Source organism: Acinetobacter sp. SM1B, assembly GCF_003289665.1.
Lineage (GTDB): Bacteria > Pseudomonadota > Gammaproteobacteria > Pseudomonadales > Moraxellaceae > Acinetobacter > Acinetobacter schindleri.
Genome location: NZ_QMBM01000001.1, coordinates 782,576 through 836,996, shown reverse-complemented (window position 1 = coordinate 836,996; position 54,421 = coordinate 782,576). Strand labels below are relative to the sequence as shown.

The window sequence follows — 54,421 nt, the reverse complement described above, 5'->3', positions numbered from 1 at the left end:
AGAACCCTGATAGGATAAGGGTTCTGTGAAATTTGTCGTGTACAGAGATTTTATTTATACAAATATTATAACAAAGTGCGATTTAGCTCACAATTTCATCCTGTCAGATCAAACTATTATGTATTTCTTCTAAAAAAAGCCCTCAATAAGAGGGCTTTATGTTGGATTTTTATTGTTTAGATTAACCCTTTATCCTTCAGCAACTGATACATGGTCGAACCAAGCTCAGCAGGACTACGGGTATAAGCCATGCCAGCACGTTCAAAGGCTGCAAATTTTTCTTCCGCGGTGCCTTTGCCACCTGAAATAATCGCACCTGCATGCCCCATACGTTTTCCTTTCGGTGCTGTCACACCCGCAATATAACCCACTACAGGCTTAGTTACATTAGACTGGATATATTCAGCAGCTTCTTCTTCAGCTGTACCACCAATCTCACCGATCATAATAATAGCTTCTGTTTCAGGGTCTTCTTCAAACAGTTTCAAGCAGTCAATCTGGTTCATACCTGGAATTGGATCACCACCAATACCGATACACGTCGATTGACCTAAACCCAATTTAGTCGTTTGCGATACAGCCTCATAAGTCAGGGTACCTGAACGAGAGATAATCCCGATCTTGCCTTTCTTATGGATATGGCCTGGCATAATTCCAATCTTGCATTCTTCAGGCGTAATAATACCCGGACAGTTTGGGCCAATCAGACGCGTGCCATTACCATTGGTTTCCAGATAGCGCTTGGCTTTTAGCATGTCCAGTGTTGGTACACCTTCAGTAATCACTACAATTAGTTCAATACCTGAGTCAACCGCTTCCACAATAGAGTCTAATACAAATGGTGCAGGTACATAAATTACAGAAGCATCGGCCTGAGTTTCTTTTACCGCTTCACGCATGGTATTAAATACTGGCAGATCCAGATGTGATTGACCACCTTTACCCGGTGTTACCCCACCGACCACTTTAGTACCGTAAGCAATTGCCTGCTCAGAATGAAAAGTTCCGTTTTTACCAGTAAAGCCCTGAACTAAAACTTTGGTGTCTTTATTAATTAATACGCTCATTGTGATACTCCTTAAGCTTTTACTGCAGCAACAATTTTTTCTGCAGCATCGGCCAGGCCATTTGCAGAAATTAATTTCAAACCAGATTCATCCAGTAATTTGGCACCAAGCTCAGCATTGTTCCCTTCAAGGCGAACCACAACCGGCACAGTGACATTTACTTCTTGAACTGCTGCAATAATTGCTTCAGCGATCATGTCGCAACGTACAATTCCACCAAAAATATTAATCAACACACCTTGTACAGAATTATCTGCCAAAATAATTTTGAACGCCTCAATCACCCGCTCTTTGGTTGCACCACCACCGACATCGAGGAAGTTAGCTGGCTGACCACCATAAAGCTTGATAATATCCATGGTGGCCATCGCAAGACCTGCACCATTGACCATACAACCAATATTACCTTCCAAGGCAACATAGTTCAGATCAAATTCTGAGGCTTTTAGCTCACGCTCATTCTCTTGTGATTTATCGCGTAGTGCCGCCACTTCAGGCAAACGATACAACGCGTTCGAATCGATCCCTACTTTGGCATCGACACAAAGAATGTCGCCATTTTCACGGACTGATAGCGGATTGATTTCAAACAGGGCAAAATCATTTTCCACAAAGGCTTGATAAGCTGCAGTCATGACTTTAACAAATTGGTTGATTTGTCCATCTTTAAGGTTTAAAGCAAATGCAACTTCACGTGCCTGGAACGGCAATAAACCAACGAGTGGATCAACTTCAACTTTAATAATTTTTTCAGGCGTTTCTTCTGCCACTTTTTCAATTTCAACACCGCCTTCAGTCGATGCCATAAAGGTAATACGGCGAGTTGAACGGTCTACAACAGCACCCAGATAAAGTTCACGCTCTACCGGATAAACATCTTCAGAGACCAGAATACTGTTGACTGGTTGACCATTGGCATCGGTTTGATAAGTCACTAAACGTGAGCCAATAATTTGATTGGCATATTCAGCGGCTTCGTCGGCAGATTTAACTACCTTTACCCCACCCGCCTTACCACGCCCCCCGGCATGCACCTGTGCTTTTAATACGGCAAATTTTCCGCCCAGCTGTTGAAAAGCCTGCACGGTTTCTTCAGCATTTGTCGCAAGAATACCTTCCTGAACTGGCATGCCATATTTTTTTAATAACGCTTTTGCTTGATACTCATGTAAATTCATTGATTGACCTTTTACTACTTCTTTACTTTGTTATTACTGCGTCCAATATCCTGTGGCGCTGCAACATCGATATTGGAATTTATTAAAACGATGTTTTGATTCTTATCTTTATTTTTAGATGATTATTCATACAAAAACAACCACCAAATGTAAAAGAGCGGCCGGAGCCGCTCTTTTTTAGATTATTTACGCTTACGCTGGATCGCGTGAATTGCACGACCATCGACTGCAAGAGCAGCTTCATGTACGACTTCAGAGAATGTTGGGTGACCAAACGTCATCAACTGTAGATCTTCAACTGAAGATACAAACTCAAGTGCGATCATACCTTGGTGAACGATGTCAGACGCAGCAGGTCCAATCACGTGCATACCCAGTAGACGGTCAGTTTTTGCATCAGCAACAAACTTCACAAAACCAGCACCTTCACCCGCAGCCAAAGCACGACCATTTACAGCAAAACCGAATTGACCAGTTTTCACTTCATGACCTTTTTCTTTGGCTTGCTCTTCTGTTAAACCTACCCAAGCCGCTTCTGGGTGAGTGTAGATGACAGAAATAATAGTGTCATAGTTCACTTGAGCAGCATGACCGTGGATACGTTCAACAGCCATTACGCCTTCTTCCATTGCTTTATGTGCAAGCATTGGACCACGTACCAAGTCACCGATTGCATATACGCCTTCAACAGAAGTTGCACACCAGTCATTTACTTCAACCAGACCGCGCTCAGTCAGTTTGATACCTGAGTCTTCAGCCAATAGGCCTTCAGCATAAGCACGACGGCCTACACAAACGATCAGCTTATCGAAAGTCTGTTCTTTGTCTTCGCCGCCCTGACTGTATTTAACAGTCACTTCACGACCGTTAACTTCAGTACCAGAAACTTTTGCACCAATGCGGATATCAAGACCTTGCTTGGTCAGCAGTTTTTGGTAGTCTTTTGCCAATGCTTTGTCAGCCATTGGCAAGAATGCGTCCATTGCTTCAAATACAACAACTTCCGCACCCAGACGACGCCATACTGAACCAAGTTCAAGACCGATTACACCAGCACCGATCACACCAAGACGTTTAGGCACTTCTGGGAATTCAAGCGCACCAGTTGAGTCTACGATCAGGTCTTGATCTACAGGAGCAACTGGAATATTGACTGGTACAGAACCAGATGCAAGGATGACATATTTAGGCTCTAAAACCTGAGTTTCGCCTTCATGCGGTACGAACTCAACTTTTTTACCAGCAAGTAATTTACCAGTACCTTGTAACCATTCTATGCCATTACCTTTAAGTAACTGCGCAACACCACCAGTCAATTGTTCAACGACTTTGTCTTTACGCGCAAGCATTTTAGACAAATCGAAAGCAACTTCACCCGTTGTAATACCGTGGTCATCTAAATGCTTAACAGTATCTTCATAACGGTGAGAAGAATCTAGAAGTGCTTTAGACGGAATACAACCGACGTTTAAGCAAGTACCACCTAAAGAAGGTTTACCTTTATGAATACGTTTTTCGATACACGCAACTTTAAAACCAAGCTGTGCAGCACGAATTGCAGCTTCGTAGCCACCTGGGCCACCACCGATTACAACTAAATCGAATTGTTGAGACATTATTCTCTCCAAAAATGGGCCTAGAGGATCACCCTAAGCCCATGGATTTATTCTTTAGAATTAAAGATCAAGGATCAGACGAGCTGGTTCTTCTAACAATTCTTTGATTGTTACAAGGAAACCTACAGCTTCTTTACCATCGATTAGACGGTGGTCATAAGAAAGCGCTAGGTACATCATTGGCAAGATTTCAACCTGACCATTCACTGCCATAGGACGTTCCTGGATTTTATGCATACCCAGAATCGCAGTTTGTGGAGTGTTCAAGATTGGAGTTGAAAGCAATGAACCGAAAGTACCACCGTTGGTAATTGTGAAAGTACCACCAGTCATGTCTTCAATCGCAAGTTTACCTTCACGTGCCTTACCAGCGTATGCACGGATACCATTTTCAACTTCAGCGTAGTTCATGCGGTCTGTATCACGAAGTACAGGAACCACCAGACCACGATCAGAAGAAACCGCTACACCGATGTCATAGTAACCGTGATAAACGATGTCGTCGCCATCGATAGATGCATTCACCGCTGGGTAGCGTTTAAGCGCTTCAGTTGCCGCTTTAACGAAGAATGACATGAAACCTAGACGCGCACCATGACGTTTTTCAAACGCATCTTTGTACTGGTTACGCATTTCCATGATTGGTTTCATGTTGACTTCGTTGAACGTCGTCAGCATTGCTGTTTCTTGAGTTGCAGCAAGCAGACGTTCAGCAACACGTTTACGCAGACGAGTCATAGGTACACGTTTTTCAATACGCTCACCAACTGCAACGCTCAGCGGTGCAGCAGCAGGTGCTGCTGGTTTCGCTTGATGGTTTGCAACATCTTCTTTGGTGATGCGACCGCCACGACCTGTACCAGATACGTCAGATGCAGCAATACCAGATTCAGTTAAAGCTTTACGTACTGCAGGTGCCTGGTCAGCAACTTGAGTACGCTCAACGATCGGCGAATTACCCGCTTCAGTTTGTGCAGCAGCTTGCTCAACTTTCTCTTCAGATTGAACTGCTTGAGTTTGTGTAGCGCCAGAAACAGCACCTTCTTCAAATTGAGCAATCACTTCAGCAGAAAGCACTGTGTCGCCTTCATTTTTGATGATTGATGCAATTGTACCGTCAGCAGGAGCAACAACTTCTAAAACAACTTTATCAGTCTCAATATCACAGATCACTTCATCACGTGATACTGCTTCACCTGGTTGTTTGTGCCAAGTTGCGATCGTACCGTCCGCAACTGACTCTGGAAATACCGGTGCTTTAATTTCGGTTGCCATTACTTAGAATCTCCTGGATTATTCAGCATCGATCGCTAGAGCGTCGTTAACGAGCTGAGCTTGTTGTTTTGCATGCAAATATGGTGAACCACACGCCGGTGCAGCAGAAGCTTCACGGCCAGCGTAGCTAATACGGACCTGTTTACCAGACTTCATCACGTCATCATACAGACGTGGCGCGATGAACAGCCAAGCACCTTGGTTCTTCGGTTCTTCTTGAGCCCAAACCAGCTCTTTCAGGTTTGGATACTGAGCAAGAACTTCAGCAAGACGTGCTTCTGGGTACGGATACAATTGTTCAATACGAACGATCGCAGTATTGTTCAATTCTTTTTCACGACGTTTTTCAACTAGGTCGTAGTAAACCTTACCACCACAAAGTACCAGACGGGTTACGTCTGACTTGTTAATATTATCTACTTCATCGATCACAGTCTGGAATGTACCGCTTGCAAGTTCATCAAGGTTAGACACAGCTAACTTGTGACGCAGTAATGATTTCGGTGACATGATGATCATTGGCTTACGAATTGGGCGGATTGCCTGACGACGTAATGCATGGAAGATCTGTGCAGGTGTAGTTGGAGTCATCACTTGCATGTTGTCTTCTGCACATAACTGCAGGAAGCGCTCAAGACGTGCAGATGAATGCTCTGGACCTTGACCTTCGAAGCCGTGTGGCAGAAGCATAGTCAGACCACATACACGTTCCCACTTGGTTTCACCAGATGAGATGAACTGGTCGATCACAACCTGTGCACAGTTCGCGAAGTCACCAAACTGAGCTTCCCAGATGATCAAGCTCTTAGGAAGAGTCGTCGCATAGCCGTATTCAAATGCCAGTACTGCCATCTCAGACAATAAAGAGTCATAAATTGCAACGCGTGGCTGGTTTTCTTTGATATGGCAAAGTGGAATGTAAGTTGAGCCATCTACCTGGTTATGCAGTTTTGCATGACGGTGTGAGAATGTACCACGACCCACGTCTTCGCCAGTTAAACGAACCAAGTAGCCATCGTCTAGAAGCGATGCATAGGCTAGAGTTTCAGCAGCACCCCAGTTCAATGGCATTTCACCAGTCTGCATTTTCAAACGGTCATCAATCACTTTAGAAACCTGACGCTGCATGACGAAGCCTTCTGGAAGCTCACGCATTTTACGGCCAAGTTCTTTAAGACGTTCTAGATCACAAGTTGTATCCCACTCGTCTGTGTAGTCGTGACCTAAGTACGGAGACCAGTCTACGAACATTTTCTTGTTCGGCTCTAATACCAAGGCATTGGCAACGTGTTTACCTGCTTCAAGGTCTGAACGATAGTTTTCAACCATTTGATCTGCAGTTGCGCGGTCAAGGATGCCTTCTTGAACAAGTTTGTCAGCATACAAAGTACGAGTCGTCGCTTTCTTGTTGATGACTTGGTACATCATTGGCTGAGTTGCAGCTGGTTCATCCGCTTCGTTGTGACCACGACGACGATAACAGAACATGTCGATAACAACATCTTTACGGAAAGTATGACGGAAATCATGTGCAAGCTGAGCAACAAACAATACAGCTTCCGGATCATCACCATTGACATGGAAGATCGGTGCCTGAATCATTTTCGCGATGTCAGTACAGTATTCTGTAGAACGTGCATCACGTGGATCAGAAGTGGTGAAACCAACTTGGTTGTTCACAACAATGTGCACTGTACCACCAACGGTGTAACCACGCGTTTGTGACATCTGGAAGGTTTCCTGGTTGACACCTTGACCTGCAAATGCTGCATCACCGTGAACGATGATTGGTAATACGTCATCACCACCAATGTCTTTACGACGTACCTGACGAGCCCGTACCGAACCTTCAACTACCGGTCCAACGATTTCAAGGTGTGATGGGTTAAACGCCAATGCCAAGTGTACTTCGCCACCTGGAGTCATCACGTTAGATGAGAAACCTTGGTGGTACTTAACATCACCAGAACCTTTCTTATGAAGAGACTTACCTTCGAATTCGCCAAACAGGTCAGCCGGGTTTTTACCCATGATGTTAACCAGAAGGTTCAGACGGCCACGGTGTGGCATACCGATTACAACTTCTTTACAACCAACAGAACCTGCACGTTGAATCACTGCATCAACCATCGGAATAAAAGACTCACCGCCTTCAACACCGAAACGTTTTGCACCAACGAATTTATTACCTAAGTATTTTTCTAAGCCTTCAGCTGCAGTCAAACGTTCAAGTACATGTGTTTTCTGTTGTGTGTTGAAACCAAACTGGCCACGTGCACCTTCAAGACGTTGTTGAATCCAACGTTTTTCCTTGGTGTCAACGATGTGCATGTATTCTGAACCAACAGTACCGCAGTATGTAGACTCTAATGCAGCAAGAATTTCAGCAAGCGTTGCTTCTTCTTTACCGATCGCAAGATTACCAGTATTGAATACTGTGTCTAAATCAGACTTGGTTAAACCATGTGCATCCAGTTCTAAGTCAAATGCTTGTTCGCGTTTTGCAAGACCTAATGGATCTAATTTAGCTTTCTGATGACCACGGTTACGATAAGCCGCAATGAGTTGTAATACGCCAATTTGACGACGCTCGTGATCAGAACTTACTGTCGCTTGAATGACAGGCTGAACACGGCTTGAATTACGACCTAACAGTAGGAATTGCTCACGTACATTGCTGTGTGGTTGGTCACCTTTAGGGAACTTACCGAAGTATTCCTGCCAGTCAGCACCCACTGAGTCTGGAGCGGTCAGATACTGCTCATAAAGTTCTTCAATATACGCTGCACTATCAGCGCTAAGTTCAGTGTCAAGACGCAGAGCGTCAGCAACTTCTTGCATTTGTGGACCCATTTCCTATTGCAAAAACATTTTCAGGATGCTTTTTAAGCAAAACCCAGGATTAGTAATGTCAAATTGGTAAGATGACATTAGTCCCCCATAAGGCATAAGCCATGAGGCGCTATCACCACACCAAGAGCAACTCTTGATATGTTTAATGAACAATAACGCCCCTCAGCGGCATCATCACTCATCGAATACCCGATAAAAACCGAGCAATTTTTTGCAAATCGACTTAGAAAAAACAAAGGCTTAAGCTGTATTTTTTCTAAAGCGACTCTGACTTACCTTTATATACCAGTCGTAGGTTTTTCCGTGTTTAAAAAGTGTACATTAATCCTTACGTTTTTTGGATATAGTCTTATGCTAAATGCTATCACGATCTCGACTAATCAATTGATTTTTTTGACGAGAAATGTGTGTTTTTTAGTCAAATACATCAACCAGAAATTACTCTAACATAGGGAGCTTTAAATGAAAAACACAATCTCCGTAGACTAAAGTCCTACATCCATCCACCATACCACTGATAAACAAAAAGAGAGTAAATCTTCCAATCCACTCCCTTTGCAATCTTGCGTTATATAATAACATTATCGGGAATCTTTTTCAGGTTAGTTTTACATCTAAAAATCATAAATAAATCGAACTACATCATATTAGTGCACAAACCTGAGCAAAATGCTCTGAAAGGATTCATCATCCTTTATGATTGCACCAGAGCTCCTGCTGATAACAGTTGCTTTTCAACTAGTCTTACCCTTTTCAGCGCCCCTATAAAGCAAAAAGCACACCAAGTGGTGTGCTTTTTGACAAACTGTTACTCGCAGTCTGAATTAGCCAGCCATATCTAGAAGCATGTTACGGATGTGACCGATTGCTTTGGTAGGGTTCAAGCCTTTAGGACATACAGATACACAGTTCATGATGCCTTTACAACGGAACAGCGAGAATGGGTCGTCAAGACGAGCCAAACGCTCTTGAGTTGCTGTATCACGTGAGTCAATGATGAAGCGGTAAGCATTCAACAATGCTGAAGGACCCAAGAACTTATCTGGGTTCCACCAGAATGACGGACATGAAGTTGAACAGCATGCACAAAGAATACATTCATACAGACCATCAAGATGTTCACGTTCTTCAGGAGACTGCAGACGCTCTTTAGGCGGTGCAGGCTGATTGTTGATCAAGAACGGATGAATCTTGTTGTACTGATCGTAGAACTGATTCATGTCTACAACAAGGTCTTTAACTACTGGAAGACCTGGCAGTGGACGGATTGTGATTGTTTCTGGTAAATCATTCAGGTTCCACAGACATGCAAGACCGTTTTTACCATTGATGTTTACACCATCAGAACCACAAATACCTTCACGACATGAGCGACGGAACGTTAAAGATTCGTCTTGTACTTTTAATGCCAGAAGTGCATCAAGCAACATACGGTGCTTGTCAGTCAATTCCAGTTTAAAAGTTTGCATGTACGGTGCTGCATCCTTATCAGGATCGTAGCGGTAGATATTAAATGTACGAGTACCTCTACTCATCTTACTTCTCCGAATTAGAATGTACGTGGTTTAGGTGGAATTGCATCAACCGACAATGGACGGTAACGCACTGGTTTGTACTCAAGACGGTTGTCCGCAGAGAACCATAATGTGTGCTTCATCCACTCATCATCACGACGACCGTATGGGTATGCAGGATGGTCAGGAGACTCTTCAAAGTCTACTACCGTATGCGCACCACGGCATTCTTTACGCGCTGCAGCTGAAATTAGAGTCGCTTTAGCAACTTCATACAAGTTTTCAACTTCAAGTGCTTCAATACGTGCTGTGTTGAATACTTTAGATTTGTCTTTCAAGTGAATGTTGCGCACGCGCGGTTCAATTGCAAGAATCTGTTTCACACCTTCTTCAAGAAGTGCAGATGTACGGAATACACCAGCGTGGTCTTGAACGATATCACGAATCGCATCAGCAACTTCTTGAGCATTTTCACCTGTCGTTGATTCGTCAAGTTTACGAATACGTGCAACAGTTTGCTCAAGTACAGTGGTAGGAAGCGGTTCATATTCATCACCGTGATGTTTAGTCACATAGTCGATGATATGCTGACCAGCAGCCTTACCAAATACAACCAAGTCAAGTAGTGAGTTTGTACCTAGACGGTTTGCACCATGTACAGATACACAAGAACATTCACCAATCGCATAGAAACCTTTCACTGGTTTAGTGAAGTTACGGCCTTCTTGGTTAGTAGAGTATGTATCAGTGTTCTTGTCGTAGTGAGTAACCAGTGCTTCAGTTTCCGGAGACTCTGGAACAACAACCTGACCATGAATATTCGTAGGAATACCACCCATTTGGTAATGGATTGTTGGCACTACCGGAATTGGCTCTTTGGTGATATCAACGTTCGCGAATTTCTTACCAATCTCAAATACAGATGGAAGACGTTTCATGATCGTATCCGCACCCAGGTGCGTCATATCAAGAAGGATATAATCACCTTTAGGACCACAGCCACGACCTTCTTTGATTTCCTGGTCCATAGAACGTGATACAAAGTCACGTGGTGCCAAGTCTTTCAAAGTTGGAGCATAACGTTCCATGAACGGTTCGCCGTCTTTGTTACGAAGGATTGCACCTTCACCACGACAACCTTCAGTTAATAATACGCCTGCGCCCGCAACACCTGTAGGGTGGAACTGCCAGAATTCCATATCCTGTAATGGAATACCTGCACGAGCTGCCATACCAAGACCGTCACCAGTATTGATATATGCGTTAGTAGATGCACGGTAAACACGACCCGCACCACCAGTAGCAAATAGAGTAGCTTTCGCCTGGAATACTGCAATTTTACCAGTTTCCTGATCGATAGCAGTTACACCAAGTACATCGCCAGCTTCGTTACGGATCAAATCAAGTGCGATCCATTCTACGAAGAATTGTGTACCCATTTTCACGTTGCTTTGATAAAGCGTATGAAGAAGTGCGTGACCTGTACGGTCAGCTGCAGCACATGCACGAGGAACCGCTTTTTCACCGTAGTTCGCAGAGTGACCACCGAATGGACGTTGGTAAATCGTACCGTCTGCGTTACGGTCAAACGGCATACCTAAATGTTCTAATTCGTATACCACTTGAGGTGCTTCACGCGTCATAAACTCGATCGCGTCCTGGTCACCTAACCAGTCAGAACCTTTCACTGTGTCATAGAAGTGGTAGTGCCAGTTATCTTCCTGCATATTACCAAGAGATGCACCAATACCACCCTGTGCCGCAACAGTGTGTGAACGTGTCGGGAATACTTTAGTCAGTACAGCAACTTTTAAACCAGCTTGAGCAAGTTGGTAAGATGCACGCATACCTGAACCACCGCCACCCACGATGACAGCATCGAAAGTTTCATGTGGAATATTTGTGTAATCTTCTTTAGGGTTAATTGCGCCCATGATCTCTTCCTATCAAGCCCAGAAAATCTGGATTGCCCAGATTGCGTATGCTAATACAGCGATAATCACTGCTGAAGTCAATACAATGCGTAAACCTGATGCTGATGGACCCATTTGACGAGTAGTCACATAGTCAGTGAAAACCTGCCACATGCCAATCCATGCGTGTGCAACAAGAGAGAATACGGCCAATAAAGACAAAATCTTCATTGGTGTAGTCATCATAAAGCCGTACCACTGTTCAAAGTTGAAGCCACCATTCAGTAGAATCCAACCCAAAACGATAACAGTATACACAGCTAGAACCACTGCACTCACACGTTGAAGAAACCAATCGCGAGAACCTGAACCCGTTAAACCAGTAGCACTTTTCATTAGAGTACGATCCATACAAATGCTGCAACAATACCGATTGCAGACAAGATTAATGAAATAGTAGCTGCAGTACGGCCGCTTTGCAGTTCTTCTGCAACGCCAACATCTGCAAGTAAGTGCTTAATACCAGTAAACGTATGATAGATTAAGCCGGCTACAAATACCCATACAACAAAACGCACGATGAAACCGTTAAAGATTTCTTGCACTTGAGCAAAACCTTCAGGCGAAGACAATGACTTGTCTAAAATCCATAAAAGGACCGGTACGAGTAAGAATACGATCACACCAGAAAGACGGTGTAGAATTGATGCAATAGCCACAGGTGATTTTAAGTTTACTTCTAAAACTTGACCCATGGACAAATTGACAGGTCTGTTGCTTTTCACAGCGGGCATCCTGTAGTTAAAAACTCCATCCGGAGTTTGTTGGAATTAATTCGAAGGAAAGCTGGCATTGATTAGGCAAATACATGCCTAAACGTAAAACGACACTGAATTATAAAACGCTCACTATCAAAATACAAACAACTCTCATAAGCTTTTTGGCTAAAAACCCTTTAAATAAGAATCATTAACAATAAGATTAATCTGCAATAATTTTATAATTGCCTTCTAATCAATACTTATATATATGTTTTTAAATAATAAAGCCGATTAATTTAGTCCGATATGGATATATATTAGAAACATCTGTTCTTTAGACTAAAGGTGAAGATTCAAGCACTTAGCGCTCGATTGAAAATATCACTCAAACTATACAGAACCCTCTATTTTTTAAAGATTTATGATAGGCCAAACGGTGAATACAAAACTATCTTTATAATAGTTGAATGAATACGTCACTTAGGCAGATAAAACACATTTCAGTACCGATCTATACTATTCAACTTAAAAATGTGAAACAGGTCTCCAAATAAATCAAATTAGCATGATTTAATCGAGCAAAAATAAGTCATTTTTTAATCAAACAGACATTTTCAAATATTCTATTAAGTGCTTTTATTTATAAAACCTGACAAAAACTACCAACCCTTGAAAAAGCTGTAAGTAGTGAAATTTATATAGTTTTAGCCAATTTATCGTTATGAACCCAATCATTTTAAACATTTTTTTACGATTAAAAGATGATGATTATTGCTGCAAACAATGCATTTTTTTCTGCACCTCCTGCATGTTTTATCTTATTATAGCGCGTTGATGCTGTGATTTTAATAAAGCTTTTTATACAGAGATTATGTGACTAAGCCGCTGTGTAACGTCATTTTTTATCCATAAGTATAATTGACAAAATTTCAGTACTCACTAATCTTATAGCAAATTTTTGATCCGTCCGTTTTGTACATTAAAAGATTGATAGACAACTCGGATAAACATTCACCAGGACAGGAGATCTATTGAATGTCTGAAGCAACTGGCAAAAAAGCCGTTTTACAGCTTGATGGCAAACAAATTGAACTACCAATTTACAGCGGCACATTGGGCCCAGATGTAATCGACGTTAAAGATGTGTTGGCTGCAGGTCACTTTACTTTTGATCCTGGTTTCGTATCTACAGCTGCGTGTGAATCTAAAATCACTTTCATCGACGGTGGTAAAGGCGTTCTTTTACACCGTGGCTACCCAATCGACCAGTTAGCGACTAAAGCAGACTACCTTGAAACTTGCTACCTTCTTCTAAATGGCGAGCTTCCTACTGCTGAACAAAAAGTTGAATTTGATGCTAAAGTTCGTAACCACACGATGGTTCACGACCAAGTTAGCCGCTTCTTCAATGGTTTCCGTCGTGACGCGCATCCTATGGCGATCATGTGTGGTGTTGTTGGTGCGCTTTCTGCGTTCTATCACAACAGCCTTGACATCGAAAACATCGACCATCGTGAAATTACTGCGATTCGCTTGATCGCTAAAGTGCCTACACTGGCTGCTTGGACTTACAAATACACAGTAGGTCAACCGTTCGTTTACCCACGTAACGATTTGACTTATGCAGAAAACTTCCTGTACATGATGTTTGCTACACCTGCAGACCGTGACTACAAAGTTGACCCGATTCTTGCGAAAGCAATGGACCGTATTTTCACGCTTCATGCTGACCACGAACAAAACGCGTCTACTTCTACAGTACGTCTTGCTGGTTCTACTGGCGCTAACCCGTATGCATGTATCGCTGCTGGTATAGCGGCGCTATGGGGCCCTGCTCACGGTGGTGCAAACGAAGCTGTTCTTAAGATGCTGGATGAAATCGGCACTGTAGAGAACGTTGCTCCGTTCATGGAAAAAGTAAAAACTAAAGAAGTTAAACTGATGGGCTTCGGTCACCGAGTTTACAAAAACTTCGATCCACGTGCGAAAGTAATGAAAGAGACTTGCGACGAAGTGTTAACAGCACTTGGTATCAACGATCCACAACTTGCTTTGGCTATGGAACTTGAACGTATCGCGCTTTCTGACGAATACTTCATCAAACGTAACCTTTACCCGAACGTAGACTTCTACTCAGGTATCATCCTTAAAGCGATTGGTATCCCGACAGAAATGTTTACTGTAATTTTCGCTCTTGCACGTACAGTAGGCTGGATCAGCCACTGGTTAGAAATGCACAGCGCATCTTACAAGATCGGTCGTCCTCGTCAGCTTTATACTGGCGAAACTCAACGCGATATCGTTCGTTAATTCGAATCGCGTCGAAAGACCCAAGAAACCGCCCTTTCGGGCGGTTTTTTATGGACAATAAAAATATAAGCACAGCAGTAGCAAATAAAAAGTTGAGATTATTGTCTTAAATAGAATGATAAAGATGCTTACAAATCCAAGCCTATAACCCCGTTATAATCAGGTCATCCTGGCTATTCATAAATACTATGCCCTACCGTTTTTTATTCCTGCTGTTAAGACTGATCCGATTTCCACAATTTAAATGCCGTCAGCTGACTGCAGGCGAAATCCAGATGTGTCGTTCAGTGTTTGGAGACCGGATTGATTACGGCAAGGTGCATGTTATGAACCATCCTTTCCTGCCTTGGCAACCCAAGCATATTCTGATGGCACCTAGTGGCTATATTCATGTACGCAATGCGCTTTTTAAAGATGACTATTCCAAAGAGACTGCAAGTTATCGTGCAGTGTTTATTCATGAGATGACGCATATTTTCCAGTATCAGCATGGCATTAATGTGGTATTGCGTGGCGCGATATTACAGACCGCTTATTTTTTGAGTTTTGGCCGCTATAATCCTTATCAATACTCCTATATTCCCGGCAAGTCTTTCTGGACCTACAATATTGAGCAGCAAGGTGATATTGCACGTGATATTTATCTTCAAAAGCTGCCAAATATCATTCAGGAAACGGATTAGAGAGCAGTATATTAAAATCTTTGTATATAAATCTTTTCGTCCTGGTCAGGCAGATTCGATACAAAACAATATGTGATCCTTTTATTTTTAATCATCCAGTTGCATTTCAACAATAAATCTATGCAAACAACGCTAGCATCTGCTTCAAATTTCGATAGAATAACTCTTGTATGATATTTTATTTCCAAAAATGAGATTAGGTATCAAGCTTTTATTATTGTGTTTATGTTTCCCGCCATTTGGCATTATGTAAGTACCAGATTGCATTCGGCTAAATAACTATAATTTTAAACAATAGCCGATTAGTGCAAAAAATCTATCAGGATTAGGATTTAGTTGGAATGAAAAGTTTTAAAATTGCCCTTGCTCAATTCTCTCCACATGTTGGCAATATCGATGCAAATACGCAAAAAATGATCGAACAGGCCAATCTGGCTAAAAAAGACAATGCTGACCTGATTATCTTTCCAGAACTTTCAACTCTGGGCTACCCTGCAGATGACTTGGTTCTGCGTCCAAGCTTGACTAAACGTACCCAACAGGCATTTGATCAACTGGCACAAGTCAAAGATATCGTAATGGTCTTTGGCTTTGTCAACCAGACTGAAGATGGTCAGCGTTTTAACTCTGCTGCAGTGATGAAAGACGGTCAGGTATTGGGAATTTATAACAAGCAGACTTTACCAAACTATGCTGTATTTGATGAGAAGCGTTATTTTAATGAAGGTCATCAACACCTGGTATTTGAATACCTCGGTCATAAATTTGGAGTGCTGATCTGTGAAGATGTATGGTCTCTGAATGTTGTTCAACAGCTGGCTCAGCTGAATGTTGATACTGTGGTGGTACTGAACTCTTCTCCATATGAAGTCGGTAAGCCACAGCACCGTATTGAAACCATGGCAGCTTTGGTTAAACAGCTCAATATCAACCTGGTATATTGCAACCAGGTCGGCGGTCATGATGATCTTGTTTTTGACGGTACGAGTTTCGTACTAAATAAATCTGGTGAAGTTGCGCTGCAAGCAGCAAGTTTCCAGGAAAATCTATCTATTGCTGAATATGATGCAACTAACCTTGCGTTTAGCAAAACCAGCATTACCCCTACTCTTGACACCATGGCAGAGATCTATCAAAGCCTGGTCATGGCAACACGCGACTATGTACAACGTTCTGGTTTCCCGGGTGTAATTCTGGGTCTGTCTGGTGGCATTGATTCTGCCTTGACACTTGCGATTGCTGTAGATGCTATCGGTGCAGATAAAGTACAAGCGGTAATGATGCCTTATACCTATACGGCTCAGATCAGTGTGGAAGATGCAGCTGAACAGGCGAAAACACTGGGCGTGACTTTTGGTATTGCTGAGATCAACCCGATCGTAAATGGTTTCCTGCAAACCCTGTATCCGTTCTTCGGTGATGCCCCAGTGGATGCAACTGAAGAAAATTTGCAGGCTCGTTCACGTGGCACACTATTAATGGCTTTGTCGAATAAATTTGGCAATCTGGTACTGTCGACGGGTAATAAATCAGAAGTAGCTGTGGGTTATTGCACTCTGTATGGCGATATGGTTGGTGGCTTCTCAGTATTGAAAGATGTGTATAAGACTATTGTGTTTGAACTGGCAAAATACCGTAACAGTATTGCAGACAAACCCGTGATTCCTGAGCGTGTGATTACCCGTCCACCTTCAGCAGAATTACGCCCAGATCAGGTTGACCAGGATTCTTTACCTCCATATGAAGTATTGGATGCAATCCTTTACTCTTATATCGAAGAAGACATGAGTCAGGATGACATCATTGAGAAAGGCTTTGAGGAAGAAGTGGTAAAACGTGTGATTCGTCTGGTTGACGTGAATGAATATAAACGTCGTCAAGGTGCGATAGGCCCTCGTATCAGCTCACGTGCTTTCAGCCGCGAACGTCGCTACCCAATCGTAAATGGATGGAAAGCGGGTATCTGATTTAGCCCTGTTTATTCGGAAAAACGCCCAAGTTCGCTTAGGCGTTTTTTTATTGGTAGTGATTTAAGATAAATGTATAACTCAAATATATTAATAAGTTGGCGCTGGAAAATTTAGATTAACAAGAATAGTGCAACAATTTTATAAGCTTAAATATATTTATTTGACACAAAAAAAGAGACCAAGCTGAGAGCTTGGCCTATAAAAATGGTGGCTATGACGAGACTTGAACTTGTGACCCCCGCATTATGAGTGCGGTGCTCTAACCAACTGAGCTACATAGCCGTAAACTGTGTGCGCATTATCGTAACTTCCGCATTCCTCGTCAAGCATTTTAACTCACAAATGTTCAGTCTTTAGGCAAATGCGTGTATTTGCATCAAACTTTAACCAAAATCAGTTTTTATTATGTATTTCACGTATTAATATGAATTTTAAAGCCATTTTAAGTTACTCAGATATGATTAAAACTAAAATTTTCTTGACCATTTCTACAGCACTCAGCCTGAGTGCCTGCCAATTGATTTCACCACTGATGGTAGATTATAACGGTGTACGCCGTGATGTCGCACATTGGATTAATAATCATCAACTTATGAGTATGCAAAAAAAACGAAGTTTGGTTCAACTGAGTAAAGCACAGCAAAAACTGAAGCATTTTGCTGAATATGATGCAACTGAACAAATGAAAGTTACTCAAGAAAACCAAATCGCCTTGCATTGTGCACGCATACACATTACAGAATCCAAAATCTCCCAACTCCAACAACAAATTTATGGATCAGCCAATGTCTCTATTCAACAACAGTATCAACGGCTCGCACCAAAACTTAAAATAGACACGACACAAATTCAATGTGAATAATGCAGATGATCTATTAGGTGCGACCTTAGTCTAACAGCTTGAAGCATTTAAAATACAAATGAATCTATATTTTATTATTTTTAATATAAAACAATAATTTATAAAAAATATTTTTACTAAAACATTATTTAACCATATGGATTTACTTGGTTTTATTTTAACCTGATTAGCGTTATTATTTAAAAAATACCATGCCCGACGGATCATAGGCATTGTTTAAAATTTTTATAATACCCATAAATACATGTGGAGAATGACCATGGCTTTTCAACATATTTTAGTTCCAATTGATGGTTCAGAAACGGCTTATGCTGCGGTAGATCAGGCAGTACAACTGGCGAAAACTTTTAACGGTAAAATCACTGTAGTTCAGGTGATGACCTTAGACCCTTATATTGCGGCTGAATACATTACCGCAGCACAAACCAATGATTTAATTGAACGTGCACGTACTGCAATCCAGCAAAACCTGGATGAAGCGAAAAAACGTTTTGAAACAGCTGGTGTACAGGTAGATACCCAGTTGCTGGAAGGTCAGGTGGTAAATACCGAGATTGCCAAAGCAGCAAAAACTTTAGGTGCCGACCTGATTGTGATTGGATCACATGGCCGTACCGGGTTCAAGAAATTCTTCCTTGGCAGTGTAGCTCAAAGCATTCTAGGACAGTCCGATGTTCCAGTGCTTGTGGTTCGTGGTCAGGCATAAATTATTATTTTATCCTCTTCAAATACCTCATGTACACATGGGGTATTTTTATTGGATGCTGCCATTCCATTGGTATAGTTTCAGATTAATTTTACCCTTAATAACTGCAACTCCTTCTTCCAGTAATTTACTTGCCTGAATATTCATCCCCTGCTCATCCAGTTTTTGCACACTGATTTTACCTTGCGAACTAACGACGCGATGCCAAGGCAGATCAGATACTTCATCCATCTCTCTCAGTACTCGTCCAACCAGACGTGCATGTCGTGGCAATCCTGCAAGCTGGGCCAGCTGACCATAGCTGGCAACTTTCCCTCGAGGGATTAATGCAATCACACCAAGAATCATTCGAGCAAGTTCATCACTGGGTTTGGCTGGCATTTTCAATATATCCATTTAAGCTGCTTTGATCATAATATTTGGATTCAAACTCACCAAGTTAATATCTAGGAAATAAAAAAGACAATCCAAAAATTCTCTTTTTTAAATCAAAAGTATTTTAGAAGTTATCCGGACTTTCCAGACGTTTCACTTCATGCACTTTTTCAGGATTATGCACTGCTGCTACGCCATCTTCATCTTTTTCATCAATCAGGCTTTCAGGCTTATACACCGTAATAATTTCATTGCCATTTGCATCTTCACCGATAATATATTGGAAACCTTTACGGTTCATTTTATGGCACATCCGCTGATACCAGCCTTTCCAGCCTTCTTTCTCTTCATTCGGATTATAATAAAAGGCATTCATCACAGCTGGTAAACCCAGACCACAGACCACACCGGATAACAGCACCACAATAAAGGTATAACCGACCAGAATACTGCTGTACTCTTTTAGTTGCGGAACATTGGCAACAGCCAGAATCAAAGCTAAAGAAATCCCGCCACGGACACCACCCCAAGAGAGAATCGCAAGACTGCCGTTATAACGTTTTTTACGCAAATGTGGAAACATGGAAAAAGACAGGAAGTTTGCTGCGAAACGTACCCCATGCAGAATAATAAAAGCCACGATCCCGCCTAGAATCAGGCTAGTGCTTAAATCCAGAATAAACAGTTCAAGACCAATCAGGGTAAACAGGAAAGAATTAATAATTCCTTCAACCGTATGCCAGAAATGGTTTACATCGCCAATATCAGCATCTGCCAGAATTTCTTTCCATTTATTACCAACGATCAGGCCCCCAATCACACAGGCAATTGGTGCAGAAGCATGCGCTAGCAAGGCCACTAGATAAGAACCACAAGCCAGTAATGCCGTGGTTAGAATCAGGGATTCCATTTCATGTTTGCCGCGAAGAATGCGTAGGATTGCCCAACCAAATACCACGCCAATGAATACAGCCACCACAATTTCGTAGAGCAGTGTTTGCAGGACGCCCAATAAGGTAAAGTTCTCACCCTGTAATACATTCAAAAGCGTCATAAACAAGGCAATACACATCGCATCGTTAAACAGTGACTCACCTTCCAGTTTTACCATTAAGTGATGCGGTGCACGAACTGAACTGAGAACCCCTTTAATTCCGATCGGGTCCGTTGCACCTAATGCTGCGCCCAGTAATAGTAATACCAACAGATCAACATGCTTACCGATCAGGAACTGGTAACCATACAGGACTAGACCAAACAAGACTGCACAGATCACCAGCGCCAGACTGGCTAGAATTCCGATCGGACGCCAGTGATTGCGCAAATCGGAAACCTTAAATTTCAGCGCAGATGAGGTCAAAATAAAACAGATGACGCCGTTAATCAGAAAATCATAAAAATCGATATGCCGGACTGCATTTTCAATATTGGCAATATTGATACTGAAAAAAGGATTGCCCTGCAGCAGGCTCGCGCCCCATTGCAGGATAAATACAAAAATTGCAGAAACAATCGGAACACCAATCGCTTGAGGAAAACCTAGCACTCTTTTATTAAATAATGTCGTGGCAATAGATAATGCAAAAACAACGGTCAAAAGTTGCAAGAAAAAGAAATTGCCCATGGGTTCCCTTAAAGCGCGCCTCATTCCTGAAAATGAGTGATTTGGCTTATTTAAAAATAAAATATCAAATGAAAAAGCATTTCTGGATGAAATAATTTTAATCCTGTTTATTTTGCTATTTAGTTAAGTTTCTTTTCAATAGTTCCAAATGGTGGTTTATCATACAATTCTATCTTAGTACTTTGCTGTATTCTTTTACCAGTTCTTCTGAATCCTTCTCCCATGCATCAAACCGTTAAACTTGTTTTCCGTCTTTTTCTTGCTACTGTGATTTTTTTAGTCACGCTTGCATTGTGTTTTACCTGTTTTGCCAAAATTCAGGAGATCATGCAGGCCGAGCAGTATTATCAACAAGGCAAGTCACTTAGCTTAACTAGCTCACCAGATCAACAGTATGTTTTGCTGTCCAATAACCAGAAACCAGATCATGCCATTTTTGTTCTGATTGCAGGGAATGGTTATATTTCCAAAAGTAGTTGTACCCATTATACGGCGTTGTGTAGCGATGACTTTAATCAGTCTCATACCCGTCAGATTGATCAAGTGAAACTATTTAAGGCAGGTGAGTTTTCTTATATTCAACAGGTTAAATATAAAGATAGCCGCACTGGTCAGGTTTCAGAATTTTCCTATTCTGCTAATGAGATCCAGCAATTTTATCAGCAGGACATTGCTGGGCTGAAATATGTAGTCTTTGGTATTAGCTTATTTGCTTTAGCTGCTTTATTTGTCAGCTTCAAGCTGATCAGGAATTTTCAGCGATTTCTGAATAAATAAGTTTTTCTATGCTCAAGAAAAAGGAGCAACTGCTCCTTTTTCATTTCATTTGGCACTTTAAATAGATTTAAATACCTTTAGGATATTAAATACCTTTATTAAAAGTATCGCAGTCTGCCATCTGACCAGATTTCAGACCAATATTAAACCATTGTACGCGCTGCGCACTAGTCCCATGAGTAAAGCTATCTGGCACCACATGTCCTTGGGCTTTTTTCTGTAAATAGTCATCACCAATCTTATGCGCTGCATCCATGGCTTCCTGTACATCACCCTGCTCCAGGAATTGAGTACGCTCATGATTATGATAAGCCCATACCCCCGCCAGACAGTCGGCTTGCAGCTCCTGATAGACTGACAGCTGATTCGCTTGCACCTTTGTGGCTTGCTGGCGTGCCTGCTGCACCTGAGAAGAAATACCCAGGATGGTCTGAATGTGATGTCCAACCTCATGTGCCACGACATATGCTTGAGCAAAGTCACCAGCCTGATCATTACGCGATAGCTCAGTTGAATTCTGCTCACCACTAATGCCCATCTGGCTACGCATATCCCTAAAGAAGGTCGTGTCGATATACACTTTCTGATCTGCCGGGCAATAAAAAGGTCCCATAGCAGATTGCGCCGCACCACAACCTGAATTCACCACACCGTTGAAGAGTACCAGTTTAGGGGCGGTATACTGCTGATTCAGCTGCTGCTGGAACACTTGTGACCAAGTATCTTCTGTATCGGCAAGTACAGTTCCGACAAAGTCAATTGCTTCTTGCTGCTCTGGCGTTGGATTTTCCAGACCACGCATTTCAGCACTGGAAACACCTTGTGTCACCTGCTTAGTGGCTTGATAAGCTTGTTGCGGATCTACACCAAAAAATTTCCAGGCAACAAAGGCTACAATCAGCCCTAGAATACTGATACCACCCGCTTTGGCACCCCCACCGCGGCGGTCTTCAACATTGCTACTAACTCGACGACCTTTCCAGCGCATAGTAAGATTCCTTATAGTTTATTTTTGACTTACTTCTAGCCAACCAAAATTATGCCTGCTTTGATTTTGCTCTGATCTTTTGAATAAAGCCAATCACAATGAATACCAATAATCCTGCGATAAAACCAATGACTAAGTTAATGAGTGTTGGCGTAACGGCACCTATAATACTGCCCATTGTAGGAATGTGCTCTACATACTCGACTGAATCTTCAGTGAAATGATGAAACCATGGAATGGCGTGAGCAATAATCCCGCCACCAACCAGGAACATGGCAATTGTTCCCACAATAGTTAAAGTTTTCATCAGTTTGGGTGCAAAAGCTAACAAGCCTCGTCCTACACTTTGCTTGAAACTCGATGCCTGCTTGCTCAAGTGCAAACCTACATCATCAATTTTCACAATCATGGCAACAAAGCCATACACTCCGATGGTCATGGCCACAGCAATCGTCGAAAGTACCATCACCTTGGTGGAAAAAGCAGCCGCTGCAACAGTACCCAAGGAAATCACAACAATTTCAGCTGACAAAATAAAGTCAGTACGAATCGCACCTTTAATTTTATCTTTTTCAAATTTAACCAGATCCGTTTCGATTGCGTTTAATTCTGCTTGCGCAGCTTCTTCAGTTTTGACCTTTCTATGCTTGAGACTATGCAGTACTTTTTCTACGCCTTCATAACACAGGAACAAGCCGCCAATCATCAATAAAGGATTAATTAACCATGGTGCAACCACACTGATCAGCAGAGCCAAAGGAACAAGAATGAGTTTATTGACAAAAGAACCTTTGGCAACGCTCCATACCACCGGAAGTTCACGTTCGGCACGTACACCGCTTACCTGTTGAGCATTGAGCGCCAGATCATCTCCCAAGACCCCGGCCGTTTTTTTTGCTGCCATTTTACTCATGACTGCAACATCATCTAGAACTGTGGCTATATCATCCAATAATATTAATAAGCTACTCGCCATTCTTGTTATTCCTTATAAATGTAAAAATATTCTAATCAAAAAGCAGCAGAAAGATTGTATTTACTTCTTTAATTTCAGAGATTTTTTATTACTGTGATTCATTGTGACTGACATTCAAAAACAGAATGCCGTACAATGTTGCGATCCTAAAAATTTGAATGTAGTACGACTACTGTTTTGGAATAGATAATGAGTAATCAAGATAATCGTCCAGTGATCTTGACTGGCGACCGTCCTACCGGACAACTTCACCTCGGTCACTTTGTTGGTTCATTACGCTCTCGCGTGGGTTTACAGGATTCTCACCATCAGCATCTTCTGCTGGCAGATGCACAGGCCTTGACAGACAATGCAGATAACTTCGAAAAAGTACGTCGTAACATCATTGAAGTTGCAACAGATTATCTTGCAGTAGGCATTGATCCGACCAAAACCACAATCTGTGTTCAGTCTTGCCTTCCTGCCCTCAATGAATTGACCATGCTTTACCTCAACTTCGTGACTCTTTCACGTCTTGAGCGTAACCCAACGATTAAGTCTGAAATTCAGATGCGTGGTTTTGAGCGTGATATTCCGGCGGGCTTCTTGTGCTATCCAGTGGCGCAGGCCGCGGACATTACTGCATTCAAAGCGACTGTGGTTCCAGTGGGTGAAGACCAGATCCCAATGATTGAACAGACTAACGAAATCGTGCGTCGTCTGAACCGTCAGGTAGGTCATGAGCTACTTCCAGAATGTAAAGCCCTGCTATCTAACGTTGGCCGTTTACCAGGCTTTGATGGTAAGGCGAAAATGTCTAAATCTCTGGGCAATACTATTGTGCTAGATGCATCCGACAAAGATATCAAAAAAGCCGTGAACGCAATGTATACGGATCCGAACCACCTGCGTATTGAAGATCCAGGTCAGGTTGAAGGTAACGTGGTATTTACTTACCTGGATGCGTTCGATACCAACAAAGAAGAGCTGGAAGAACTAAAAGCCCATTACCGCCGTGGTGGTTTGGGTGATGGTACAGTGAAAAAACGTCTTGAAGGTATTCTGAAAGAATTAATCGGACCAATTCGTGAACGTCGTATGGAACTTTCTAAAGATCCTGACTACATTATGGATGTACTCAAGACTGGTACAGACAAATGCCGTGATATTACTCAAGCGACTTTGGATGAAGTTAAAACTGCCCTTGGCGTGTTCCACTTCTAATGCTTGGATAAAGTTTGAAAAGCCCTTCACATGAAGGGCTTTTTTATTGAATTCCTACATATTTGATTCATATTTTCTTTTTCCTGTCACATAAAGGTAGAAAAACTTACTTTAGTTAACAGCTCTTTACACGTTTACCAATGTAAAAATAACAAGCCAGTTTTAATATGAAAACACATTCAGGAAATAGCAAGAAACATTCTCCACAGTTTCATTTGCAACAAGTTTTTCCTTTTTCTACGCAATGACAACCCCAATCATTGCGTTTTTTTTGTCTAAAACTTCTATAAAAATCATTTTAGCTCACGCTGCTCTTTTACAATGTCTAGCTTATGTAGCAAAAAAACTAATAAAAAACCCGCAACATGTGCGGGTTTTTTCGTTTTTATACTTAAGCGTGTTTATGACGCATGTGCGGGAACAGGATCACGTCACGGATACTTGGCGCATTGGCAAAGATCATCACCAGACGGTCAATACCGATACCTTCACCCGCTGTTGGAGGTAAGCCATATTCTAATGCTTCAATAAAGTCTGCATCGAAGTGCATTGCTTCATCATCGCCTGCGTCTTTCTCGGCAACCTGTGCCTGGAAGCGCTCAGCCTGGTCGATCGGATCATTCAATTCTGAGAAACCATTTGCCAGCTCACGACCACCAATAAAGAATTCGAAACGGTCAGTGATGTGCGGATTGTGATCATTACGACGCGCCAGTGGAGAAGTTTCTGCTGGATATTCAGTAATGAATGTTGGCTGACGCAGTTTAGTTTCTACTGTTTCCTCAAACACGATAGTTTGCAGTTTACCCAAACCAAAACCTGGTTTCACCTGTTCTTTCAACTCTTCCTGAACGTATTTTGCCAGAAAGTCACGGTCGCCTACATTTTCAGGCGTGAACTGTGGGTTGTGCTCAAGAATCGCATCAAACATTGAGATTTTCTTGAATGGACCTTTGAAGCTAAATACTTCTTCGCCATAAGGCACATCAGTTGTACCCAAAATATCCAATGCCAGTTTTTCCAGCATTTGCTCAGTCAGTTCCATCAGGTCTTTATAGTCTGCATAAGCCTGGTAGAACTCGATCATGGTGAATTCCGGGTTATGACGAGTTGAAACACCTTCATTTCGGAAGTTACGGTTAATTTCGAACACACGCTCAAAACCACCGACAACCAGACGTTTCAAATAAAGCTCAGGTGCAATACGCAAAAACAGTGGCATGTCCAACGCATTGTGATGCGTTTCAAATGGACGCGCAGAAGCACCACCTGGAATCACGTGCATCATTGGTGTTTCCACTTCCATATAACGTTTTTCAGTCAGGAAGTTGCGGATACCAGCGACCACTTTAGCGCGGATTTCAAAAGTCTTACGTGTTTCTTCATTCACGATCAGATCCAGATAACGCTTACGATACTTCACTTCTGTATCTGTCAAGCCGTGGAATTTGTCTGGAAGTGGACGAAGTGATTTTGTTAATAATTCGAATTGTTCGATGTGTACATACAGATCGCCTTTACCCGAACGACCGATATAACCTTCAACGGCAATGATATCACCAAGGTCTAGACCTTTAATTGTAGCAAGTACTTCAGCATCTAATTCTTTACGAGGAACATACAGCTGAATACGGCCAGTCATGTCCTGAATCACGATAAATGAACCACGGTTCAACATCACACGACCCGCAACTTTTACATACACCTTTTCGCCTGCTTCAATTTCTTCTTTTGACTGGTCAGCGAACTGGTCTTGCAGATCTTGCGCGTAGTGCTCACGCTTGAAAGTATTTGGCCATGGGCTCTTGCCGGTTTCCTTGGCTTGATCTTCGATTTGCTTTAACTTGGCATGACGCTGTGCAATTAAATCGTTTTCGGAAATGATTTGTTCAGAAGTCGATTGAGCGTTAGTTTGCGTCATCTCTGCCTCGAATAAGATTAGTTAAAAAATAGAAGGTGCATACAATAGCAGATTTTGCAGTTAAATCGTAGCGTCCAGCAGCATCTCAATTGGCTTTTCTTTTCAAATATCTGGGGAAGGCTCAAATTCCTCTTTTGGGCAGGGCCTTTCACCCTAACCAAGCCGAGGAATATACAGTTTTAATTGACCAATTAATCAAAAAATAACGTTTTAATATCAAATTCTTTACAGAACCTTTCAGTCTTTTTGACTAAGGTCGGCTTGGACTAAAGTCTTTAGACCAAATGCTAACTTCATTCCCTGTATAGAAGTTCTACAATGCTCCCTGACGCAAATCATTGCCGGACCATAAAACGAATTGATACGAACCACCATAATGAGCCAATGCACCTCTAAAATCCTTTTTTTCATGGACTTGATTCTTCACGAGAATCTACGAAATTCCATGCCATCGATGCCGATCATAAATATTGCATTGATGTGGATTACCGCAACCTCAATTATGCGACTGTGGCAGAGTTTTATAACGAGATGATTGAAAAAATTCATCCAGATATTCTGGTTGGGCACAGTCTGGGGGGTTACTGGGCACTGAAAATGTCACAGCAACACCAGATTCCTTGTGTAATTGCCAATCCAAGCCTAGCTCCCTATTTCCGCGATGATTATCCTGCAATTTGTGATAATGACCTACAACATGACATTCCTCAGCTTGCCTATATTGAGTTAGGCGATGAAATACTGGATATGCATGCAGTACAGTCCCAACTAGAAGATTATATGCAGGTAGAAGCGGTTCCCGGTGGACATCATCGCCTTGAAACACCGGAACGGATCAATCCCCTGATCCTGCAAATTCAACAGAATCTGCAAAAAAGTTAAGTATTACATTTAAAGAAGCCATAAAAAAACCCTGCATATTGCAGGGCTTTTTATTCATCTGTTGCGCTTAAGCGGCATTAGCTTCAGGCTTAGATTTGTCATCCAATACAGACCAGATATTCAGCCCAAGATCACTATGTAAATCAGGTAGATCAAGAAAAATGCTCGCGCCGAGTACTTTATGATTACATTTTTCAGCCAGTTCATTGACAGCTTTCAATGTACCGCCAGTGGCCAATACGTCATCTACAATAATCACTTTTTGTGATTGAACCTCAGCAGACATTTCCAGACGGTCCAGACCGTATTCCAGGCTATAACCCACACCAACTACTGGAGGTGGTAATTTACCTGCCTTGCGAACCAGTAACAGGCCCTTGCCGGTACGTTGAGCCAATAAGCTTGCCAATACAAAGCCACGTGCTTCAACAGCAATAAAGCTATCTACTTCTGCCAGTTTTTCAGCAGGAATGCTTGCAATCAAAGCATCAGTTAATGGACCGATGTTATTCATGAAAAGCGGTGTTAAGTCAAAGAAACTAATACCCGGCTTTGGAAAATCCTGGACAGTACGAATGTGAGACCACAATGAAGTAGACATATTGCTCATGGGAGATCGTTAGATAAGAAAAAGGAACCGGCAAATTTTAAACTGAATTACGACTAAAGGATAGGGAAAACCGAGTATTATTGCAGCGATACCCCTATCGACATGCAATTATTTACTTATATTTCATTAATTTATAAGAGCACTTTTTTCATAAAAAATTTAATGATTGTTTTAAATCCATGAATCATTACCCAACGGTAAAATATTTTTTTATTTCTCTCAGTGTGAGAAACAATAAGCTTTTATTTATTTGCATAAATAAAATTATATTTCGGCATTTTCAAGAGAATAAAAAGCTTGAGTAAAGGACTTTTACTGACCCGGATCACTATTCTGCTTTTAATTTTGCTGTTTAAACTGTTATCTACTTTACTTTCTGAACAGAACTGCGTAAAAATTTAGCCAAATATGTCCGCTATTAAATGCCATATTATTAGAGTCTTGCCTGTTTAGGATTTTTGAGCCAGCTTCCATATTCGCTGGTTTTGGAGAGTTACATGAAAAAATATCAATGCATCGTTTGTGGATGGATTTACGACGAAGCGGAAGGTTGGCCTCAGGACGGGATCGTCCCTGGTACTAAATGGGAAGATATTCCAGATGACTGGACCTGCCCAGACTGTGGCGTTTCTAAAGTCGATTTTGAAATGATCGAAATCTGATTTCGCCCAAACAAAGGCCATATTGAGTGGTCTTTTTTTATGCCTTTCTACTATCTATAAAAAAGCATGGAGTTAAATATGCATCCTATCGTCATCATTGGTTCAGGTATGGCAGGCTATGCTGTCGCACGCGAATTCCGCAAGCTGAATCCAGACCATGAACTCGTCATGATTTGTGCCGATGATGCAACCAACTACGCCAAACCGACACTTTCCAATGCTTTAGTAGGCAAAAAAGCACCCGAAAATATTGCCTTGGGCGATGCTGCCAAAATGGCAGCTCAGTTAAATATGCGTATCGAAACGCATACTTGGGTTAAAGCCATAGATGCTACTGCACATGAACTGACTGTTGTAAAAGATCAGTCTGAGCAAAAACAGGCATATTCAAAACTGGTTCTTGCCGTGGGTGCACAGCCAATTCGTCTTGCAATTGCTGGTGATGGCAGTGACGATATTCACGTGGTCAACAACCTGACTGATTATAAAGCTTTCCGTACCAGCCTGGAAAAACGTGAAGATAAGCGGGTAGTGATTTTGGGTGCCGGTTTGATTGGCTGTGAATTTGCCAATGACCTTCAGCACACGGACCATCAAGTGACTGTAATTGACTTGGCACCTCAGCCTCTAGCCCGTTTATTGCCTTCACATGTTGCAGATGTTTTCCAGCAAAACCTGGAAGAAACTGGTATTAACTTTGTATTAGGCACGACTGTAGAGAAAGTCTCTAAAGTTGAAAATGGTGACTACCTGGTGACATTAGCCAATGGTCAGTCAGTCGTTGCAGATGTGGTTCTGTCTGCAGTGGGCTTACAACCAAATGCCTCGGTAGCCAAAGAGTCTGGTGTACAAATCGGTCGTGGTATCTTGACCAATAGCCAGCTCGAAACGAATTTAGCTGATATTTTCGCTGTCGGTGACTGTGCTGAAGTGAATGGTACTTTATTGCCTTATGTGATGCCGATCATGCAGCAGGCGCGTGCGCTGGCTAAAACCTTGAATGGTGAAACGACAGCAGTGCATTATCCAGCAATGCCTGTTGCGGTAAAAACACCTGCTGCTCCCCTGACTGTACTGCCTGCACCCGCCAATATTGATGTAACCTGGGACACTGAAGAGTTTGAGGATGGCATGATTGCCAAAGCCACAGATACTGAAGGAACCCTGCGCGGCTTTGTACTATTAGGCGCTACCGCAGCGAAACAGCGTCTTATATTGACTAAGCAGGTTCCTGACTTGATTCCTGTATCAGTTTAAGGTTTAAATACAAAGGACATTCTTTGTACAGAATGTCCTTTTATAGGGAACTTAACATGAATAGTCATGTGCAATCGAGTCTATTACCATCACCATATACTGCTTTCATGCATGAAACCAAGGTTGACCTTGGCAATGGTATTGAATTGCATGTAGAGGTAGGTGGTCAGGAGAATCACCCGACCTTGTTGCTGATTATGGGCCTGGGTGCACAGATGCTGTATTGGCCGGACTTTTTCTGTAAATCTTTTATCGACCAAGGTTTCCGGGTCATCCGTTTTGATAACCGCGATATTGGCCTATCCTCTAAAGTCCATCATAAAGGTCCACGATTAAATACCATTAAACTGATGAGTCGCTTCATGCTAGGCCTGGGTAACCAGGGAGCACCTTATACCCTGTATGACATGGCAGATGACGTCAGTCTGCTGATTGATAAAATGGAACTGGACGAGGTGTATGTGCTCGGTGCTTCAATGGGTGGTATGATTGCCCAGATTCTGGCAGCACGTTATCCTGAAAAGGTTAAAAAGCTGGCCCTGTTATTTACCAGTAACAATCAGCGTCTGTTACCTCCACCATTTCCAAAACAGCTCTTTAGTCTGATTGGCAAACCCGCTTCGCAGGATGAAAATGGTATAATTGACCATAGTTTAAAACTGTTTAACATCATTGGCTCGCCTGGTTATATCAATCAGCTTGAGGCAATGCAGACCGCCCGTAAATTATATAATCGAAGTTATTACCCAGCGGGTGTACTTCAACAGTTTTTAGCAATATTATGTACGGGCTCGTTGCTGCAACTGGATAAGCAAATCCGACAAGAGACGCTTGTAGTTCATGGTTCTCAAGATCGCTTGCTACCACCCAGCCATGGTAAGGCTGTTGCGAAAGCAATATCTGGTGCTAAATTTGAATTAATTGATGGAATGGGGCATGATATCCCACCGCATTTTATTCCATATCTTAGCGAATTATTTGCTGATCATTTTAAATCATAAAATTAGGACACTATGGCTGCATTACCATCCCTAAGACAGCTGTCATATCTCGTAACACTGTCTGAGACGCTGCATTTTACAGAAGCTGCTCGCCGTTCATTTGTGACCCAGTCCACCCTATCGGGCGGGATCATGGAGTTGGAGCGTTTACTCGGTGGCGTTCTTGTTGAACGTGATCGCCAGAATGTACGCTTGACTCCACTCGGAGAGCAAGTGGTTGCACGCGCTCGTGTTCTACTGGCTGATGCTCAGGACTTAATGCGTTTAAGTCGTGAGATGAGTGAACCTTTAACAGGTGATCTGCATTTAGGTGTGATTCCGACCATTGCGCCGTTCATTCTGTCGCAACTTCTTGATGAAGTGCATAAACAGTTGCCGAAAATTCAGCTGCATCTGCACGAAGCACAAAGTGAAAAAATTGTTGAAAAGCTGGAACACGGCAACCTGGATATGGTTGTACTGGCCCTGCCTTTTGATACACGCAGCCTGAAAGTTGCTGAAATTGTAAAAGAAGATCTGTATGTGGTTCACCACAAGTCAGATCAGAATGCAGCTCAGGCCACTTCATTAGAAGATCTGGATCTTTCTCGTTTGATGTTACTTGAAGAAGGCCACTGTCTACGTGATCATGCTTTAAGTGCTTGTCCAATTGGTGAGCGTAAGAATGATCATCGCCTGAAAGCAAGCTCATTGCCAACGCTGATCGAGATGGTATCTTCCGATCTTGGTTTTACCCTGTTGCCAGAAATTGCACTTCATACCAACATGATTAAAGCCAATCCTGAACTTCAGGTGAAAAAGATTGCTGCTGCACCAAGCCGTACCTTGGCATTGGTGACACGCAAGAGTACACCGCTACAAAGTGAATTCGATGTACTGCTACCTATCCTGCAAAAGATCGCGCAGCAATAATGATACTGCTATAGCGTAAAAAAGGAGCTCACACTGGCTCCTTTTTTTGTTTTTAGAGACAGCATATTTATATAAAAAGAGACTGAAAATTCAGTCTCTTTTTAAAAGATTATGTCTTATTTAAAGGTTTCCAGTAACACGCGCTGTGCATTATGCGGCTGTTCACCTTGCGCAGGTTGTGCACGGATCCAGGTACCATCACTTTGCAGTAACCAGGATTGCTGATTATCTTTGAGATAGTTCAATAAGCCTTGCTGATAGATGCGTTTTTTCAATGCTTCATCTTCAATCGGGAAACAGGCTTCAACACGATTAAACAGGTTACGGTCCATCCAGTCTGCGCTTGAGCAATAAATGCGGGAATTGCCATTATTGCTAAAGTAATACACGCGAGTATGTTCCAGGAAACGTCCGACGATGGAACGAACGCGGATATTTTCCGACAAGCCCGGTAAACCAGGACGCAAACAGCAGATCGAACGGATAATCAGGTCAATCTGCACGCCTGCTTGCGATGCTTCATACAATTTATTAATGAGCTGTAGTTCTGTCAGCGCATTCACTTTGACAATGATCTGAGCCTTTTTGCCTTCTTTGGCATTGGCAATTTCATTGTCAATGTAATTCACCAGCTGGGTATGCAATGTAAATGGTGCATGTAACAGCTTTTTCAGCTTGGCCATTTTTCCCATACCGGTGAGTTCCTGGAAGATACGGTGTACATCTTCACACAGTTCTTTGTCTGTGGTTAACAGTCCATAATCGGTATAGATGCGCGCATTACCCGCGTGATAGTTCCCGGTACCCAAGTGTACATAGCGCACCAGCTTGTTATTTTCACGGCGTACCACCAGAATCATCTTGGCATGGGTCTTATAGCCAACAATGCCATAGACAACTACGGCCCCCGCTTCTTGCAGGACATTGGCTACAGCGATATTAGACTCTTCATCAAAACGCGCACGCAGTTCGATGACCGCAGTCACTTCCTTGCCATTCCGTGCTGCTTCAGCCAGTACCTGAACAATTTCCGAGTCCGCTCCACTACGGTATAAGGTCTGCTTGATCGCCAAGACTTGTGGATCACGCGCAGCCTCACGCAATAATGAAATTACGGGCGAGAATGATTCAAAGGGATGATGTAGCAGGATGTCCTGTTTCTGCATCGCGCTAAAGATATTTTCTGATTTCTTTAGTACTTTCGGTACGATTGGCGTGTGTGAATCATAACGTAAATGTGGACGTTTAAAATTCGATAACAGACGTGCCAGATTCACCGGTCCGGCAACCTTATATAGATGCTCTTCTTCTAGATCAAATTCATCCAGCAGGTATTCATAAATATGTTTTGGACAGTTTTCTGTAACTTCCAGACGTACTGCACGTCCAAAACGACGCGAGTTCAGCTCACCTTTTAAGGCAATCGCCAGATCTTCGACATCTTCGTTTAAAGCCAGATCAGCATTACGGGTTACTCGGAACTGGTAGCAACCTGTTGCAGTCATACCCGGGAACAGGTCAGAGACATGTTCATGTATAATTGCGGAAAGCATCACATGATGTTCCTTGCCACCCGTTAATTCATCCGGTAAACGTACCACACGTGGTAATGAACGTGGTGCAGGAACAACAGCCAGATCGATCTGACGGCCAAAAGCATCCTTCCCTTCCAGCGTCACAATAAAGTTCAGCGACTTATTCACCAAGCGCGGGAATGGATGGGCTGGATCCAGGCTGATCGGGGTTAAGACTGGTGCCACCTGTTCCTGAAAATATTTTTTTATCCATTGTGACTGTGCTGGTGTCAGTTCACCGCGGCGCAGGAAACAGATATCTTCTTCACGCAGTTTAGGCAGAATTTCTTCATTCAGAATGCGGTACTGGCGTTCAATGGCAGCATGCGCAGTTCTGGAAATTTGATCCAGCACCTGCTTCGGCGTTAGCCCATCCGGACTACGACTTTCATTGCCCAGATCCAGCTGTTCCATCACGCCAGCCACACGAATTTCAAAGAACTCATCCAGATTACGCGAGAAAATCAGCAGAAAGTTCATGCGTTCAAGCAGTGGATGTAAAGGATCGACAGCCTGTTCCAAGACACGCAAATGGAAATCCAGAATAGACAATTCTCGGTTAATGTACCGGTCATTATAGGTATATTCAGTTTGTACCGAAGGGCTGTTGGCTGCCGTATTCATATTGAACCTTTAATCGTTTTAAAGCCTGAGTCAATAGTATCAGTATGCTTCAAATTTATGACAATTTCATAAAAAAAGCCCGAATTCTCGGGCTTTATGGCAATTTTTTTTATAACGATTTTTTACTGTCAGGGTAATTCTGCATAGCGCATATAACGTTGAATCATGCGTTTACGTGCTTTTAAAGCAGAAGCATTGCGATTTTCTTCAAAATATTTTGGATTGGTCAAAATTGCCGCCAAGAAAATTGCCTCTTCTCTGGTCAGACTTTCTGAAGTTTTACCAAAATAATGTTTGGCGGCCGCTTCCACCCCGTAAATATGATGACCAAACTCAATCGAGTTTAAATACACTTCAAGAATACGCTCTTTCGACCACATGCGTTCCATCATCCAGGTGGCAACCGCTTCCTGACCTTTACGCAGGAAAGAACGTTTGTTGAACAGGAACAGATTTTTTGCCAGCTGCTGGGAAATGGTAGATCCCCCCGCAACAACTTTACCCTGCTCTTTATTACGGCTTAAAGCTGTTTGAATCCCATCCCAGTCAAAACCATGATGATGCACAAATTTTCCATCTTCCGCAGTCACCACTGCTTTTTTCAGATTGGTACTGATCTCATCATAAGGACGCCATTGGTGTTGAATGGGCTTGGAGGGTTCAGTCCAATAATCGATCCGCATCATCATCGTGGTATTGACCGGATTAAAACGCCACCAGGCCAGGCTGGCAAAGATCCAGAGTTGAATACATAAAACCACACTGAACAGCAGCAAGAATATTCGGATTAGAAAAGCTTTCATGTCAGTGGGTTACTCCTGAAGTTGTTATTTTTTCGTGTTAAGCTTATTTGAAATATCTCATACAGCGCAAGAATAGCATGTCTGAATACGCACCTCCTTCCATTCACCGTAAACTGGATGTCCACACCTGGTGGTTTACTGCGGTATTGATTGCAGTGAATGTCGGATTGTTTGCCTGGCAGATTTTTTCTGGCACAGATGCCAGCCATCCAAGTACGCAAGATGCCATCCGCTGGGGTGCTGATTATGCACCTTTGACTTATCTGGCGGAACCCATTCGCATATTCAGCAGCATGTTTTTTCATTTTGGCCTGATTCACTTGATGTTAAACATGTGGGCGCTTTATATTTTTGGCAGCGTGGCAGAACAGCTATTTGGGCGCTGGTATTTTGTTGGCCTCTATCTTTGTGCTGGGCTGATGGGCAGTCTGTTCAGCGGTTATATAAATATTCAGGATAGTTATGCCTTAATTGAAGGTGGGGTCGCCAATCCGGGACTTTTACCAAGCGTAAGTGCTGGTGCATCGGGTGCTGTCATGGGCTTGGGCGGTGCACTGACAGTCTTGTCGATTCTGCCAGTTCTTCCACGTCAGCGCTTTATTTTAGATAAAAAAACCCTGCTGATGGTGATGGGGATTAACCTGTTTATGGGGTTTATGATTGCTGGCATTAACAATGCTGCACATATTGGTGGCATGATTATGGGCGCTGTGCTGGCTGTACTCTGGTATGCCGGGCAAAAGCTGCAACGCGCAGGTTTTATTCAATTCATCGCACTCATAGCTGCTTTAGCAGCCTGCTATGGGCTTTATCAATATAACTTGATCCTGATTGATCCTATTAAGCCACTCTGGCAGGAGATTCTGGAGATGATGCGTCAGCAGTTAAAACTGTAACTGACGCATCTTCAATTTTTATTGATTCAGTTCGCGCAGACTTTGCAGCGGTGGAATATCACTCAGATAACTCAGTCGATAACGACCAATCAGCGCACAGAGCAAAGTCATAAAGATCGGTAGAATCAGCCAGATTTCCCAGTGTGGCTGAATCGGTAATTCCATGCGGTAACTGGCGACGGCGCTAATCACTTCGGCAAACAGACAAGATACAATTCCGGCACATAGACCAATAAAACCAATTTCCAGACTAAGCATGGTTTTCAGTTTCTGTTTGGAACTTCCGAATGAGCGAAGTAAAGCCACTTCCCGCTTGCGTTCATCCATGAGCAGATTCAGACAGGCAATCAGAACCAGTATCCCTGCTACACTCACCAGTAAGGCCAGGATAGTCACGATCTGCACCAATACATTCACAATACGCTTGATCTCGTTCAGAATCAGGCTGACATCGATAAAGACCGTATTAGAAAACTGCTGGATCAGCTGAACCAGTTTTGGTCGTTCCTGTTCCGGCACATAGAAACTGCCCAGATAACTACCGGCATTGGCATCCATGGTATTCGGAGTAAAGATAAAGAAAAAATTCGGACTAAAGCTTTCCCACTCCACACTACGCAGATTCACCACTTTGGCTTCTAGTGGTCCCTCAGGTAAGCTAAACGTCAGCTTATCTCCAATCTTGATTCCCAGTTCTTCCGCAGTCGTGGCTTCAACTGAAACTTCTCCCGGCTGTTTCAATTGCGCTTCGCCACTTAAAATCACATTGTCTTGTGGATACTGATCGGTTTGGGTCAGGTTCAGTTCACGGCGTAGTGTATTACTCTTTTTGACTAAGTCTGCAGCGAATGGCTGATCATTCTTGGCAATCAGACGGCCACGAATATTCGGATATAGCGGCGTACTGTTCCAGCCATTTTGCTCTAACTCGGCCCTCAACTGTGGCATCTCAAAAGGCGGCAAGCCATAGACAAACTGGTTCGGTGTACCTTCTGGTAACTGCTGTTGCCAGCGTTCCAGCAGATCGGTACGCAATACGGCTAATACAGTAATCAGACTCAAGCCCAGTGCCAAAGCGGTGATCTGTAATGCAGTCTGATACGGTGTCCGTACATAAGCGGAAATCCGGGATTTTGTATTACGCAGGACTTTCAGCAATCCCCATACGGTGAGATACAGCACAGCGCAAAGCAGAATAATGGCACCAATTACCCAAGCCGTTAATACAATATTCTCGGTGAGCACCACACTGAAAATAATCAGGCTCAGTGTCCCACTCACCAGCATCCACAACATGGAATGTACGGATTTTTCTTCCTGACGGATGACCCGGATCGGTGCAGTATTGAGTAATTGCCACAAACTTGGTAGCACAAAACCAAGCAATACCACAGCACTGGTCAGCATCGCAATCGGCAATGGACCTGATAGCATTGCCATCGCCGAGAATTGCAGCTGCAGATGTGGAATCAGCTGTAACATGAGTTGCAGCAAAGCATAACCTAAACTGATGCCAACAATGGTGCCTATGAGCATCGCGATTGCCAGTACCAGTCCAAGTAATGCCAGATAAGCCGCCAGAATTTGCTGTTTCGTCGCGCCGATACAACGCATTAACGCAATATGATCCTGATTCTGCTGTACATAGCGCTGTGCGGTTAAGGCAATCGCGATACCACAAAGCAAGATGGTCAAAATATTTGCCAACTGCAAAAAGGTATCCAGATTAGCAATCGGCTTCATCAAACGGGTATTGCTTTCACTGGCATTTCTTAGACGCAGACTATTCTGCTCCTCAAACTGTTGTTCCTCAGCTTCTGTATCCACACCCGGTTTAACAATCTTCTTAAAGTCTTTTTGATAGGTTTGAATACTGTCCGGATCACCTGCCATGAGCAGGCGATAATCAATCCGGCTACCGACCTGAATCGCATTGGTTCGTGCCACATCTGCCTGAGAGATAATTACGGTCGGTGAGAAACCTGAGAAGCCTAATTCCTGATTAGAGTCATAGTCAATCACGGCAGTAATCTTGAATGAGGCATCGGCAATATTAACCTGATCCCCCACTTTAACTTTGAGCAGATCCATGGCACGCTGACTGAGCCAGATTTCACCCGGTTTTAATTGTTTAGCTTCAGGTTTGACTCTTAGCTCACCGCGTAAAGGAAAAGCAGTATCAATCGCTTTGACATTGACCATGACAAATTCGTCATTGGTATGTGCCATGCTGCCAAATACAGTCACTTCTGATTGCTGCAAACCCAGCTGATCAGCCTTTTCTCGCCAGGCATCTTCGATTGGCTCGTTATTACTGAGTAGCAGATCTCCAGCCAGCATTTCCGCAGCTTGCAATGCCACGGCATTCTGAATCTGCTCATTACTGAACTTAAGCGCTGTGGTCGCGCTAATTGCCAGGGTCAATGCAATAATCAGCAGATAAATGCCCGTAGTCTTAAAACTTTGAGTCAGTAAAGGACGGAAGAGGTTCATATCATCCTCCATTCACATGTTCAGTCAACTGACCATTGCTTAACTCAAAATGACGCTGGCATAGTTGTGCCAGTTTCTGGTCATGGGTCACGAGAATTAAAGTGGTACCCAATTCATGGTTTAACTGAAATAACAGCTGTTCAATTTCCTTGGCGGTCTCCCCATCCAGATTTCCAGTCGGTTCATCAGCAAAAATGATTTTTGGCTCACTCACCAAAGCACGGGCAATCGCAACACGTTGCTGTTCCCCGCCAGAAAGCACTTTAGGGGTTTGCTGGGCCTGACGGTCCAGCCCTACTCTTTGCAACAGATTCAACGCTTTTTGTTCAGCTGCGGCATAATTGAAGTTTGGCTGTAAACGTAAGGGCAACATCACATTTTCTAATGCAGTCAGATGTGGCAATAGCTGAAAAGACTGAAATACAAAACCAATATTTTCCAGTCTGACCTTGGCTCGCTGTTCTTCATTCATTTCAGTAATCGATTCACCACAGACCTGTAAATGACCTGAACTGGCCTGATCCAGGGTTGCCAGTATGCCCAGTAAGGTGGATTTTCCAGAGCCGGATCGTCCGGTAATCGCCACCTGCTCTCCAGCCAGAATCTCCAGATTGAGGTCCTCAAAAATCGTCAACTGTTTTTGTGATAGTTGTATCTTTTGTGTCAATTGTTGAGCAGAAATTATTGGCTGTGGCATGATGGTAGCTTTCTGGCGATCTTGAATCATACTTTTCCTATGCATCTGAATATTCAAATTCTAAAGTCTTATTTATTCCGCAGCTTAGCACTGTTTGGCCTGTGCCTGATGCCGGTGCTAGTTTCAGCAAAGACCATTATGATTCTGGGTGACAGCTTAAGTGCGGGTTATGGTATTCAACCTGAACAGGGTTGGGTCAATCTGTTGCAAAAACGTTTAAACCAACAGTATCCGAAACAGCATAAAGTGGTCAATGCAAGTGTGAGCGGTGAAACCACCAGCGGTGCACTGGCACGTCTGCCTAAACTGCTCCAGACCCACAAGCCACATATTGTCGTGATTGAACTGGGGGGCAATGATGGCCTACGTGGTCAGCCGCCACAGATGATTCAGAAAAATCTGGCAAATCTGGTTCAGCAAAGTCAAAAAGCCAAAGCAAAAGTCATTCTTTTTGGCATGAAAATGCCGCCAAATTATGGTCAAAGTTATACAAAAGCTTTTGAAAATAATTACAAGGTGGTGAGCCAACAATATAAAGTGAAATTGTTACCATTCTTTTTGAATGGGGTAGCAGGAAATAAAAACTTGATGCAACAGGATCTGGTACATCCAAATGCCAAGGCACAAAGCATCCTGTTAAATAATGCTTATCCATATATTAAAGGCGCCCTCTAAGTCGCCTTTAATATCATTCATTCTTAAAATTCAAATTAGAAATCAAAAAAGGTGACTTCACCAGTTTCCAGTGAGTATTCAGCACCCACCACCAGTAATTTGCCTTGTGCAATGAGATTTTCCAGTACTGCTGAACCATGACGTAACTGGTTCACGGAAGCAAATACATTCGAACGTACTGCATGCTTAGACAGTTTGTTCAGGTCATCCTTCAGTTCAGTCTGCATTAGAATTTCAACTGATGGACGTACACGGTTAACAATTGACATCAGATTTGCAGATGGCGGAGTTGCCGGATTGGTTAGTGCTTCAATCGTAGAATGAATTGCGCCACAATGGGTATGACCCAAAACAATGACTACAGGACAACCAAAGCTTTCTGCAGCAAACTCAACACTACCAACCTGAGACGGCGCGACAATATTCCCTGCTACGCGAATGACAAACAGATCACCCAGACCTTGGTCAAATACCATTTCTGCTGGCACACGTGAATCTGAACATCCTAAAACAATAGCAAATGGTTCCTGACTTTCTGCCATTTCAGCACGTTGCTGATGCGATAATAATTTTAAATGCTGCGTTTCACCGTTGACAAAGCGTTGGTTACCCTTTTTAAGACGTTCTATAGCTTCCTGAGCTGTGAGCATTCGTGTTTACCACCGTTGTTTTAAGTTGCAATATCTTAATCCTCTGATTTATGAATGTCACTTGCAAAAAATCAGCTTGTCTAAATTTCTATCAGTGGACCTGCATCACACTAATATTTCAATTTATGATCAGAGTTCACATGAAAACTGATTTTTTTCACTTATGTGAATAACTTATTGGTGACATTACTTCACAATTATTTACAATAGAAATAACTCTATAATTTTATCCGAACAAGGTGGATTTGCTTCAGGATAAAACTGTTTTGAACAGTACACTGGATGCAAGACAAGGAATGTGACGCCATGATAAGAAAATTAATAAAGCGCTCAAAATTACTCTGCGCCATGACCCTAATATTAGCCCCAAGCTTCAGCACACTAAGTCAGGCCCAAGTCAGTTTTCCTACGCGTGCTCAGCCAGGCAATAATATTCTTAGCCAGTATCTGGTTCAGGAACGGCTACAGGCGGGTCTGAAAAGCAAAACGCTGAAAGTCGGTCATATTTCCTGGAGCTATAACGAGGGCGGGAATGTCAATAAACCCTCTATTTTACTGATTCATGGTCTGGCGGGCACCAAAGACGACTGGAATCGTGTCGCACGATTTCTTACCCCTTATTATCATGTGATCGTTCCCGATTTACCCAATAATGGTGACACCCGTACACCCGCAGATTTTGATTTCTCAGTACCGAATGTAACCTCTCAACTGCGTATCTTTCTGGAAGCTTTGGATGTCGATGAGAATCTGCATGTTGCTGGACATTCTCTAGGGGGGTCGATTGCCACAGTTTATGCTTCTCAATATCCTTTCGATACGCAAAGCCTATTCTTACTGAATAGTGCCGGAATCTATAAAAACGCCAATACGCGCTATACTCGTGATCCATATGCTTTAAAGAACCTGATTGTAAGCAAACCGGGAGATCTGGAAGATGTCAGTCATAAACTGATGCAGCATCCGCCTGCTCTCTCAGATCAGTTAAAACATGCCCAGGAAAAACTACTGATTTCCCGTTCCGAGCAGACCAGCAAAGCCATTGATCAAATTGTCATGCTGAGCCGGATCTACACCCCGGAAACATTTGCTCGTTTGACCCGTACTGTAGAAGCACCAACGTTGATTTTATGGGGTAAGCAGGATCGTATTATTAATGTTGAAGTGGCTAAAGAGCTGCACTCCCTATTTAAACGTGCCGAAACACCAGTGATTCTGAACAATGTTGGTCATATACCGATTCTTGAAGCAGAAAGACAGGTTGCACAGTATTATTTACCTTTTCTTGCAAAGACACAGACCCTAAAAAATCCACTTGCTGATAAACTCATCCCTTTAAATTAACTTTTAGAATCAATATGCAGAAACACCCGATGATTGAGCAATTGATCGAAGCTCAGCTTGACTTTCTAGATCAGTCATTTGCTCAATCTGAAACGATTCAAAATGAGTTTCAGACTTTTTATCTCTGGTTCCGCAAACAGACCCTGAAAGAACTGTGGAGTCCAATGCAAATTAACCTGCTATTGCAAAAACAAATATTAGGCACAGCAGCCAGCTCTTTTTTGATTGAACAAATTGCAGAACATATCCGTTTTGCTTTGGTCCATCCTGCAAATGACAACACCAAGATTGCCGATGTGATTCCTGTACTGACCATTGATAAGATTGCTCAGTATGTCGCAAGTAAAAGTGGTCATCGTCAGCGCATGATCAAGAAAGTAGTGAGTAATCCGGCCTTCTCTGCCATGATCAGCCAATTGATCCAACATTCAATTCAGGATTATCTGGACAACTCGGTGATTGCCAAGAGTGTACCGGGCGTTTCCCGCTTCATGAAAATGGGCAAGTCTGTACTGGAAAATGTCACTGATACCAGTCTGGACAATACCATTGCCAAATACTTGCAAAAGAATATTCTCAAGCTTGGCCAGTTGAGTGAAAATATCCTGAACCAGCATTTTGATGATGAAAAACTCTATCATTTTCAAGCGAATCTCTGGCATAAAATCAAAGACATGCCTCTGTCCGTATTAAAGAATTATATTGAAGTACAAGATCTGACCCAGACTGTGAATTTGGGCCATGAAATCTGGGATCACATGCGCCAGACCGATTATCTGCAACAGCAGATACAGGATGGCGTACATGCCTGGTATGTCCGTAATCAGGAGCACACTTTTGATCTGCTACTTCGTGATCTGAATATCGATGAGTCGCTGATTCAGCATGAACTGAATGCCTTGCTGACACCGATTATTCAGCAGATGATTTCACAAGGCTATTTACGTGAACGTGCACGCCAATATCTGGAACAGTTTTATTATTCCAAAAGTACACTGAATATCTTAAAGATTGAAGTATAAAAAAAGCCGCTTCACGCGGCTTTTTTTATACTCACAGATTTAGAATTTTGCATTTAAGCTGATACCGTAACGACGACCATCTAATAATTGGTCACCATCAATATCTTCTGCTTTTTCATCCAGCAGATTATAGACCCCAAATTTACCTGTCAGGCTCGGGCTAAATTTGTAGTTAAAACCAAGGTCTATAAATTGATAGCCTGGATTCGGCTGGGCTATAGAGGTACGACTCAGGTAAGCAGATGTTTCAGAACGATGGTGCAAGCGGCTCCATACATTTAATGCATCGCTTAATTCATAATCTACCCCGATATTGAACATATGTTCTGGCATCTGGTTCAGTGGCTGACCTTTAAAATCACCCGACTTAAACTCGGAATCTGTATAAGTATAATTTGCAGTTAATGTCGTATAGTCATTTAAAGTAGCTTCTAAAGTAGCTTCCACACCACGAATTTCTGCTTCATCCACGTTAATACGCTCACTGATGAAGTAAAACGGCGTGTCTCCTTCGAAACATGTCCAGTTTTGCCAGTTATTTCGGTTTGTCGTTGTACCATCGGTATCGGTTTCACAGGCACGCACTTCGGTAATACGGTCTTCATATTTAGTGATAAAGCCGGTAATAGAAGTACTGATATAATCATTTTTCCAGTTGAAGCCCAGTTCAGTAGATAGACTCGATTCAGGTTCTAAATCCGGATTCGCACGAATGATGCCACGCCCTGTTGGTAATGGTGAACCGCTACCACCGGTAACACTATAGAAACCTTCAGTGGCTGCACGAATATCAGGTTGTTTATAACCTGTAGCTACACCGCCTTTTACAACAAAATTATCATTTATAGCGTACACCCCATACAGACGTGGTGATAAATGACCACTATAGTTTTCATCATGGTCATAACGTAGGCCGGCTGTTAAATCGAAACGATCTGTCATGCTCCAGGTATCTTCCAAGAATGCTGCAGCAGACCATCGCGTCAATTCACTAAACTCAGGTGAATTCGGATTACGGTTAGTGGCTTTATCTTCGAGCTTTTCATCTTTAAAATATCCACCAAATGATAAAGTATGGTCACCCAATAACAAATTCCATTGACTGTTAGCAGTCCAGGTATCCAAGGTAATTCCTTTGGTACCCAGTTCCGTATTGCCTCGATCCGGATTTTTTGAATTTTCATATTGAATATATGATGAACTGTCCAAGTTATCGTTATAACGGCCATTATGAGTTACTGAATAAACATTACGATAATTGCGCGAAAACGAATCTGCAGCACCTTGAGCGGGTGCTACCGTTTTACCGACTGAAGTCGTAGATTCCTGTTGTACAAAATTGGCTTCAACTTGCACATCATGATCATCATTAATCGCATAGGTCAAACGCGAGTTTAAGCTTTCACGCTCGGTGCCACGGAAGCCGCCAACATAACGATCTTCATTACGTTCCTGCTTATTGACTGCCAGTTGCAAGCCAAGCTTATCTGCAATTAAAGGACCGGCAAGATATACAGAACCATTTTTGATATCACCTGAGCGGTTACTATCCTGAATGATGGTCCCTAACTCAATATTGCCAGACCATTCATCAGACACTTTTTTGGTAATGATATTGACTACCCCGCCCATGGCGTCTGTGCCATAAAGAGTTGATGCTGGACCACGGATAATTTCAATACGTTCAATTGCGGCAATTGGTGGCAGGATATTTTTTTCAAAACCACCGTCATCACCATTTGGGTTTACATCTTTACCATATTGACGCTTACCATCTACTAGAAACAAGGTGTAATTTGAGCTCATGCCACGAATACTGATGGTCTGTGCAGAACCTGCACCTGAAACTACGACCCCTGGCGTATTACGCAATACATCGGTAATGTCGTTATATTCACGCTTTTCTAATTCTTCACGATCAATGACCGTAATGGATGCAGGTGCTTTAGCCAGGTCTTGTTCATAACCTGTTGCAGTTACCACAATCGTTTGCAGTTTCGCAGCTTCAACTTGTGGAGCACCAACTTCTACTGCAAATGTATTGCCCGCCATTGCCGAGCCGATTGCAAAAGCTAACGTCGATTTCAAAAACGGTGTGTTCATACTCTATTTACGCCCCAGAAGTAGATTTATGAAGAAATATTGATGGAATTGTGACGCATTGTATCAAATGTTACTCTAAACACAATTACTATTGATAATTATTATCATTATTAATTGCAGATAAAAAAAGACCTCAATTATTTGAGGCCTTTTTTATAAGCTAACTTTTATTTGCTACTTACTTGAAGTATGCACCTTCAGCCTGACTATGGTCAGTCTGGTCAACCACACGTGCAAGCTCAGGAACGTGCTGTTTCAAAGTTGTTTCAACGCCTTGTTTCAAAGTCACGTCAATTGCTGAACAGCCCTGACAGCCGCCGCCAAATTTAAGTACAGCAGTCAAACCGTGTTCAGGATCTTCAACCACTTCAACCAGTGCACAGTTACCACCATGACCTGCCAGACCTGGATTAATTTCTGACTGAAGCACGTAAGTAATACGCTCTTCTACAGAGGCATCAGGACCTACACGTGGCACTTTAGAGTTTGGTGCACGGAAAGTCAGCTGACCACCAAAACGGTCTTTGTTGTAATCAATTACTGCATCAAGCAAATAAGGAATAGATGGAGTATCGATGTACGCAGGGAATTCTGGATAATCCTGCTTGTAATCTGTCGGTACAACTTCATCTGGTGCACTATAAGCCATGCAACATTCAGCGCGCGGTGTACCCGGATTTTCCACGAAAACGCGTACACCAATACCTGGTGTATTTTGCTTTTCCAGTAGATCCTTTAAATACTCTTGTGCAGTCGGTGTAATCAATAGATTTGGAATTTCTTCTGTAACTGCAGTGCTGCTGTTCTCAGTCGACATAACAATAATTTCCTCAAGCTGAAGCTGCTATTTTAACTGAAGATGCGGGGTAAATTTAAAATTTCAACTAAAATTGTCGGATTTATTATAAAAGTACTACCTAAATGTCAGAATAATGGCAAGATTAAGGATTACTACTTCAGAATTAGAACTGCCGTCTATGCTGCATTTACCCTTTAATCATACCGTTACCCTTATTCTGATTACCTGCATCATCTCTTTTATTGCCTTTTCCAAAGAGCAGGTCATGAACCGTTTGATTTTCTGGCCACCAGCAATTCAACGTGGTCAATATGACCGTTTTATTTCGCATGGCTTTATTCATGCAGATGGCACACATCTACTGTTCAATATGATTACGCTGTTCTTCTTTGGCAGTATTATCGAGAGCTTTTATCGCCAGTATCTTTATGATCTGGGCTTTGTCCTGTTCTATCTGGGTGGTCTGATTGCGGCAATTATTCCGAGTTATCTGCAAAATAAAAATAATCCACGCTGGGCAAGTCTGGGTGCCTCGGGTGCAGTATCAGCAGTGCTATTTGCCTATATTCTGTTTGAGCCATGGAAACTGATTTTCGTGTTTTTTATTCCTGTGCCGGCCATTATTTTTGCAGTACTTTATGTCGCTTATAGTGTCTGGTCTGGCAAACGTGGGAACAGCAATATCAATCACAGCGCCCATCTTTGGGGGGCGGCTTATGGTGTGATTATGACCATTATCCTGGAACCTCGACTTATTCCACACTTCCTAAATAAACTGGCTCAACTCCCCTTCTAGATTCTTTCATTCATGAAGGGTACTGAGAATTATTTTTTTAAACGAGTGATGATAAGGAAGCCATGTGCTTCCTTTTAGTTGGAAACATCTCGTAATAATTTTAAAAGTCAGGATGTCATATATTGCCAACCTTGGAGTGGATTTTGCAGTGATAATGTATACATCTGTATATTAATTGCTGTAAATCGCGAGATATTTTGCATGTCCAATTCCCCAGACGGTCTTCAATTCCCTATTTCTGCTTCACAACAAAAACCTAGCACTTCAAAAATTGGCCGCACTATCATTTCTGAAGCCTTAAACGCTGTTGATCCTGTACATGCCAGCGCAGCTCAACAGGAAAAAAACTGGCGTAAGCAATATCCGGTTCACTTTAAACATCTGGTTGAAGATGGCCTGCGCTCTCCAGGTGCAGCATTGAATATTGCCCAACAAGGTCTGAAAACAGCGCATGCCAGTTTTGAATATTACCGTGATGGCCAGAAGCATCTACTCAAAGATGTAATGTCTTTACCTGCGCAAAACCTGAGTACCTTTCAGCTGAAAGGTCAGTCTGAAAAAGCTCCTGAATGGTATGTGCCTTATCATGGTAAAAAATTGCGGGGACAAGCCCTACTGGACCAGATCCAACTATGGGAAGAACGTGGTATCGTCGAGCCAAGTCATGCTCATGCCCTGCGTGAATGTATTGCCCATCCGGAATGGTTTGACCTGTCAGATCGTACCACGGTGCTGTTCGGTGGTGCTTCTGAAGCAGGTCCACTGACCTGGTTATCTAAATGGAAAGCCAATATCGTGGCAATTGACCTGCCAAATACCCGTGTCTGGAGCAAGATTCTGGATACAGTAAGTGAAGGTAATGCTACTTTATATGCGCCTTCAGCTGAAACTCTGCCAGCGGATACCTCAATTGAAGTTCTAAAAGAAAAGCTCGGTGCCAACCTGTTGACGCAAATTCCAGAAATTGCCCAATGGCTGATTCAGTTCGAGCAAAACCTGGATCTGGCAGCAATCGCCTATCTAGATGGTGAAAAACATGTGCGTGTTTCCATGGCAATGGATGCAATCATGAAACATGTCAGCGAGCAGAAAGCCAATACCAGTTTGATGTATATGTGCACGCCAACTGACGTCTATGCGGTGCCAGAAGAAGTGGTTCAAGCATCACAAAGCAAATACCAGCAACTGTCTAAATTGGAAAGCACTTTGACCAAAGGTATTTCGCTAATCTCACGCAAACATTTCTTTAAGAAAAATGCACAAAATTTATTCAAAGTTGCTGATCAATCCTATGGCATATGTGACTGCTTGGTGGTTGAACAAGGCCCGAACTATGCGCTGGCAAAACGTATCCAGCAGTGGCGTGCGACACTGGCGCGTGCCAATGGCCAACGTGTCAGTATTAATATCGCACCTTCTACAACCACTTATTCTGTAACCAAAAATCCTCTGCTTAAAGCTGCGTTTAATGGTGCCAGCCTGTTTGATGTCGAAGCTTTTGCACCAGAAACTACCAATGCGATTATGGCAGCTTTATGGATTCATGATCTGCGTAATCCGGAGTCTGTAGCTAATCCAGATGTAAAACTGAATCATCCACTTGAGCTGATGATGTCCGGTGCAAATCATGGTGGTTTATGGCGAGTGGCTTATCTGGCACGTACTGCACTGCCATTTGCTGCGCTGTATGGTTTTGCGACGGATAAACTGCCAAAAGGATTGTTAGGTAAGTTGAAGAAGTAAATTGAAAGTTCCTTCTCCTCCTAGGAGATGAGCAGCACTGCTGCGCAAGGAAGAGGTCAATATAGGCTTTGAATCTTTCAAACTTTTATGAATGGACTTTAAGCAAATTGAAGTTGATCCATTCTATACATTCTTTTTTTCTTTACTTTTGAAATATGAGAAGCATGTCTTCACAAGGTAACAAAAATCTTTTGTTAGGCTGATGATATATCCTGAGTAATTTTTTAAGCATTGCTTTAAAAAATTACGCAAGACAACCTAACGGCGACATCCCTGTCGCCTTCATCATAATTTAAAACCTTTCGATTTTTAAACTTTTCAAAACGTCATAAAAAACGCTGCCGAGGCAGCGTTTTTTTACATCAAATTTTCTTAGAAAACTTTTAACAGTACCCAGTACAAACCACCTGACAGACAGATCGTTGCTGGCAGTGTGAACACCCAGGCAGACAGAATCGTTTTCACCATCTGGAAGTTCAGGCCAGACTTGTTCGCTACCATCGTACCTGCAACCGCAGAGTTCAGGACATGAGTCGTTGATACCGGCATACCGAAACCGTCTGCAGCAGCAATTGTAGTCATGGCTACCAGCTCGGCAGACATCCCCTGACCATAAGTCATATGTTGTTTACCAATACGCTCACCTACAGTCACTACAATACGTTTCCAGCCCACCATGGTACCTAGACCAAGTGCCAAAGCAACCGCCACTTTTACCCAAGTCGGGATGTATTGCAGGAATGAATCCAGGTTATCACGATAGTCGTCAACTGTTTTTTCCTGTGCAGCAGTCATCGCAGGTAAAGCTTCTGCTTTATCCAAGCGTTTAAATGCTGTGGTGCTCAAGTACATGTCATTACGGAATTCTGAAACTTGCGCCTCAGGCACATCTTTAATGTTCGTGTATGAACCGACTTTTTCACCCAAATGATCCGTTAAGCTTGCCAATGCTGGTACAACTTCAGCATTTAACTCTTTAGTCTGAATATATTTGGTAATTACGGCACGTGCCTGTTCATCCGGAATATCATCATGCTGTGGATAGATCACATCAGCAGTTTGAGCAGATAACTGACCGAAAGACTGGATATGCTGTGCATCAAGATTCTTGTTTAACGAGTATGCCAAAGGTACACAACCGATCAAGATCAGCATGATCAGGCCCATACCTTTTTGACCATCATTTGAACCGTGGGCAAAGCTTACGCCAGTACAGGTAAAAATCAGAATGGCACGAATCAGTGGTGGTGGTGGCTTGTTACCTTCAGGTGGCTTAAACAGTTCTAGCTGCTTTCTGAAGATTTTTTTCACCAGCAAGAACAGGATTGCAGCAAAAGCAAAACCGATCAAAGGCGAAAATAACAGCGCCTTACCGACTTTCATCACCTGTTCCATGTCCACACCGGAAGCACCGCCACCTGCGTTGAGCAGATAGTTCATGATGCCCACCCCCAGAATCGAACCAATCAGGGTATGTGAACTCGAAGCAGGAATACCCAGGAACCAGGTGCCCAGATTCCAGAGAATCGCGGCGATCAGCATGGCAAAGACCATGGCAAAACCGGCCCCTGTACCCACGTTCATAATCAGTTCAACAGGAAGTAATGCAATGATCCCGTAAGCAACGGCACCACTGGCAACCATTACCCCAAGGAAATTACAGAAACCTGCCCACATGACTGCAACCGGTGCAGACAATGCGTTGGTATAGATTACGGTGGCAACCGCGTTGGCTGTATCGTGGAAACCATTGACGAATTCAAAGCCCAGCGCAATAAATAGCGCTGTGGCTAAAAGAATCATCGAATACAGACCGATTGCTGGAACATGCGCCAGATCTGAAGTCAACTGAAAGCCGATATAAATCAGCGTAGAAATAATTACAGTCAGAAACACCGGCATAAAAAATTTCGGTGTTGGCACATGAACATTAGTCGACTTATGTGAAGGCGACTGATGGGCTGAACCTGAGGGAGTTTGATTAGAATTCATGCAAGCAGGAATAGAGGATTCAAGAATCCCCATATTGTTCAGTTTAATTGTGACAATTATATGACAAAGCGCCGTCATATAGACCAATTTTTTAGACTTTCTTGCTGCCGTTCATCCTAAAGCTACATACTATCAATATTAAAATTAAAAAATAAAAATCAATAATTTATTTAAATAAAAACCGTTTATCCACTCAACTTCATTCATGTTTTGCAATAAAATTGATCATTTTCTCAGGACTGTCATTTTCCTGAGTCGGTCACAGTTGACTCTATATTGCCCCAGCCATATGACACTTTCATGAAACTCATTTATATTTTATTTTCGGTTCAATTCCTCCATAACTGACTTAGGGCTTTCTGTTTTCTATCTGTTTTCAGCTTTCTATGTACAGTTCAGTTTGCTTATCAGATTTTCATATCAGCCATATCCAGCATTCTGAATAATGGCTACAGAAAACTGCGCACTAATCTGTTAAGATTATTGCCGTTTTTGATGCTTACTGAGAAAGTCTGAATGTCCACACTTGCCACCCTGAAAGAACTTCTTGCCAAAAGAATTTTAATTATCGATGGTGCGATGGGTACCATGATCCAACGCCATAAATTGGAAGAAGCCGATTATCGGGGTGAGCGTTTTGCTGATTGGGCATATGACCTTAAAGGCAACAACGACCTTCTGGTTTTAACACAACCACACATTATTCAAGGTATCCACGAAGCGTATCTTGAAGCGGGCGCTGACATTATTGAAACCAATACCTTTAACGGTACCCGTGTTTCAATGTCGGATTACCACATGGAAGATCTGGTTCCAGAAATTAACCGTGAGGCAGCACGTCTTGCCAAAGAGGCCTGCGCGAAATATTCAACCCCTGAAAAACCACGTTTTGTGGCAGGTGTAATTGGTCCGACTTCACGTACCACCTCTATTTCACCAAACGTAAATGATCCTGCATTCCGTAACATTACTTTTGATGCATTAAAAGTCGACTATATCGAATCCACCAAAGCACTGATTGAAGGTGGTGCGGACATCATCCTGATCGAAACAGTATTTGATACCTTGAATGCCAAAGCTGCCATTTTTGCGGTAAAAGAAGTGTTTAAAGAAATTGGTTATGAATTGCCAATCATGATCTCAGGTACGATTACCGATGCATCAGGCCGTACATTGACCGGTCAAACCGCTGAAGCGTTCTGGAATTCAATGCGTCATGCAGAACCGATTTCAATCGGCTTTAACTGTGCGCTGGGTGCAGATGCCATGCGTCCACACGTAAAAACCATATCTGACGTTGCCGATACTTTCGTTTCAGCACATCCAAACGCAGGCTTGCCAAATGCTTTCGGTGGTTATGATGAAACCCCTGAAGAAACGGCTGCATTCATTAAAGAATTTGCAGAAAGTGGCTTGATCAATATCACCGGTGGTTGCTGTGGTACGACGCCGGATCATATCCGCGCGATTGCACAAGCAGTTGAAGGTATTGCGCCACGTCAGATTCCTGAAATTGAACCTGCGTGCCGTTTAAGTGGTTTAGAGCCATTTAACATCACCAAAGATTCGTTGTTCGTGAACGTCGGTGAACGTACCAACGTGACTGGTTCTAAAAAGTTCCTTCGTTTAATTAAAGAAGAAAACTTCACAGAAGCTTTAGACGTTGCCCGTCAACAAGTTGAAGCTGGTGCGCAGATCATCGACATCAATATGGATGAAGGCATGCTCGATTCACAGGGTGCAATGGTGCACTTCCTGAATCTGATTGCGTCTGAGCCAGATATTTCACGTGTGCCCATCATGCTTGATTCTTCAAAATGGGAGATCATTGAAGCAGGTTTGAAATGCGTGCAAGGTAAAGCGGTTGTTAACTCGATTTCCTTAAAAGAAGGTTATGACGAGTTTGTAGAACGTGCCCGCCTCTGCCGTCAGTATGGTGCTGCGGTGATCGTGATGGCCTTTGATGAAAATGGTCAGGCGGATACTGCTGAACGCAAAAAAGAAATATGTAAGCGTTCTTACGATGTGCTGGTGAATGAAGTCGGCTTCCCATCCGAAGACATCATCTTTGACCCGAACGTGTTCGCGGTGGCAACCGGTATCGAAGAACACAATAACTATGGCGTAGACTTCATTGAAGCAACAGGCTGGATTAAACAAAACCTGCCAAATGCAATGGTATCAGGCGGGATCTCAAACGTATCATTCTCATTCCGTGGTAACGAGCCTGTACGTGAGGCGATCCATGCGGTGTTCCTGTATCACGCGATCCAGAAAGGCTTGACCATGGGGATCGTGAACGCCGGCCAGCTGGCGATTTATGATGACATCGACAAAGAACTGAAAGATGCCGTTGAAGATGTAGTCTTGAACCGCAACCAGGGCGAAAGCGGTCAAGAAGCGACTGAAAAATTACTGACCATTGCTGAAAAATACCGTGGTCAAGCAGGTGCACAAAAAGCCGAAGAAAACCTTGAATGGCGTAATGAGTCTGTTGAAAAACGTCTTGAATATGCACTGGTAAAAGGCATCACCACGTACATTGACCAAGACACTGAAGAAGCCCGTTTAAAATCTGCCCGTCCTTTAGATGTGATTGAAGGGCCTTTAATGGCAGGTATGAACGTGGTCGGCGACCTGTTCGGTGCTGGTAAAATGTTCTTACCGCAAGTGGTAAAATCTGCACGTGTGATGAAGCAAGCTGTGGCTTGGCTCAACCCGTTTATTGAAGCAGAAAAAACCCAAGGCGAAGCCAAAGGTAAAATCTTGCTTGCAACGGTAAAAGGCGACGTACATGACATCGGTAAAAATATCGTGGGCGTGGTACTTGGCTGTAACGGTTATGACATTGTTGACCTTGGCGTAATGGTGCCATGTGAGAAGATTCTACAAACGGCCATTGATGAGAAAGTGGACATCATCGGTTTATCTGGTCTGATCACGCCGTCATTGGATGAAATGGTCTTTGTTGCTAAAGAAATGCAACGTAAAGGCTTTAACATTCCACTGATGATTGGTGGTGCGACTACATCGAAAGCACATACTGCGGTGAAGATTGCTCCGCAATATCAAAATGATGGTGTGTTCTATACTGCCGATGCATCTCGTGCTGTAGGTGTGACCACACAATTACTTTCTGCTGAAATGAAACCACAATTGATGGCAGACTATGCCGCGGATTATGAAAAAATCCGTACCCGTCTTGCCAACAAGCAGCCGAAAGCAGCAAAACTGTCTTATGCTGAATCAGTTGAAAATGGCTTCAAAATCGACTTCGATAAGCATGCGCCAGTTAAACCAAACTTCATTGGTTCTGAAACATTCATCAACTATCCTTTAGAAACCTTGGTTGAATACTTCGACTGGACACCGTTCTTTATTTCCTGGAGTCTGGCGGGCAAATTCCCGAAAATCCTTGAAGATGAAGTGGTGGGTGAAGCTGCACGTGATTTGTATGAACAGGCTCAAGCAATGCTGAAAGACATCATCGAAAATAAACGTTTCGATGCACGTGCAACTTTCAGCATCTACCCTGCCAACCGTGTCGCAGCGGATACTGTTGCGGTGACTGATGAAAATGGCAATGTGACACACAGCTTTGAGCACCTCCGTCAGCAGTCTGACAAAGTCACCGGTAAAGCGAACTACTCGCTGGCTGACTTTATTGCGCCTAAAGATGTGACGCAGGATTACTTGGGTGGTTTCACCGTGTCGATCTTTGGTGCGGAAGAACTTTCGCAAGAATACAAAGCCAAAGGCGATGACTATAACGCGATTATGGTTCAAGCCTTGGGTGACCGTTTTGCTGAAGCATTTGCTGAGCACTTGCATCAACGTATCCGTAAAGAGTTCTGGGGCTACCAGGCAGATGAACAGCTTTCAAATGATGAGTTGATCAAAGAGAAGTATGTGGGGATCCGTCCTGCACCGGGCTACCCTGCTTGTCCTGAACATTCTGAAAAAGCGCCACTCTTTGACTGGTTAGGTACGACTGAGAAGATGGGTACTTACCTAACTTCTAGCTTTGCAATGTGGCCACCTTCATCAGTGAGCGGTTTCTATTATGCAAACCCTGAAACGGAATACTTTAACGTGGGTAAAATCTCTGGCGATCAGCTGGAAGATTATGCGAAGCGTAAAGGTTGGACGTTGGATGAAGCGAAGCGTTGGTTAGCGCCGAATTTAGATGATTCGGTGGTATAAGAATTCTCTAATTTAGAGAAGAAAAAGTCCCCTCGAGTGAGGGGATTTTTTAATCACCATTGAGGGTGTAAATAATTCTGTGTAAATACAGTTTTAAAAATACTTGGTTAC

Annotated in this window: 42 protein-coding genes and 1 tRNA gene; 19 read left to right on the top strand and 24 right to left on the bottom strand. The window is 42.8% G+C overall.

Annotated features, from left to right (window positions below; genetic code table 11):
* Nucleotides 1-176 precede the first annotated feature (176 nt).
* The 9 genes from sucD to sdhC form a co-directional block, all read right to left on the bottom strand.
* Nucleotides 177-1,067, bottom strand: coding sequence for a succinate--CoA ligase subunit alpha (sucD, locus tag C8322_RS03960; RefSeq protein ID WP_004810828.1), 891 nt, complete (start codon nt 1,065-1,067; stop codon nt 177-179).
* An 11-nt stretch (nt 1,068-1,078) separates the two neighbouring features.
* Complete coding sequence (gene sucC, locus C8322_RS03955) at nt 1,079-2,245, bottom strand: ADP-forming succinate--CoA ligase subunit beta (protein WP_004810830.1); 1,167 nt, start codon at nt 2,243-2,245, stop codon at nt 1,079-1,081.
* A gap of 182 nt (nt 2,246-2,427) precedes the next feature.
* Nucleotides 2,428-3,861: a dihydrolipoyl dehydrogenase gene (lpdA, locus tag C8322_RS03950; protein ID WP_004782973.1), complete on the bottom strand. Its 1,434-nt coding sequence runs from the start codon at nt 3,859-3,861 to the stop codon at nt 2,428-2,430.
* Nucleotides 3,862-3,921: 60 nt separating this feature from the next.
* The gene (gene odhB, locus C8322_RS03945) at nt 3,922-5,136 is read right to left on the bottom strand and encodes a 2-oxoglutarate dehydrogenase complex dihydrolipoyllysine-residue succinyltransferase (RefSeq protein ID WP_004810833.1); all 1,215 of its coding nucleotides are present in this window, start codon (nt 5,134-5,136) and stop codon (nt 3,922-3,924) included.
* An 18-nt stretch (nt 5,137-5,154) separates the two neighbouring features.
* Nucleotides 5,155-7,977 carry a 2-oxoglutarate dehydrogenase E1 component gene (locus tag C8322_RS03940; protein WP_004810834.1) on the bottom strand — a complete coding sequence of 941 codons (2,823 nt, stop codon included), beginning with the start codon at nt 7,975-7,977 and terminating at the stop codon, nt 5,155-5,157.
* A gap of 836 nt (nt 7,978-8,813) precedes the next feature.
* Complete coding sequence (locus tag C8322_RS03935; protein WP_004810837.1) at nt 8,814-9,524, bottom strand: succinate dehydrogenase iron-sulfur subunit; 711 nt, start codon at nt 9,522-9,524, stop codon at nt 8,814-8,816.
* A gap of 14 nt (nt 9,525-9,538) precedes the next feature.
* On the bottom strand, nt 9,539-11,437 hold the full coding sequence (locus C8322_RS03930) for an FAD-binding protein (RefSeq protein WP_004810838.1): 1,899 nt from the start codon (nt 11,435-11,437) through the stop codon (nt 9,539-9,541).
* A gap of 12 nt (nt 11,438-11,449) precedes the next feature.
* Nucleotides 11,450-11,812: a succinate dehydrogenase, hydrophobic membrane anchor protein gene (gene sdhD, locus C8322_RS03925; RefSeq protein WP_004810840.1), complete on the bottom strand. Its 363-nt coding sequence runs from the start codon at nt 11,810-11,812 to the stop codon at nt 11,450-11,452.
* The gene (sdhC, locus tag C8322_RS03920) at nt 11,812-12,210 is read right to left on the bottom strand and encodes a succinate dehydrogenase, cytochrome b556 subunit (RefSeq protein WP_008301879.1); all 399 of its coding nucleotides are present in this window, start codon (nt 12,208-12,210) and stop codon (nt 11,812-11,814) included. Before sdhC ends, sdhD begins: the two co-directional genes overlap by 1 nt.
* Before the next feature lie 1,002 nt (nt 12,211-13,212).
* Between sdhC and gltA the strand changes: the two genes are divergently transcribed.
* The 3 genes from gltA to C8322_RS03905 all read left to right on the top strand — a co-directional run bounded on the left by gltA (nt 13,213) and on the right by C8322_RS03905 (nt 17,137).
* The gene (gltA, locus tag C8322_RS03915; RefSeq protein ID WP_004810845.1) at nt 13,213-14,487 is read left to right on the top strand and encodes a citrate synthase; all 1,275 of its coding nucleotides are present in this window, start codon (nt 13,213-13,215) and stop codon (nt 14,485-14,487) included.
* 188 nt (nt 14,488-14,675) lie between these two features.
* Nucleotides 14,676-15,170, top strand: coding sequence for a hypothetical protein (locus C8322_RS03910; protein ID WP_004810846.1), 495 nt, complete (start codon nt 14,676-14,678; stop codon nt 15,168-15,170).
* A gap of 341 nt (nt 15,171-15,511) precedes the next feature.
* On the top strand, nt 15,512-17,137 hold the full coding sequence (locus C8322_RS03905) for an NAD+ synthase (protein WP_004810848.1): 1,626 nt from the start codon (nt 15,512-15,514) through the stop codon (nt 17,135-17,137).
* A gap of 208 nt (nt 17,138-17,345) precedes the next feature.
* Here C8322_RS03905 and C8322_RS03900 read toward each other — a convergent pair.
* Nucleotides 17,346-17,422 (bottom strand) — tRNA-Met (locus C8322_RS03900).
* Nucleotides 17,423-17,501: 79 nt separating this feature from the next.
* On the opposite strand from C8322_RS03900, the gene C8322_RS03895 reads away from it, so the two are divergent.
* Both C8322_RS03895 and C8322_RS03890 read left to right on the top strand, forming a co-directional pair.
* Nucleotides 17,502-18,002, top strand: a complete 501-nt coding sequence (locus C8322_RS03895) for a hypothetical protein (RefSeq protein WP_004810850.1) — start codon at nt 17,502-17,504, stop codon at nt 18,000-18,002.
* 259 nt (nt 18,003-18,261) lie between these two features.
* Nucleotides 18,262-18,708 carry a universal stress protein gene (locus tag C8322_RS03890; protein ID WP_004810852.1) on the top strand — a complete coding sequence of 149 codons (447 nt, stop codon included), beginning with the start codon at nt 18,262-18,264 and terminating at the stop codon, nt 18,706-18,708.
* A 48-nt stretch (nt 18,709-18,756) separates the two neighbouring features.
* Here the strand turns inward: C8322_RS03890 and C8322_RS03885 are convergent, their stop codons facing one another.
* Together C8322_RS03885 and C8322_RS03880 are read right to left on the bottom strand one after the other, a co-directional pair.
* Nucleotides 18,757-19,089 (bottom strand): MGMT family protein, encoded by a 333-nt coding sequence (locus tag C8322_RS03885; RefSeq protein ID WP_004810853.1) that lies wholly within the window; start codon nt 19,087-19,089, stop codon nt 18,757-18,759.
* A 118-nt stretch (nt 19,090-19,207) separates the two neighbouring features.
* Nucleotides 19,208-20,707, bottom strand: coding sequence for a cation:proton antiporter (locus tag C8322_RS03880; RefSeq protein ID WP_004810855.1), 1,500 nt, complete (start codon nt 20,705-20,707; stop codon nt 19,208-19,210).
* 222 nt (nt 20,708-20,929) lie between these two features.
* On the opposite strand from C8322_RS03880, the gene C8322_RS03875 reads away from it, so the two are divergent.
* Nucleotides 20,930-21,484, top strand: coding sequence for a hypothetical protein (locus C8322_RS03875; RefSeq protein ID WP_004810857.1), 555 nt, complete (start codon nt 20,930-20,932; stop codon nt 21,482-21,484).
* Between the two features lie 85 nt (nt 21,485-21,569).
* Here C8322_RS03875 and C8322_RS03870 read toward each other — a convergent pair whose 3' ends face one another.
* The gene (locus C8322_RS03870; RefSeq protein ID WP_004810859.1) at nt 21,570-22,472 is read right to left on the bottom strand and encodes a neutral zinc metallopeptidase; all 903 of its coding nucleotides are present in this window, start codon (nt 22,470-22,472) and stop codon (nt 21,570-21,572) included.
* 49 nt (nt 22,473-22,521) lie between these two features.
* Nucleotides 22,522-23,448, bottom strand: a complete 927-nt coding sequence (locus C8322_RS03865) for a DUF808 domain-containing protein (protein WP_004810860.1) — start codon at nt 23,446-23,448, stop codon at nt 22,522-22,524.
* Nucleotides 23,449-23,637: 189 nt separating this feature from the next.
* Between C8322_RS03865 and trpS the strand changes: the two genes are divergently transcribed.
* Nucleotides 23,638-24,651 (top strand): tryptophan--tRNA ligase, encoded by a 1,014-nt coding sequence (gene trpS, locus C8322_RS03860; RefSeq protein WP_004810863.1) that lies wholly within the window; start codon nt 23,638-23,640, stop codon nt 24,649-24,651.
* 391 nt (nt 24,652-25,042) lie between these two features.
* Here the strand turns inward: trpS and lysS are convergent, their stop codons facing one another.
* Nucleotides 25,043-26,572, bottom strand: a complete 1,530-nt coding sequence (lysS, locus tag C8322_RS03855) for a lysine--tRNA ligase (protein ID WP_008306008.1) — start codon at nt 26,570-26,572, stop codon at nt 25,043-25,045.
* A 450-nt stretch (nt 26,573-27,022) separates the two neighbouring features.
* On the opposite strand from lysS, the gene C8322_RS03850 reads away from it, so the two are divergent.
* Nucleotides 27,023-27,454, top strand: a complete 432-nt coding sequence (locus C8322_RS03850; RefSeq protein WP_413540698.1) for a YqiA/YcfP family alpha/beta fold hydrolase — start codon at nt 27,023-27,025, stop codon at nt 27,452-27,454.
* Between the two features lie 67 nt (nt 27,455-27,521).
* On the opposite strand, the gene C8322_RS03845 is transcribed toward C8322_RS03850, so the two are convergent.
* Nucleotides 27,522-28,064, bottom strand: a complete 543-nt coding sequence (locus C8322_RS03845; RefSeq protein WP_004810869.1) for an adenine phosphoribosyltransferase — start codon at nt 28,062-28,064, stop codon at nt 27,522-27,524.
* Between the two features lie 497 nt (nt 28,065-28,561).
* On the opposite strand from C8322_RS03845, the gene rubA reads away from it, so the two are divergent.
* From rubA to oxyR, 4 genes are all read left to right on the top strand, one after another.
* Nucleotides 28,562-28,726, top strand: a complete 165-nt coding sequence (rubA, locus tag C8322_RS03840; protein WP_004783011.1) for a rubredoxin RubA — start codon at nt 28,562-28,564, stop codon at nt 28,724-28,726.
* Between the two features lie 78 nt (nt 28,727-28,804).
* Nucleotides 28,805-29,983 carry an NAD(P)/FAD-dependent oxidoreductase gene (locus tag C8322_RS03835; RefSeq protein ID WP_004810871.1) on the top strand — a complete coding sequence of 393 codons (1,179 nt, stop codon included), beginning with the start codon at nt 28,805-28,807 and terminating at the stop codon, nt 29,981-29,983.
* Nucleotides 29,984-30,039: 56 nt separating this feature from the next.
* A complete protein-coding gene (gene estB / locus C8322_RS03830; RefSeq protein WP_004810873.1) occupies nt 30,040-30,984 on the top strand; it encodes an esterase EstB in 945 nt (314 codons plus the stop codon).
* 12 nt (nt 30,985-30,996) lie between these two features.
* On the top strand, nt 30,997-31,896 hold the full coding sequence (oxyR, locus tag C8322_RS03825) for a LysR family transcriptional regulator OxyR (protein ID WP_004810876.1): 900 nt from the start codon (nt 30,997-30,999) through the stop codon (nt 31,894-31,896).
* Nucleotides 31,897-32,012: 116 nt separating this feature from the next.
* Here the strand turns inward: oxyR and ppk1 are convergent, their stop codons facing one another.
* Both ppk1 and mtgA read right to left on the bottom strand, forming a co-directional pair.
* A complete protein-coding gene (ppk1, locus tag C8322_RS03820) occupies nt 32,013-34,094 on the bottom strand; it encodes a polyphosphate kinase 1 (RefSeq protein ID WP_048882288.1) in 2,082 nt (693 codons plus the stop codon).
* 128 nt (nt 34,095-34,222) lie between these two features.
* Nucleotides 34,223-34,897 carry a monofunctional biosynthetic peptidoglycan transglycosylase gene (gene mtgA, locus C8322_RS03815; RefSeq protein ID WP_004810883.1) on the bottom strand — a complete coding sequence of 225 codons (675 nt, stop codon included), beginning with the start codon at nt 34,895-34,897 and terminating at the stop codon, nt 34,223-34,225.
* Nucleotides 34,898-34,974: 77 nt separating this feature from the next.
* On the opposite strand from mtgA, the gene C8322_RS03810 reads away from it, so the two are divergent.
* Nucleotides 34,975-35,793, top strand: coding sequence for a rhomboid family intramembrane serine protease (locus C8322_RS03810; protein ID WP_008305178.1), 819 nt, complete (start codon nt 34,975-34,977; stop codon nt 35,791-35,793).
* Between the two features lie 18 nt (nt 35,794-35,811).
* On the opposite strand, the gene C8322_RS03805 is transcribed toward C8322_RS03810, so the two are convergent.
* Nucleotides 35,812-38,286 carry an ABC transporter permease gene (locus C8322_RS03805; RefSeq protein ID WP_008305179.1) on the bottom strand — a complete coding sequence of 825 codons (2,475 nt, stop codon included), beginning with the start codon at nt 38,284-38,286 and terminating at the stop codon, nt 35,812-35,814.
* A gap of 1 nt (nt 38,287) precedes the next feature.
* Nucleotides 38,288-39,013 carry an ABC transporter ATP-binding protein gene (locus tag C8322_RS03800; RefSeq protein ID WP_034592562.1) on the bottom strand — a complete coding sequence of 242 codons (726 nt, stop codon included), beginning with the start codon at nt 39,011-39,013 and terminating at the stop codon, nt 38,288-38,290.
* A gap of 78 nt (nt 39,014-39,091) precedes the next feature.
* Between C8322_RS03800 and C8322_RS03795 the strand changes: the two genes are divergently transcribed.
* Nucleotides 39,092-39,658, top strand: coding sequence for an arylesterase (locus C8322_RS03795; protein WP_372510645.1), 567 nt, complete (start codon nt 39,092-39,094; stop codon nt 39,656-39,658).
* Between the two features lie 35 nt (nt 39,659-39,693).
* Here C8322_RS03795 and C8322_RS03790 read toward each other — a convergent pair whose 3' ends face one another.
* Nucleotides 39,694-40,308: a carbonic anhydrase gene (locus tag C8322_RS03790; protein ID WP_004810892.1), complete on the bottom strand. Its 615-nt coding sequence runs from the start codon at nt 40,306-40,308 to the stop codon at nt 39,694-39,696.
* Nucleotides 40,309-40,614: 306 nt separating this feature from the next.
* Between C8322_RS03790 and C8322_RS03785 the strand changes: the two genes are divergently transcribed.
* Complete coding sequence (locus C8322_RS03785) at nt 40,615-41,652, top strand: alpha/beta fold hydrolase (protein ID WP_004810894.1); 1,038 nt, start codon at nt 40,615-40,617, stop codon at nt 41,650-41,652.
* A gap of 14 nt (nt 41,653-41,666) precedes the next feature.
* Entirely contained in the window at nt 41,667-42,674 is a 1,008-nt protein-coding gene (locus C8322_RS03780) for a hypothetical protein (protein ID WP_008305186.1), read from the top strand.
* A gap of 39 nt (nt 42,675-42,713) precedes the next feature.
* On the opposite strand, the gene C8322_RS03775 is transcribed toward C8322_RS03780, so the two are convergent.
* Nucleotides 42,714-44,777 carry a TonB-dependent receptor domain-containing protein gene (locus C8322_RS03775; RefSeq protein WP_008304772.1) on the bottom strand — a complete coding sequence of 688 codons (2,064 nt, stop codon included), beginning with the start codon at nt 44,775-44,777 and terminating at the stop codon, nt 42,714-42,716.
* A 178-nt stretch (nt 44,778-44,955) separates the two neighbouring features.
* Nucleotides 44,956-45,594 (bottom strand): Fe-S biogenesis protein NfuA, encoded by a 639-nt coding sequence (gene nfuA, locus C8322_RS03770; RefSeq protein ID WP_004810902.1) that lies wholly within the window; start codon nt 45,592-45,594, stop codon nt 44,956-44,958.
* Between the two features lie 160 nt (nt 45,595-45,754).
* Between nfuA and C8322_RS03765 the strand changes: the two genes are divergently transcribed.
* Both C8322_RS03765 and C8322_RS03760 read left to right on the top strand, forming a co-directional pair.
* Nucleotides 45,755-46,372, top strand: a complete 618-nt coding sequence (locus C8322_RS03765) for a rhomboid family intramembrane serine protease (protein ID WP_008304768.1) — start codon at nt 45,755-45,757, stop codon at nt 46,370-46,372.
* 201 nt (nt 46,373-46,573) lie between these two features.
* The gene (locus C8322_RS03760) at nt 46,574-48,115 is read left to right on the top strand and encodes a hypothetical protein (RefSeq protein WP_048882284.1); all 1,542 of its coding nucleotides are present in this window, start codon (nt 46,574-46,576) and stop codon (nt 48,113-48,115) included.
* 372 nt (nt 48,116-48,487) lie between these two features.
* On the opposite strand, the gene C8322_RS03755 is transcribed toward C8322_RS03760, so the two are convergent.
* Complete coding sequence (locus C8322_RS03755; protein ID WP_017401556.1) at nt 48,488-50,107, bottom strand: inorganic phosphate transporter; 1,620 nt, start codon at nt 50,105-50,107, stop codon at nt 48,488-48,490.
* Between the two features lie 516 nt (nt 50,108-50,623).
* On the opposite strand from C8322_RS03755, the gene metH reads away from it, so the two are divergent.
* Nucleotides 50,624-54,310: a methionine synthase gene (gene metH, locus C8322_RS03750; RefSeq protein WP_111810400.1), complete on the top strand. Its 3,687-nt coding sequence runs from the start codon at nt 50,624-50,626 to the stop codon at nt 54,308-54,310.
* Nucleotides 54,311-54,421: the final 111 nt, after the last annotated feature.

Excerpts from the sequence above, each read along its gene's own strand:
- sucC (WP_004810830.1), bottom strand. The coding sequence starts at position 2,245 with ATGAATTTACATGAGTATCAAGCAAAAGCGTTATTAAAAAAATATGGC.
- lpdA (WP_004782973.1), bottom strand. The coding sequence starts at position 3,861 with ATGTCTCAACAATTCGATTTAGTTGTAATCGGTGGTGGCCCAGGTGGC.
- C8322_RS03895 (WP_004810850.1), top strand. The coding sequence starts at position 17,502 with ATGCGTGTATTTGCATCAAACTTTAACCAAAATCAGTTTTTATTATGT.
- C8322_RS03805 (WP_008305179.1), bottom strand. The coding sequence starts at position 38,286 with ATGAACCTCTTCCGTCCTTTACTGACTCAAAGTTTTAAGACTACGGGC.
- lysS (WP_008306008.1), bottom strand. The coding sequence starts at position 26,572 with ATGACGCAAACTAACGCTCAATCGACTTCTGAACAAATCATTTCCGAA.
- C8322_RS03910 (WP_004810846.1), top strand. The coding sequence starts at position 14,676 with ATGCCCTACCGTTTTTTATTCCTGCTGTTAAGACTGATCCGATTTCCA.
- C8322_RS03890 (WP_004810852.1), top strand. The coding sequence starts at position 18,262 with ATGGCTTTTCAACATATTTTAGTTCCAATTGATGGTTCAGAAACGGCT.
- C8322_RS03775 (WP_008304772.1), bottom strand. The coding sequence starts at position 44,777 with ATGAACACACCGTTTTTGAAATCGACGTTAGCTTTTGCAATCGGCTCG.
- nfuA (WP_004810902.1), bottom strand. The coding sequence starts at position 45,594 with ATGTCGACTGAGAACAGCAGCACTGCAGTTACAGAAGAAATTCCAAAT.
- trpS (WP_004810863.1), top strand. The coding sequence starts at position 23,638 with ATGAGTAATCAAGATAATCGTCCAGTGATCTTGACTGGCGACCGTCCT.
- oxyR (WP_004810876.1), top strand. The coding sequence starts at position 30,997 with ATGGCTGCATTACCATCCCTAAGACAGCTGTCATATCTCGTAACACTG.
- C8322_RS03880 (WP_004810855.1), bottom strand. The coding sequence starts at position 20,707 with ATGGGCAATTTCTTTTTCTTGCAACTTTTGACCGTTGTTTTTGCATTA.
- ppk1 (WP_048882288.1), bottom strand. The coding sequence starts at position 34,094 with ATGAATACGGCAGCCAACAGCCCTTCGGTACAAACTGAATATACCTAT.
- C8322_RS03785 (WP_004810894.1), top strand. The coding sequence starts at position 40,615 with ATGATAAGAAAATTAATAAAGCGCTCAAAATTACTCTGCGCCATGACC.
- sdhD (WP_004810840.1), bottom strand. The coding sequence starts at position 11,812 with ATGAAAAGTGCTACTGGTTTAACGGGTTCAGGTTCTCGCGATTGGTTT.
- C8322_RS03790 (WP_004810892.1), bottom strand. The coding sequence starts at position 40,308 with ATGCTCACAGCTCAGGAAGCTATAGAACGTCTTAAAAAGGGTAACCAA.
- C8322_RS03765 (WP_008304768.1), top strand. The coding sequence starts at position 45,755 with ATGCTGCATTTACCCTTTAATCATACCGTTACCCTTATTCTGATTACC.
- C8322_RS03810 (WP_008305178.1), top strand. The coding sequence starts at position 34,975 with ATGTCTGAATACGCACCTCCTTCCATTCACCGTAAACTGGATGTCCAC.
- metH (WP_111810400.1), top strand. The coding sequence starts at position 50,624 with ATGTCCACACTTGCCACCCTGAAAGAACTTCTTGCCAAAAGAATTTTA.
- odhB (WP_004810833.1), bottom strand. The coding sequence starts at position 5,136 with ATGGCAACCGAAATTAAAGCACCGGTATTTCCAGAGTCAGTTGCGGAC.
- C8322_RS03905 (WP_004810848.1), top strand. The coding sequence starts at position 15,512 with ATGAAAAGTTTTAAAATTGCCCTTGCTCAATTCTCTCCACATGTTGGC.
- C8322_RS03755 (WP_017401556.1), bottom strand. The coding sequence starts at position 50,107 with ATGAATTCTAATCAAACTCCCTCAGGTTCAGCCCATCAGTCGCCTTCA.
- sucD (WP_004810828.1), bottom strand. The coding sequence starts at position 1,067 with ATGAGCGTATTAATTAATAAAGACACCAAAGTTTTAGTTCAGGGCTTT.
- C8322_RS03885 (WP_004810853.1), bottom strand. The coding sequence starts at position 19,089 with ATGCCAGCCAAACCCAGTGATGAACTTGCTCGAATGATTCTTGGTGTG.
- C8322_RS03760 (WP_048882284.1), top strand. The coding sequence starts at position 46,574 with ATGTCCAATTCCCCAGACGGTCTTCAATTCCCTATTTCTGCTTCACAA.
- C8322_RS03940 (WP_004810834.1), bottom strand. The coding sequence starts at position 7,977 with ATGCAAGAAGTTGCTGACGCTCTGCGTCTTGACACTGAACTTAGCGCT.
- C8322_RS03865 (WP_004810860.1), bottom strand. The coding sequence starts at position 23,448 with ATGGCGAGTAGCTTATTAATATTATTGGATGATATAGCCACAGTTCTA.
- C8322_RS03800 (WP_034592562.1), bottom strand. The coding sequence starts at position 39,013 with ATGATTCAAGATCGCCAGAAAGCTACCATCATGCCACAGCCAATAATT.
- sdhC (WP_008301879.1), bottom strand. The coding sequence starts at position 12,210 with ATGCCCGCTGTGAAAAGCAACAGACCTGTCAATTTGTCCATGGGTCAA.
- C8322_RS03930 (WP_004810838.1), bottom strand. The coding sequence starts at position 11,437 with ATGGGCGCAATTAACCCTAAAGAAGATTACACAAATATTCCACATGAA.
- C8322_RS03935 (WP_004810837.1), bottom strand. The coding sequence starts at position 9,524 with ATGAGTAGAGGTACTCGTACATTTAATATCTACCGCTACGATCCTGAT.
- mtgA (WP_004810883.1), bottom strand. The coding sequence starts at position 34,897 with ATGAAAGCTTTTCTAATCCGAATATTCTTGCTGCTGTTCAGTGTGGTT.
- C8322_RS03795 (WP_372510645.1), top strand. The coding sequence starts at position 39,092 with ATGCCGGTGCTAGTTTCAGCAAAGACCATTATGATTCTGGGTGACAGC.
- C8322_RS03780 (WP_008305186.1), top strand. The coding sequence starts at position 41,667 with ATGCAGAAACACCCGATGATTGAGCAATTGATCGAAGCTCAGCTTGAC.
- C8322_RS03835 (WP_004810871.1), top strand. The coding sequence starts at position 28,805 with ATGCATCCTATCGTCATCATTGGTTCAGGTATGGCAGGCTATGCTGTC.
- gltA (WP_004810845.1), top strand. The coding sequence starts at position 13,213 with ATGTCTGAAGCAACTGGCAAAAAAGCCGTTTTACAGCTTGATGGCAAA.
- estB (WP_004810873.1), top strand. The coding sequence starts at position 30,040 with ATGAATAGTCATGTGCAATCGAGTCTATTACCATCACCATATACTGCT.
- C8322_RS03875 (WP_004810857.1), top strand. The coding sequence starts at position 20,930 with ATGCATCAAACCGTTAAACTTGTTTTCCGTCTTTTTCTTGCTACTGTG.
- C8322_RS03870 (WP_004810859.1), bottom strand. The coding sequence starts at position 22,472 with ATGCGCTGGAAAGGTCGTCGAGTTAGTAGCAATGTTGAAGACCGCCGC.
- C8322_RS03845 (WP_004810869.1), bottom strand. The coding sequence starts at position 28,064 with ATGAGCAATATGTCTACTTCATTGTGGTCTCACATTCGTACTGTCCAG.
- rubA (WP_004783011.1), top strand. The coding sequence starts at position 28,562 with ATGAAAAAATATCAATGCATCGTTTGTGGATGGATTTACGACGAAGCG.